This window comes from Streptomyces sp. NPDC093065 (assembly GCF_044754585.1).
GTDB lineage: Bacteria > Actinomycetota > Actinomycetes > Streptomycetales > Streptomycetaceae > Streptomyces.
Map to the genome: position 1 here is coordinate 1 of NZ_JBIVPJ010000037.1, position 46,683 is coordinate 46,683.

General features: G+C 67.6%; 37 protein-coding genes. 11 read left to right on the forward strand and 26 right to left on the reverse strand.

All coding sequences use genetic code 11. The annotated features are described in order from the left end of the window. Nucleotides 1-35: 35 nt before the first annotated feature. Nucleotides 36-596, reverse strand: coding sequence for a hypothetical protein (locus ACIQFU_RS36695; protein ID WP_402557548.1), 561 nt, complete (start codon nucleotides 594-596; stop codon nucleotides 36-38). Between the two features lie 188 nt (nucleotides 597-784). On the opposite strand from ACIQFU_RS36695, the gene ACIQFU_RS36700 reads away from it, so the two are divergent. Further along, nucleotides 785-1,396, forward strand: a complete 612-nt coding sequence (locus ACIQFU_RS36700; protein WP_402557549.1) for a TetR/AcrR family transcriptional regulator — start codon at nucleotides 785-787, stop codon at nucleotides 1,394-1,396. Nucleotides 1,397-1,473: 77 nt separating this feature from the next. Here the strand turns inward: ACIQFU_RS36700 and ACIQFU_RS36705 are convergent, their stop codons facing one another. From ACIQFU_RS36705 to ACIQFU_RS36770, 14 genes are all read right to left on the reverse strand, one after another. Then, entirely contained in the window at nucleotides 1,474-2,097 is a 624-nt protein-coding gene (locus ACIQFU_RS36705) for a cytochrome b/b6 domain-containing protein (protein WP_402557551.1), read from the reverse strand. After that, entirely contained in the window at nucleotides 2,081-2,806 is a 726-nt protein-coding gene (locus ACIQFU_RS36710; RefSeq protein ID WP_402557552.1) for a molybdopterin-dependent oxidoreductase, read from the reverse strand. Before ACIQFU_RS36710 ends, ACIQFU_RS36705 begins: the two co-directional genes overlap by 17 nt. A gap of 31 nt (nucleotides 2,807-2,837) precedes the next feature. After that, on the reverse strand, nucleotides 2,838-3,476 hold the full coding sequence (locus tag ACIQFU_RS36715; protein WP_402557554.1) for a chorismate mutase: 639 nt from the start codon (nucleotides 3,474-3,476) through the stop codon (nucleotides 2,838-2,840). Nucleotides 3,477-3,540: 64 nt separating this feature from the next. Beyond that, entirely contained in the window at nucleotides 3,541-4,305 is a 765-nt protein-coding gene (locus ACIQFU_RS36720) for a 3-hydroxybutyrate dehydrogenase (RefSeq protein WP_402557555.1), read from the reverse strand. Beyond that, nucleotides 4,302-5,171: a VOC family protein gene (locus ACIQFU_RS36725; RefSeq protein ID WP_402557557.1), complete on the reverse strand. Its 870-nt coding sequence runs from the start codon at nucleotides 5,169-5,171 to the stop codon at nucleotides 4,302-4,304. Before ACIQFU_RS36725 ends, ACIQFU_RS36720 begins: the two co-directional genes overlap by 4 nt. A 7-nt stretch (nucleotides 5,172-5,178) precedes the next feature. After that, nucleotides 5,179-5,997, reverse strand: a complete 819-nt coding sequence (locus ACIQFU_RS36730) for an alpha/beta fold hydrolase (protein ID WP_402557558.1) — start codon at nucleotides 5,995-5,997, stop codon at nucleotides 5,179-5,181. 198 nt (nucleotides 5,998-6,195) lie between these two features. Continuing rightward, complete coding sequence (locus ACIQFU_RS36735; protein ID WP_402557560.1) at nucleotides 6,196-6,855, reverse strand: TetR/AcrR family transcriptional regulator; 660 nt, start codon at nucleotides 6,853-6,855, stop codon at nucleotides 6,196-6,198. Between the two features lie 37 nt (nucleotides 6,856-6,892). After that, on the reverse strand, nucleotides 6,893-9,220 hold the full coding sequence (locus ACIQFU_RS36740) for a hydantoinase B/oxoprolinase family protein (protein WP_402557562.1): 2,328 nt from the start codon (nucleotides 9,218-9,220) through the stop codon (nucleotides 6,893-6,895). 11 nt (nucleotides 9,221-9,231) lie between these two features. Continuing rightward, entirely contained in the window at nucleotides 9,232-11,334 is a 2,103-nt protein-coding gene (locus ACIQFU_RS36745; protein WP_134655050.1) for a hydantoinase/oxoprolinase family protein, read from the reverse strand. Nucleotides 11,335-11,352: 18 nt separating this feature from the next. Next, entirely contained in the window at nucleotides 11,353-12,984 is a 1,632-nt protein-coding gene (locus tag ACIQFU_RS36750) for an FAD-dependent monooxygenase (protein WP_381610649.1), read from the reverse strand. Continuing rightward, the gene (locus ACIQFU_RS36755) at nucleotides 12,981-13,778 is read right to left on the reverse strand and encodes an alpha/beta fold hydrolase (protein WP_381610646.1); all 798 of its coding nucleotides are present in this window, start codon (nucleotides 13,776-13,778) and stop codon (nucleotides 12,981-12,983) included. Before ACIQFU_RS36755 ends, ACIQFU_RS36750 begins: the two co-directional genes overlap by 4 nt. 145 nt (nucleotides 13,779-13,923) lie before the next feature. After that, nucleotides 13,924-15,282 carry an MFS transporter gene (locus ACIQFU_RS36760; RefSeq protein WP_402557563.1) on the reverse strand — a complete coding sequence of 453 codons (1,359 nt, stop codon included), beginning with the start codon at nucleotides 15,280-15,282 and terminating at the stop codon, nucleotides 13,924-13,926. A gap of 209 nt (nucleotides 15,283-15,491) precedes the next feature. Further along, nucleotides 15,492-16,859, reverse strand: coding sequence for an FAD-binding oxidoreductase (locus ACIQFU_RS36765; RefSeq protein ID WP_402557565.1), 1,368 nt, complete (start codon nucleotides 16,857-16,859; stop codon nucleotides 15,492-15,494). 73 nt (nucleotides 16,860-16,932) lie between these two features. Continuing rightward, the gene (locus tag ACIQFU_RS36770) at nucleotides 16,933-17,730 is read right to left on the reverse strand and encodes an alpha/beta fold hydrolase (protein ID WP_402557566.1); all 798 of its coding nucleotides are present in this window, start codon (nucleotides 17,728-17,730) and stop codon (nucleotides 16,933-16,935) included. A 125-nt stretch (nucleotides 17,731-17,855) separates the two neighbouring features. On the opposite strand from ACIQFU_RS36770, the gene ACIQFU_RS36775 reads away from it, so the two are divergent. The 3 genes from ACIQFU_RS36775 (at nucleotide 17,856) to ACIQFU_RS36785 (ending at nucleotide 20,847) form a co-directional block, all read left to right on the forward strand. After that, nucleotides 17,856-18,497, forward strand: coding sequence for a TetR/AcrR family transcriptional regulator (locus tag ACIQFU_RS36775; protein WP_402557568.1), 642 nt, complete (start codon nucleotides 17,856-17,858; stop codon nucleotides 18,495-18,497). A gap of 203 nt (nucleotides 18,498-18,700) precedes the next feature. Further along, nucleotides 18,701-19,195 (forward strand): MarR family transcriptional regulator, encoded by a 495-nt coding sequence (locus ACIQFU_RS36780; protein WP_402557570.1) that lies wholly within the window; start codon nucleotides 18,701-18,703, stop codon nucleotides 19,193-19,195. Between the two features lie 113 nt (nucleotides 19,196-19,308). Continuing rightward, nucleotides 19,309-20,847 carry an MFS transporter gene (locus tag ACIQFU_RS36785; protein WP_402557592.1) on the forward strand — a complete coding sequence of 513 codons (1,539 nt, stop codon included), beginning with the start codon at nucleotides 19,309-19,311 and terminating at the stop codon, nucleotides 20,845-20,847. A gap of 79 nt (nucleotides 20,848-20,926) precedes the next feature. Here ACIQFU_RS36785 and ACIQFU_RS36790 read toward each other — a convergent pair whose 3' ends face one another. Further along, nucleotides 20,927-21,319, reverse strand: coding sequence for a winged helix-turn-helix transcriptional regulator (locus ACIQFU_RS36790; RefSeq protein ID WP_402557571.1), 393 nt, complete (start codon nucleotides 21,317-21,319; stop codon nucleotides 20,927-20,929). Nucleotides 21,320-21,426: 107 nt separating this feature from the next. Between ACIQFU_RS36790 and ACIQFU_RS36795 the strand changes: the two genes are divergently transcribed. Continuing rightward, nucleotides 21,427-22,263, forward strand: a complete 837-nt coding sequence (locus ACIQFU_RS36795; RefSeq protein ID WP_402557573.1) for an enoyl-CoA hydratase/isomerase family protein — start codon at nucleotides 21,427-21,429, stop codon at nucleotides 22,261-22,263. A 274-nt stretch (nucleotides 22,264-22,537) separates the two neighbouring features. Further along, on the forward strand, nucleotides 22,538-23,524 hold the full coding sequence (locus tag ACIQFU_RS36800; RefSeq protein WP_402557574.1) for an NADPH:quinone reductase: 987 nt from the start codon (nucleotides 22,538-22,540) through the stop codon (nucleotides 23,522-23,524). Nucleotides 23,525-23,658: 134 nt separating this feature from the next. On the opposite strand, the gene ACIQFU_RS36805 is transcribed toward ACIQFU_RS36800, so the two are convergent. From ACIQFU_RS36805 to ACIQFU_RS36825, 5 genes are all read right to left on the reverse strand, one after another. Further along, nucleotides 23,659-24,690 carry an LLM class F420-dependent oxidoreductase gene (locus ACIQFU_RS36805; protein WP_402557594.1) on the reverse strand — a complete coding sequence of 344 codons (1,032 nt, stop codon included), beginning with the start codon at nucleotides 24,688-24,690 and terminating at the stop codon, nucleotides 23,659-23,661. Nucleotides 24,691-24,712: 22 nt separating this feature from the next. Further along, entirely contained in the window at nucleotides 24,713-25,513 is an 801-nt protein-coding gene (locus tag ACIQFU_RS36810; RefSeq protein ID WP_402557576.1) for an SDR family oxidoreductase, read from the reverse strand. Then, nucleotides 25,513-26,397 carry an amidohydrolase family protein gene (locus ACIQFU_RS36815; RefSeq protein WP_402557578.1) on the reverse strand — a complete coding sequence of 295 codons (885 nt, stop codon included), beginning with the start codon at nucleotides 26,395-26,397 and terminating at the stop codon, nucleotides 25,513-25,515. Before ACIQFU_RS36815 ends, ACIQFU_RS36810 begins: the two co-directional genes overlap by 1 nt. 48 nt (nucleotides 26,398-26,445) lie before the next feature. Next, on the reverse strand, nucleotides 26,446-27,954 hold the full coding sequence (locus ACIQFU_RS36820; protein WP_402557580.1) for an AMP-binding protein: 1,509 nt from the start codon (nucleotides 27,952-27,954) through the stop codon (nucleotides 26,446-26,448). A 174-nt stretch (nucleotides 27,955-28,128) separates the two neighbouring features. Beyond that, nucleotides 28,129-28,974, reverse strand: coding sequence for an AraC family transcriptional regulator (locus ACIQFU_RS36825; protein ID WP_402557581.1), 846 nt, complete (start codon nucleotides 28,972-28,974; stop codon nucleotides 28,129-28,131). A 119-nt stretch (nucleotides 28,975-29,093) separates the two neighbouring features. On the opposite strand from ACIQFU_RS36825, the gene ACIQFU_RS36830 reads away from it, so the two are divergent. Beyond that, complete coding sequence (locus ACIQFU_RS36830) at nucleotides 29,094-29,825, forward strand: SDR family oxidoreductase (protein WP_402557583.1); 732 nt, start codon at nucleotides 29,094-29,096, stop codon at nucleotides 29,823-29,825. Between the two features lie 317 nt (nucleotides 29,826-30,142). Beyond that, nucleotides 30,143-31,234, forward strand: a complete 1,092-nt coding sequence (locus ACIQFU_RS36835) for an SAM-dependent methyltransferase (RefSeq protein WP_402557584.1) — start codon at nucleotides 30,143-30,145, stop codon at nucleotides 31,232-31,234. A gap of 537 nt (nucleotides 31,235-31,771) precedes the next feature. Here ACIQFU_RS36835 and ACIQFU_RS36840 read toward each other — a convergent pair. Further along, a complete protein-coding gene (locus ACIQFU_RS36840; protein ID WP_402557585.1) occupies nucleotides 31,772-32,866 on the reverse strand; it encodes a hypothetical protein in 1,095 nt (364 codons plus the stop codon). Between the two features lie 2,841 nt (nucleotides 32,867-35,707). Between ACIQFU_RS36840 and ACIQFU_RS36845 the strand changes: the two genes are divergently transcribed. Both ACIQFU_RS36845 and ACIQFU_RS36850 read left to right on the forward strand, forming a co-directional pair. Then, nucleotides 35,708-36,121 (forward strand): organic hydroperoxide resistance protein, encoded by a 414-nt coding sequence (locus tag ACIQFU_RS36845; protein ID WP_134655069.1) that lies wholly within the window; start codon nucleotides 35,708-35,710, stop codon nucleotides 36,119-36,121. A 755-nt stretch (nucleotides 36,122-36,876) separates the two neighbouring features. After that, nucleotides 36,877-37,749, forward strand: coding sequence for a GNAT family N-acetyltransferase (locus tag ACIQFU_RS36850; protein ID WP_381610359.1), 873 nt, complete (start codon nucleotides 36,877-36,879; stop codon nucleotides 37,747-37,749). A 107-nt stretch (nucleotides 37,750-37,856) separates the two neighbouring features. Here the strand turns inward: ACIQFU_RS36850 and ACIQFU_RS36855 are convergent, their stop codons facing one another. Both ACIQFU_RS36855 and ACIQFU_RS36860 read right to left on the reverse strand, forming a co-directional pair. After that, a complete protein-coding gene (locus ACIQFU_RS36855) occupies nucleotides 37,857-38,453 on the reverse strand; it encodes an NADPH-dependent F420 reductase (RefSeq protein WP_381610362.1) in 597 nt (198 codons plus the stop codon). Between the two features lie 42 nt (nucleotides 38,454-38,495). Next, entirely contained in the window at nucleotides 38,496-39,341 is an 846-nt protein-coding gene (locus ACIQFU_RS36860) for an inositol monophosphatase family protein (RefSeq protein ID WP_381610365.1), read from the reverse strand. Between the two features lie 130 nt (nucleotides 39,342-39,471). On the opposite strand from ACIQFU_RS36860, the gene ACIQFU_RS36865 reads away from it, so the two are divergent. Next, nucleotides 39,472-40,434: a LysR family transcriptional regulator gene (locus ACIQFU_RS36865; RefSeq protein WP_402557587.1), complete on the forward strand. Its 963-nt coding sequence runs from the start codon at nucleotides 39,472-39,474 to the stop codon at nucleotides 40,432-40,434. A 304-nt stretch (nucleotides 40,435-40,738) separates the two neighbouring features. Here ACIQFU_RS36865 and ACIQFU_RS36870 read toward each other — a convergent pair whose 3' ends face one another. Beyond that, nucleotides 40,739-41,389, reverse strand: coding sequence for a hypothetical protein (locus ACIQFU_RS36870; RefSeq protein WP_402557589.1), 651 nt, complete (start codon nucleotides 41,387-41,389; stop codon nucleotides 40,739-40,741). Then, a complete protein-coding gene (locus ACIQFU_RS36875; protein WP_402557590.1) occupies nucleotides 41,386-42,312 on the reverse strand; it encodes a ParA family protein in 927 nt (308 codons plus the stop codon). The genes ACIQFU_RS36870 and ACIQFU_RS36875 overlap by 4 nt, the downstream gene beginning before the upstream one ends. Nucleotides 42,313-46,683 lie beyond the last annotated feature (4,371 nt).

Here is a 46,683-nt window from a genome sequence, read left to right on the forward strand (position 1 = left end):
GATGATGACGACGTCGTAGGTGTGCTTGCTCATGGTCAGGCCTCCTTGGCGGCGCGGCCCAGGCGCAGGGCCGAGATGAGGAAGAAGATGCCGCCCGGGATGGCGTAGCCGACCGCGCTGGCGAGCGAGGGGTCGTCCGCGCCGGCGGAGGCGACGAACGAGGCACCGGCGAGGACGGAGATGCCGCCACTGAGGATCATCGGCCACTGGCCGCCCATCTTGCGGCGAGGAACGGCCACGATCAGCTGGATGAGCCCGGACACGATCGCCCAGGCGCCCCACACGCGCAGCACCGCGGGAATGCCGGACGTGGCGGCGATGCCCACGCTGACGGCCGCGACGAGGCTGACCGCCATGTTGAGGTAGAGCAGGACCGGGGAGCGGGTCTCGCGCGAGGCGTTGGCGTCGACGACGGCCGCGCCCACGTCGAACAGCGGGTACAGGACCAGCAGCACGCCGGCGACCGGGGTGATCTCCTTGGCCATGGTGAACATCACCAGGGCCCAGACGATGGCGAACGCGAACCGGACGAAGTACAGCCTGCGCAGGGCAGATGCCGTCCCGGCGGTGGAGGTCGGCTCAGCGATGGTGGTCACGTTGATCCTTTCGGTGGAATCCGAACGAGGGAGGAGTTCAGGGGTTGCTCTGATCGGCCGTCCGGATAAGGTCGGCCCCGATAATCCCGATGACACTGCCTCAGCGAGACTGAACGTTCTGTTCGCTAAGACTGGCAAGAACGGGACCACTTGTCAAGACCGAACGTTCTACCCGCTACCATGGCACTATGGTGCGCAGCGAATCCCCAAGCCGACCGTCCGAAGCGCGGACCCGGCTGCTCAAGACAGCCAGCCAGGTGTTCTACGCCGAAGGGATCCACTCCGTCGGCGTCGACCGCATCGTCGCTGAGGCGCAGGTGACCCGGGCGACCTTCTACCGTCACTTCCCCAGCAAGGAGACGCTCGTCGTCGCCTACCTGACGGAGGTCGATCGCGCCGCGCGCAGCCAGGTCGACGCCGCCGTGGCCGCGAAGCTACCGGCCGCCGACACCATCCGGGCGCTGAGCGCGTCCATCGCCGAGAACATCCAGTCACCGGGGTTCCGGGGCTGCGCCTTCCTCAACGCCGTCGCCGAGTACCCCGATCCGGATCACCCCGTGCACGTGGCCGTACTGGAACACCGTCAGTGGTTCCTGGACACCGTCATGGAGCTTCTGGGCAGGATTCGGGAGCAGTCCGCCGAACGCGCCGCCCATCACTTCGTGATGATGCGCGACGGCGCGATGGCCGCCGGATGCCTCTTCGACCCGGTACTGGTGTGCGAAACCTTCCTGACGGGCGTCGAGCGGCTCCTCGAGGTCCACTCCACACGCTTCTCCGCCAAGCCGACGGACACCTGAGGCGCCGCCGGTACGGCGCTGCTCCGTGAATCGGCCACGCTCGGCGTGCTGGTACACACGACCGGCCGGGTTCAAGGTCAGGGCCGCCACAACGAGTGCTCCCGCTTCGCCCAGTCCCGTGCGACCGAGCCGGTACGCATGCCCCGGCGGGCCTCCGGGTCTGCCATGGCCATGCCGATGTGACCGGCGAGCACGATACCGAGGGTGAGCGCCAACCAGTCGTGCACGAACGTGGCGCCCGTACGCCACTTCAGCGGGGTGAGGCCGGTGAACCACATCATCAGCCCGGTGCCGAGCATGACGAGCGTGGCACCGGCACTCCAGGCGGCATAGAGCTTCTGCCCCGCGTTGAACTTGTGAGCCGGCCGGGACGACGGCCGTCTGTCCCTGCGCAGCGCCGCGCGCAGCCAGCGGCGGTCGTGCGGTCCGAAGCGGTTGAGCAGGCCCAGGTCGGCTCGTAGAGCGCGGGAACCGAGACCGATCAGGACGGGGACCGGGAGAGCGACTCCGCTCCACTGGTGCACGGCGACCACCAGGGCGCGCCGGCCGACGAGCTGGGCGAACGTGGGGATGTACAGAGAGGCTGCGGTCAGGACACATACGCCCATCAGCAGGGCCGTCGTACGGTGCGCCCAGCGCTCGGCGGGGCTGAAGCGCCGGACATCCGTGGTGGTCTGCTCGGCATCAAGTCGTGGGCTCATCGTCCCGTCCGTTCGAACGGCCCACCCAGCCGTCGATGTCGTAGCCGCGCTTTTCCCAGTAACCGGGCTGGACGTCCTCCGTGACGGTGATGCCGGAGAGCCACTTGGCGGACTTGTAGAAATACATGGGCGCCACGTACAGGCGGACCGGTCCGCCGTGGGAGTGGCCGATGTCCTTGTCCTGCATGCGCAGGGCGATCAGGACGTCCGCGCGACGCGCCTGTTCCAACGTGAGGCTCTCCGAGTAGGCCCCGTCGAAGCAGGTGAAGCGCACCGCTCCCGCCGACGCGTGTACTCCCGCGGCGTCCAGCAGCGCGGACAGGCGGACCCCTTCGAACGGCGTGCCCGGCACCCGCCACCCGGTGACGCACTGGACGTCGCGCACCATACGGGTCTGGGTCATCGCCTTGAGATCGGCGAGCCTGTACGTCGTCGGACGATCGACCAGGCCGTCCACGGTCAATCGGTAGTTTCCGGCATCCTTGCGCGGAACGGACGTGGTGACCGAGTAGTAGCGGAAACCTCCGCCGTTCGGCAGCAGCCCCGTCAGACCCGTCGGATCCAGGTCGGCGGCACCACCGAGGAACGCCTCCATGCCACGTTGCAGCGTGGGCGCGGCCAGCACGCCCAGCGCACCGAGACCGAGTGTGCCGAGGAAGACGCGCCGCCCCACAGGAGCACCGCGTCCCTCGGACGGTTCGGAGTCCACCTGTTCACCTCCCGACGGGTGCGGAACCCGGTCAGCCTCGGCCGGTCGCCTCGGGGAAACGGCACACGGAGTCCGTGGCCACCCTGAGGCCCTGGCGATGGAGTGTGTCCAGCCGTTCCAGCACCGCACCCGACCCGGTGGCCAGGGCGAGCTGTACCGTGCAGGATACGGGCCGGTCGCGCAGTTCCTCCGTGTTCTTGAGCTCCTGGAGCAGCTCCGTGGTCAGCCGGTCGAGCTGCTGGCGGATCTGGCCGAGGTCGGGACGCGTCGTGGGCGCCTCTTCCGGATGAGCGGTCCAGCGGGCGAACAGCCCCTTCTGCACGACCTTGCTCGCGGTGATCTGGTCCCGGAAGAAGGCCGCCGCGATGTCCGGGTCCACTCCGGCGGCAGCGGCCTGCGTCCGTACCTGCTCCAGCACCTGCTCTTCACGTGCCGGGTCCTCGATGGGCGCGTCGGTGCCGAACTTCGAGGCTGCCACGTCGTCGCTCACGTTGAGGCGTTCGATGACGAGATCGGTCAGCGCGCCCAGCTTGCCCAGCGGCCTGGCGGTCCTGTCCACGCTGCTGGAGGCCACCCCGGTGCTCTTGGGGGAAGTCGTGGCCATGGCCTGCGGCACGGCCAGAGCCGTCGTCGCGACGAACAGCGCGGCGACGGTGGCGCAACGGGTCATGCTCTTGCGGGGATTCACTTGTTACCTCGGTTTGGGTTTGTCAGTAAGAAGGAGGTGAGGCGGTTCAGGACGCGCTCCAGCCGCCGTCGAGGGTCAGTTGCGTGCCCGTGATGGACGACGCCTCCGGCGAGCACAGGAACGCGACGGAGCCGGCCACTTCGCGGGGGTCGATCAGACGTTTCACCGCCGCCCGCGTCAGAAGCACCTTCGACACCACCTCGTCGACGCTCATGCCGTGCACTTCGGCCTGGTCGGCCAACTGATTCTCGACCAGGGGGGTGCGAACATAGCCGGGGCACACGCAATTGCTGGTGACCCCCTTGGCCGCTCCCTCCAGCGCGATGACTTTCGAGAGTCCCTGGAGACCGTGCTTGGCGCTGACGTAGGCCGACTTGTACGCACTGGCCCGTATGCCGTGGACGCTGGAGACGTGGATGATCCGCCCCCAGCCGCGCTCGTACATGTACGGGATGACCGCACGGCTCAGCAGGAAGGGGGCTTCCAGCATCAGTCGCAGCATGAAGGCGAACTTCTCGGGCTCGAACTGCTCGACGGGAGAGACATGTTGAACCCCGGCGTTGTTCACCAGGATATCCGCCTCGAGCCGCAGGTCCACCAGGTCGGCGGTCCGGCTCAGGTCGAGCACCAGCGCCTCGCCGCCGATGTGCTGGGCCGTCAGCTCGGCGCCCTCGGCATCGACATCGCACACGACGACGTGTGCCCCGAGGCCCGCGAGTCGTTCGGCCACAGCCGCTCCGATACCACTCGCCGCTCCGGTGACGACGGCCCGCCTCCCGGAGAGGTCGGGGCCCGGGAGTCCGCCGCTCATGACGCGCGGGCGGTGAACGGGTTGGTCTCGGCGTGCCGGTGTCCCCAGACGTCCGAGGTTCCGAAGTCGTGAGGAACCCAGTCGTCGCCGACCTCGATGCCGCCGTATCCGATCTCGAGGTGGAAGCCGCTGGGATTCTTGACGTAGAACGAGATCGCCTTGTCGTTCATGTGCCGGCCGAGGCTGATCGAGACGGGTACCTCGTGGGCCACCGCTCGATCGTGGGCGCGACCGACATCGTCGAGCGATCCGTGCTCGATCTCCAGATGATGGATGCCCGTCGTCTCCGCGTGCGCGAGGGCGATGCTGTGGTGGGTCCGGTTGCAGCGCAGGAAGTAGAGCCCCGGCGCACGGTAGTCGGTCAGCTTGAACTCGAGCACGGACTCGTAGAGTTCGCGAAGCTCGTCGAGTGCGGGACTGGCCAGGACGAGGTGACCGAGACCCGTGACGCCGGGACTGGCGTCGGCCGGGCGGGCCGGGGCGGTCCGTGCCTTGCGCTCACCGACTGCCAGCTCCACACGTATACCCGCAGGGCCGGTGAACCAGCGCAGATGAGTGGCTCCGCGAAGCTCGGCCTCGTCCTCGGCGCCGTCCTGGACCGCGAAGCCGGCGTCGGTCAGCCGCTGGGTGAGCCTGTCGAGTTCGGCGGCTGAATCGACGATCCACCCCAGCTGTCGCGGGCTGTCCTCCTCGGACGGATGAAGCGCGAGACGATACTTGAACTCGTCGAGTTCCAGTAGCGCCACGTCCTCGGTACCGATCTTGTCGAAGGTGGCTCCGACACCCAGCGTTCGACTGAACAGGTCGGTCCAGGCATCGACGTCGGTGACGTCGAGTCCGACATAGCCCAGCTTGCGAACACCCATGGTGGCCTTACTCCTTCGTTGCGGCGGCTGCTGCTCCGCCCCTGAGGAACTCACTGACGATGTGGTTGAACTCGGGGGCCCGCTCGTACTGCACCCAGTGCCGGCAGTTCGGCAGCACCCGGAGCTCCGCGTCGGGAATGCCCCGCAGGATCGTCGGCGCCCAGGTCAGCGGTACGGTCTGATCCTCCCGCCCCCACACCAGCAGCGTGGGCGCTGCCACGCGGGCCAGGTCCGGCGTCAGATCGCCGAAGTTCGGAGGGATCGGCAGCTCCGGATGGGCCTTGAGGCTCGACTCGTACCGCTCGTCGATGAGCGCGTCGGTCGCAAGGGTCTGGTCGTACACCATGAGACGTACGAACTCCGCCATGTCCTCGCGTGAGGGTTTCGCGGCAGCCATGTAGCCGAAGAGCTTCTCAAGCCCGACGGGCCACGAGGGCGCATCCTTCGGGAGGACTCCCCCGGGTGCCATGAGAACGAGCCGGTCCACGCGGTCCGGGCGGGTCATGGCAATCCGCATCGCCACGCCGCCGCCGTAGGAATTGCCGACCAGGTGGGCTCGTTCGATCCCGAGCGCCGTCATCGCGCGCAGCACTCGATCAGCCGCGTGGAAGATCAAGGGTTCATCGGTTACGGGCCGCGGAGAGTCACCCCAGCCCGGCAGATCCACCACGATATTGCGGTAGTCCCCGAAAGCCGCAAGATTCGCACCGAAATTGCTCATTCCGGTAGCACCCGGCCCCGAGCCGTGCAGCCAGACAACAGGACTGCCCGTACCCGACTCCACATACGCAAGTTCCGCGTCCCCGACGTCCACCATGCCGGCCATCCCCACACCTCCGACCCATCTGCTGTATGTAACGCTCACTCTACATCAGTGGCCGGTGAAATCCAATCAGTGATCAGGACCTACCGCATCCACAAGGCCCACAGGGCTCCCGTCCACTCAAAACGCGAACCGCCCCGAGATGACTCGGGGCGGTACCGGTTCCACACCGGTGGGACGCGAGAGGAAACCGCTACATACTCACGCTTCGCCGACGCCGGAAGCCGCGCCGTCCGTCAGGCCGCGCTCACTCGCGAGACCGCGCACCAGGGAGATGAACGAGGCGACGTTCGAGCTGTAGCTCATGCCGTCGAAGCTGTTGGCTACGGACAGCCCGTCCGTCATGGCCCGGCCGACGATGGCGAGCTGCGCCACGAAGGCGTGCTCCTGCTCGCCGCCTCCCGCGGCGAAGACGGGGGTGAGGGCATCCACCCAGGAAGCGTGGGCCGAGTCACGGATGCGGCGCACAGTCGTCCGCACCATCTCGACATCCTTGTGCGGGCCCACGCTGATGGCCAGCAGGAGGCGGAGGTAGTCCGGCCGCTGGTCAAGCGACGCGCACGCCTTGGTGATCCATGCCTCGAAACGCGGGAGCGGATCAAGGTCGTCGAACGAGGACGGGGCCGGGAACTGGGCGTGCGCCTCCTCGAAGGATCGCTCGAGAAGTGCTGCCAGAACGCCGAGTTTGTTTCCGAAGTGGTAGTAGATCGAACTGGCCGGCAGCCCTGACTCCGTACACAGGTCTGAAATGGCCATGCCGTCGTAGCCCCGGCTCGTGACGAGGGTACGTGCCGCGTCGAGGATGACGTCGCGGCTGCTCGGGGTGGCAGCGGACAATGCGGGTTCCCTCACCTTTGCCATAGATCCATGATAAAGCCCGGCACGGTACGCGACGGACTCACGCCCACTTCCGGTAGTCGTCGTAGGGCAGCGGATGGTCGACAGGTACGACGCGGGAGTTGACCGTCGTCAGGCAGCCCGGACAGAACAACTGACGAAAGACCACTTCCCTGTCGACATAGACGGACGGGTCGTGCCAGATGTGCGGACCCGCGTCGGTCGGGGGCGCGTCGCGGCGGGCGAGTGCCGCGACGAACGCGCCGTGCTCGAGCGGTCCGATGGTGGTGCTGCAATGCAGGCACACGACGGTCCTGCCTTCCGGGGTCTCCGTGAAGGCGAGGTTGTCATCGAGCCGGTGGACCCCATCGAGGTCCGGTGTGCCGATGGGCGCAAGCTCCGTGGCGGGCAGACCTGCGCCCGTCGCCCGCCGCTGCCGCAGCCGCCCCCGTGTCTCCTCAGTCGCGGCCACATCCACCGCTCGGGAGTCGTTCTGGAGGACGACACCGTAGACGTCCCTCGCCGCCCCGACCGAGACCCGTGCCTGAAGCACGTCGTCGTGCACGGTCTCTGCCGGACGCAGCAGTGGGTCGCCGTATCCTCCACCCGCCTGCCAGTGCAGATACAGCGCGTCTTCGGGGCCGAGAGTCGATTCACCCTCGCAGGGCAGCACCTCGATGTCTCCGCCGACATCGTCCAGGCCGGCGGGAATCGCCGTCGCCCCCGCGAGCTGCGGCCTGTCGATGCCACGCACCACGAGGTCGAGCTGGGAGTTTCCCGGGTATCCGCCGGCCAGGCCGACATTCTGGTTCGCGACCTTGCCCGTTCCGGAGATGACCAGTGACATCGTCCCGCTCTGGTCCGGGTGCTGCACGTAGCAGACGGAGCCGCTCATCCCGCCCCGCTGCCGGCCGGGCCCGCCGGAGTCGGTCTGCTCACGACGCCACAGGGCGACCAGCGGGTAGAGGTACTCGGTCATCTCGACGTCGGGTGCCCGCGCGGAGGGGATGATGAGCCGGCCGCCGGTGTCGACGCCGTCGTGGTGCACCTGCGCCCCGTAGCCGCCGGCCATGACGTCGAAGATGGGTGACACGAAGCCCTTGCTGCCGCCTCCGCGGACATCGACGCCGGAGACCACGCAGAGATCGGTGGTTCCGTTGCAGATGGACTGGACGTCCTCGCGATGGTCGGGTTCGGCGTCCAGCATCCTGGCGATCACCTCGGCGACCAGGTTGCCCGATCCCCACGCCGGACCGAACGGCCCCTTGCCCACGGCTGCCGGGAACGAGGCGTTGGTGATGGTGTCCTCGTCCGTGATGATCTCGAAGCAGCGCATCAGCCCGCCCGCCGCCCAGGGAATGGTCCCGGCCAGCAGGGGCAGCATCGTGAAGACGATCCCGGCCCGCAGTCCCGGGTAGGGGCAGTTGATGATGCCGGTCTGCCCGGCCGTGCCGCGGAAGTCGAAGACCAGCCGGTCCGCTTCCTTCGTCATCGCGACCTTGATGGCGTGCAGGTCGCGGTCGCCGGTCTGCGACTGCTCCTGGTAACCGACCGCGGTCCAGGTGCCGTCGGGCAGGGTCTTCAGCTTGGCCCGCAGACGGCTTTCGGCGTCGTCCATCATCCGCCGCATGACGGCCTTGACGGTGTCGGCACCGTACTTGTCGATGAGCCGGAGGATCTGGTCCGCCGCGTTCTTGTTGGCGGCGATCTTGGCACGCAGGTCGAGCCCCACCATGTGCGGCAGCCTCGACCTACGGACCCAGGCATCGGCCACGTCGCGCTGGAGCACGCCGTCCCGGACCACCTTCATGGGCGGTGTGGGCACCGCCTCGCCGAACACGTCCTGGGCCGAGGGGCTGAAGGAGCCCGGCCGCGGACCGCCGAGGTCGACCTGGTGGGCGATGGCCGTCGTCCAGCCGAACAGCTTGCCGTCGTGGAAGATCGGGGCGAGCACCGCGGCGTCGTTCTGGTGCAGCCCGCCGCCGATCCACGGGTCGTTGCAGAGGAACATGTCGCCCTCGGCGATGCCGGGGTTGTCGCTGCGGTTGCGCAGTGTCCAGACGATGGCCAGGTCCATGGAGCCGATGAGGCCCACGTTGTAGGCGCCGACCTGGACCTGCTCACCGAGCTCGTCGCAGATGGAGAAGTTGAAGTCGTTGGACTCGGTGACGACGTGCGAGCCCGACATCCGCCGCAGGGTCTCCCCCATCTCCTGGGTGATGGCCCACAGGCGGTGCCGAACGACCTCGTACGTCAGCGCGTTGACCTGGCCGGCCTGTTCGTCGTCGATCTGGTGCAGCGGCAGCGTGGCCGGGATCTGCCGGAGCAGTTCCTCGCGTGGAACGGGCCGGCTGGTGAACTCGTCCGCTCCGGGAATCTTCGATGCCATGGAAGGTGTCCTCACTGGTAGCTGAGCACGAGGTTGCCGAGACGGTCGACGCGACCGGTGACCCCGGCGGGAACCACCACCACGGTGGTCGGGACGTCGACGATCGCCGGTCCAGTGATCTCGTGACCGGCACGCAGCCGGGCGTAGTCGTAGACGGGGGTGGGCACGAAGCCGGTCTGGGAGTCGAGGCAGACGCCCCGCGTGTCGAGCAGCGCCTCGGCGGGATCGGGGCCGTCGGCCTGCGCGACGTCCGGCAGAATGACCGGGAAGTCGAGGCTGGCCTTGGCCCGCGCGCGGTAGGTGATCGCTTGTACACCCGCTTCGCGGTAGCCGGCCCCCGACCCGTTGATGCGCTCGTACTGTTCCTCGAAGCGCTCAAGGATCTCGTCACCGGTGCGTTCGGTGAATCCGCCGTCCGGGAGGGTGGTCGCAAGCTCGTTGACCTGCATCGAGTAGCGGAGGTCGACCTCGCGCTGCATGGTCACGTCCTGGAACTTGACCTTCTGGCGGTCGAGCGCGCGCTGCAGATCGGCTTCGAGCCGGGCGTAGTGGGACTCCAGCACGGTGTGCTCGACCGGGAAGGAGGAGGGGTCGGAGAGCTCGGCGCTCAGTACGACGTCCGAGGCCGCGAGCCCGTAGGCCGAGAAGGCGGAGGCGACGGGACCGAGGGGGACGACCACCTCGCTCACGCCCAGGTCGTGGCAGTACCCGGCGCAGTGGGCCGGGCCGGCACCGCCGAAGGCGTAGGCGACGAAGTCGCGGGGGTCGTAGCCTGCCTGGACGACGGCCCGGCGCAGGAGGTCTCCCGCCTGTGCGTTCTGCACCTCGTGGATGGCGATGGCGGCTTCTTCGACGGTGAGACCCAGGGGTTCGGCGACGTGCTCACGGATCGCCTCGCGTGCCAGGTCCATCCTGAGAGGCTTCCTGCCGCCCAGCAGCCCGTGGGGGCTGAGGATGCCGAGAACCAGGTTGGCGTCGGTGTTGGTGGGGCGGGTGCCTCCGTTGCCGTAGCAGGCGGGACCGGGGACGGCCTCGGCACTCTGCGGACCCAGCCGCAGATTGCCGCCGTCGTCCACGGAGGCGAGGGCCCCGCCGCCGGAGCCGATCGTGTGCACTCGGATGGTCGCCGCGTTGATCGGATACTGGTTGACGATGGAACCCGGCGCCATGACCGGTTCCCCGTCGACGATGAGGCCCGCCAGGAAGGTCGTTCCGCCGACGTCGGTGGTGATGACATTGCGGTGTCCGAGTTGTTCGGCCATCCGCATGCCGCCGATGACTCCGCCGGACAGAACGGAACCGACCGTGGTGATGGCGTGCTCCGGTGCGCGGTCGGCCGTGATGGTCCCTCCCTCGCTCTGCATCACCAGCAGCGGTCCCCTGAGCCCGTTCTCCTCCAGCTGCCTCTGCAGTGGAGTCAGGTACATGCGCAGCCGCGGCCCGATCTGGGCGTTCATGATCGTCGTGGAGGTCCGCGAGAACTCCCGGATGCGTGGGCTGACCTCCGACGAGAGGGTCACGTACATGTCCGGGGCGATCTCATGGATCAGCTCGCGGACGCGCTCCTCGTGGGCCGCGTTCTTGAAGGACCACAGCAGGCAGACGGCGATCGCCTCGACCCCCTGGTCCACGAGGGACCGCGCGACCTCGCGCACCTCGTCCTCGTCGAGGGGGACCAGCACCTTGCCCGCGTGGTCGATCCGCTCGGTGACCTCCAACGCCCGGTGCTTGGGAATCAGCGGAGTGGGCTTGCGCTGGCGGAGCGTGTCCTGCACCTCGTGGGCGGCCCTCCCGAGGGTGCGCCCCTCGGCGTTCATGATGTAGATCGCGTCGCGGTGACCCTTGGTGGCGATGAGGCCGACGTCGGCCACCGTCCCCTGGACCAGAGCGTTGATCGACGCGGTCGTGCCGTGGGCGATGTAGTCGGTCTGCGCGAGCAGCTCACCGACGCCGATGCCCAGTTCACCGGCGATGTCCTCGATCGCCCGCATGACGCCGACCTCGCGATGGGGCGGGGTCGTCGGTGTCTTGGCCGAGACGATGCGGCCGGCACCGTCCGAGGCGACGGCGTCGGTGAACGTGCCGCCCACGTCGATGCCCAGTGCGTATGACATGTGCCTTCTCCCGGTCTTCTACTGCTCGTGGGCGGCGGGGCGCCCGGTGACTGTGTGCAGGAGCTCCCCGGGGGAGGCGTGCGCCTCCCCCATCCAGGCCACGTGCTGGTCGGGGCGTACGAGGAGCAGTGCGGCGGGGTAGCGGTCGGGCCACCGCGCGGGCAGGTCGACCACGTCGAGGGGGATGCCCCGCTCGCGCGCCGCATCGGTCCAGGCACCCACGTCGACGCCGTCGTCGGTGCGCAACAGGGTGAAGTCGGGCCCGAGCGCGTCCAGCACCGACCGGTCGTCGTCGAGCCAGGCGTGCGGCAGGCGGAAACCCGCCTGGGCGCGCTCCTGGAATCCCTTCATGTCGATCGCGGCCTGCTGTTCGCCGCCGACCACCAGCGGTGAGTCCGCGTAGTGGTATCCGAAGCTGAAGCCGTCGGGCGAGTACCGGTGCGGCTCCGTCGTCGCGAGTCGCGCGGCGAACTCCGCGCGGGCCCTCTCGCCGTCCGGGCCGGGAAGGTGGATGTCCGGCGACACGTCCGCGAAGGACGCGCGCGCGGCCGAGCCCACGGCGCCCGCGAACTGCTCCCCCACCGGTTTGCGTTCCTTCTCGTACGCGTTCAGCAGTTCCGGGGGTGCCCACCCGTGGTGGACCGCCGCCAGCATCCAGCCCAGCGTCACGGCGTCCTGGATGCCGGCGTTCATACCGAACCCCCCCACGGGGATCCAGATGTGTGCCGCGTCTCCCGCGAGGAATACCCGGCCGTCGTGGTACCGGTCGGCCACCATCTGACGACCGGTCCACCGCACCAGGCCGAGGACCTCGTGCTCGACCTCCGCGCCCACGGCCTCCCGCAGCAACTGCTCCGGGTCCTCCTGGTCGGTGTCGTGATCGGGCGGGAAGGCGACGTGGTTGAGCCACAGCTCGTCGCCGTCGATGGCGATCATGGACGCGAGCCGCCGGTTGTGGGTCCAGGTCGTCCAGGCCGGGTCGCGCGCGATGATGCGGCCCAGCTCGGGGGACCGTACGAAGGTCGAGACGAACTTCTGGATCGCGTCGACGCCGGAGTAACGGATCCCGAGCTGACGGCGGACCGTGCTGTGTGCGCCGTCGCAGCCGACCACGTAGGCGCACCGCAGGACGCTGGTGGTGCCGTCGCGGTCCACAACGGCCTCGACATGATCCTCGTGCTGGCGCAGCTCCACCAGCCGCACCCCGCGTTCGATCTCCAGCCCGGGAAGGGTATTCGCGTGCCGTTCCAGGACGGGTTCGAGGAACAGTTGCGAGATCCTGTGCTGAGGCTCCGGCGTGGGCCACTCCTCCTTGCCGACACCGGCCAGCACGTCACCGGCCGAGAGCATGTCCATGCGGAAGATCTCTTCGCCGAGCAGTGTCGTGCGGTACTGGATGGAGGGCGGGTAGTCCTCCGGAAGTCCGGCCCGCCGGACTTCGCCGGCCAGCCCGAGCCGCCGGAAGATCTCCATGGACCGGGCGGACGTGGTGTTGCACCGAGGATTGACGGTCCGCTGTTCGGTCGCCTCCACGACACGGCAGGCCACACCGCGGCGGGCGAGGTCGATGGCGAGGGTCAGACCCGCGGGTCCTGCCCCGACGACAAGGACGTCGATGCGGTCCTCTTTCCTGATGCTTGGCTGCTTCACGCGCTCAGAAACTCCTCTACCAGGGCGCAGAACTCGTCCGGCCGATCGACATGGATCCAGTGCCCGGCTCCCGCCACCACCTTGAGGTGCCCGTGGGGAAGGGCATCGGCCAGGCGCTCGGAGACGCCGACCGCCGAGACCCGGTCGCACGCTCCGTGCAGGGCCAGGACCGGGGTACGGACCATCGAGAGGTCGACGGGGGACGGTCCGTCGGCGACGTCCGTGAACATGGACCGGAAGGCCGCTTCGGCACCGGGGCGAAGGGCCTGCTCAAGCCGGAGCGGCGTGAGGGAGCCGAGGAGTTCCGCGTGGGCGGCCTCGTCCGCGACCAGCCGGCTGAGCGCGGCCCTCATGGACTGCTCGGTCGGCCGGTCGTAGAAGGGAACGGCGGGGGGCAGTGGTCCGGTTCCCGCGCCGCCCATGAGGACCGCGCGCTCGACCCGGTCGGGCGCCTCGGCCATGAGAGCCAGGGCGGCGGCTCCGCCCGCGGCCGAGTTGCCGAGGACGTGCACACTCTCGAGGCCCTCGCGGTCGAGGAGACGCAGGACCTGACGGGCCCGTGCTTGTGCCCAGGCCCGTGGGCCCTGGAGCGGGCCGTCGCCCGCCTCACCGGCTGCGATCTGTGTGCCGAAGCCGAGCAGGTCGGGAGCGAAGTACCGGAACCCGGCCGCGAGCCTGGTGCGCACCGTGGCCCAGTTGCTCGTGGCGTCTACGCCCGGCCCACCGCCGTGGAGCAGAACGAGGGCGGGTTTCCGTCCGGTCCCCGCACCCGACGGGGCCGCATCCTGCGACATGGCCGACACTCGACCGCCTCCTGTACTGATCGTACGTTACACGTATTGCGCTTCCGGCCACTGGTTCCCCTGCATTCGCCGGCCGGCACGGCTCTATCTACGGTTCAACCGCGGAGAGGCAGGGAATTCGCTTCCGTCGGCTCATTTATGCGACAGCGCCTTTGGGAGCTTCGGTCGCGGCCGGTGCAGGCCTTGCATCCACACTGGCCGCCTGTGCTCCGCGCAGCAGGAAAATCGTCGCCGCGGCGCCGACGAGAGCCGGAACGGCAAAGATCCGGAACATTGACTCCGGAGCCCATCCGCTCTCCAGCAGGAAACCGGCGAGCAGTGGGGCCAATACGGCACCGAGCCTGCTCACGGCCACGGCGATGCCGAGCGCGGTCGCACGGGCATGGGCCGGGTACAGCGTCGGGATGATGACGTTGAGTCCCGACACCGAGCCGTTGAGGAGGAAGCCGACGAAGACCGCGACGACGAGCGCGGCGCCCAGAGACCCGAGCGTCACCGAGAAGAGCACCAGCGCAACTGCGGAGACGAGGAAGTACGCGGCAGTGAGCCGATGGGACTCGATGCGAGACAGCAACAAGCCCAGCGAGATGACACCCACGACTCCGCCGAGGCTGAAGAGTACGCCACCGCTGAGGCCCTGCTGGCTGGACATGCCCGCCTCCAGCAGCAGCGTGGGCGTCCACGAACTCGCGAAGTAGAACACGGTCATCGCCGTGGTGAAAGCGACCCAGACCAGCACCGTACGGAGGGCGTTGCCTCCACGGAACAGGGCATCGACCGCCATTCCCCGCGACGACCCGGTCTCCTGCTCTGGCAGCTCGTCGACCTGCGGGTGTCCGATGGAGAGGAGAATCCGGTTGAGCCTGGCCAGCGCGCCCTCGGGTCGGCGGGAGACGAGGTAGTCCATGGACTCGGGCAGGAAGCGCAGTCCGAGTGCGAAGAGGACCGCCGTGGCGATGCCTCCGAACAGGAAGACCGCACGCCAGCCGAACGGACCCAGCAGAAGACTGGTCGTGATGCCGGCGATGACCGCGCCCAAGCCGTAGCCCGTCGTGATCAGCGCTACGACCAGTCCTCTGCGCTTGTTGTTCGCGTACTCGGAGGCGAGTACGGGAAGACTGGCCGCCATCACACCCACCGCCGCGCCGGTCACCAGCCGGGCGGCGAGGAGTTGGCCGAAGTCCTGGGACACGGACGCCGCCAGCATCCCCAGCGCGCCCATGGCCAGCCCCCCGAGGGTCAGCCGGCGGCGGCCGACACGGTCGGCGAGAGGAGCGAGGAAGAGTGCTCCGAAAGCCATACCCGCCAGCCCACTGCTGAGCAGAACGCCCAGCTGCGACGGGGACAGGCCCCATTCACGAGAGATCGCGGGACCTACGAAAGAGGTAGCCAGGAGGTCGAACCCGTCCAGCAGGTTCATCCCGAGGCACAACACGACTGCCTGAATCTGTGCGCGACTCATGGGCGCGCTTTTGACCTGCTCGACAATGCTCATGGAAACCTCGCCTCGTTGCGACGCCTGACGCGGCCTTCATGGAAGACCGATGAGCTGAGGAGTTGAGGCCGACCGTGCGGTGCTGCCCGCCTGGCCACCTGTATGTAACGCTCACTCTACATAGGCGTAACTGAGGTGGCTAGGTTTGTGTCCTGTATTCATTTGGACCGGCCGCCTGCGCTCCGGCGGCTCAGGGCGACACCGAGGTTTCAGGACCCCACCGGCAGGGAGATCGCGCGGAAGACGTTGTCCGGGTCGTAACGGCGTTTCACCGCGAGCAGCCGCTCGGTGTTCGGACCGTAGGCGTGTGCGACCTGTGCGACCTCGTCCCTTCCGAGCAGGTTGGGGTAGCCGCCCGGCAGGGCCTCGGGCTCCAGGGCACTGGTCAGGTTGCTGGCCCAGGCGCGGTGCTCCGATGCCCGGTCGTCGTCGGGTTCCCACAGCGCGATGATCTCGATCATGAGGTGCGGATCGCGGTTGCCGAAAGCCGTCCGGGTCACGGGTACGCGCGCCGCGGCACCGTGCAGGCTGTGCACGGACACGGCCGAGTAGGGCGAGGTGAGGGTGGAACCCGCGAGGGTCAGCACGTCACGCACTCCCACGGTCAGCGACGAGACCGAACGAGGTCGGATCTCGACATGCCGGCCGAAGGGGAACTGCGCATCGATACCCGCGAGCATCTCGGGCATCGTGGTGGGTCCCAGCTGCGAGACGAGAGGCGTACCGAGGGCGTCGAGCCCCGCGAGAGCACGCCTTCCCGCCCCGGCGTCATGACCGCTCCAGGTCGGGGCGAGGAACACGACGGGGTCGTCGTCCTTGGGACCAGGCAGGACGCCGAACTGCACGGTCAACTCGTCCGGACTCCCGGCCAGGAAGTCCGACAGCCCGGCCAGGACACTCGCCGCCTGGTCCCACTGATACATCACCATGCCCGACAGCACGGACTCCACGGGATGCAGACGCACGCGCATCGAGGTCACCACCCCGAAGTTTCCGCCGCCGCCCCGCAGTGCCCAGAACAGGTCGGGTTCCCGTTCCTCGTCGACGGTGACGAGCGTGCCGTCGGCGAGAACGACGTCCGCGGACAGCAGGTTGTCCAGGGCGAGCCCGAAGCGACCGCTGAGCGGTCCGTAGCCGCCGCCGAGGGTGAGCCCGGCCATGCCCACGGAACCGGCGGAACCCGTCGCCGCGGTCAGCCCGAAGGGCTGGGCGGCGGCGACGACATCGGCAGCCGTGGCTCCTCCCTCGACCTCGGCGACCCCTGCCAGCGGATCCACCGTCACTCGTCGCAGGCCGGAGAGGTCAATGGTCAGGCCCCGGTCGCTCAGCGCCCGGCCGGCCCAGTCGTGACCACCACCGCGCACCGACAGCGGTACACCGGCCTCCCGCGCCGCCAGCACGGCGTCCCGGGCCTCGGCCGGGGAGGCACAGCGGACGATGACACCGGGGCGGGCGGACACGGCTCCGTTCCATATGCGGCGGCCGGCCTCGTACTCCGGCCCGGTGGTGACCACCTGACCTGTGCGGATGGTCCGCCGCAGCGTGTCGGTGAGACGGACGAGTCGTTGGTGAGTCATCTCGGGCATGGCACCTCTCGTGTGGATTGCGTCAACGGCGTTCGTAGCGGCACCGGGATGCACTCAACCGGTGTCACCGGACACTGCGGGCGGCGTCTTCGATCGTGTCCGTCACCGCGCCGGGACGGCTGATCATCACGGCGTGGGAGGCGTTGACCTCGGTGATGTGTGAACCGGCCCGCTTCGACATGAAGCGCTGGACGTCAGGAGCGATCGCGTGGTCCTGGCGTGTGATCAGGCTCCACGAGGGTACGGTGCGGAATGCCTCGTCGACGCTGGCGTCCGAGACGGCCTTGGTGTTGGCGGGCCGCTGGGCGGCTGCCATGCTGGCGGCGGTGGTCCTGTCGACGTCGCCGGCGAAAACGTCCCGGAAGTGGTCCGGATCGATGGACACGTCGGTGCCTCCCGGCACGGACGTCGAGACCAGGGGGATGGGCGGCGACGACTGGGCGGCCAGCTCACCCACGGTCTCCCCCTTCGCGGGGATGAAGCCGGCGATGTAGACAAGCGCCTTGACGTCGGGGTCCGAGGCGGCCGAGTTGGTGATGACCGCGCCGCCGTAGGAATGACCCACCAGCACCACGGGGCCATCGATGGTGGACAAGTAGCTCGAAACGTAGGCGGTGTCGTCGGTGAGCCCCTGCAACGGGTTGGCGATGGCCCGCACCGGATAGCCGTCCTTGCGCAGTCGCTCCATGACCGGAGCCCAACTGGAGGAGTCCGCCCACGCGCCATGCACGAGGACGACGGTCGGCTTCGGAGACGAGTGCTTCTCGCCGCTCGCCGCCGCCACGCCGGGCGCGGTGGCGGCACCGAGCAGAGCGAAGGCGGCCGCGGTGAGCGCGAGGCGACGCGAGATACGAATGCGCACGATATATCCCTTGGGTATTCGAGACTCGTCCTCGAAGGAGAACGTTCGGTCGCATCATTAGAAGGGTAGATCCGAGCTCTTGTCAATACCGAACGTTCTGCCTCATACTTTGATAGCCTGACCGGATGAACCCAATCCAAGACAGCGGAGGAACCTCCGAGGCCAGAGCACGACTCCTCAACACAGCCACCAAGATCTTCTACGCGGAAGGAATCCATTCCGTCGGCATCGACCGCATCACCGTCGAGGCCAAGGTGACCCGGGCCACCCTGTACCGGCACTTCACCGGCAAGGAAGACCTCGTCCTCGCCTACCTCAACCAAGCCGACCAAGGGATCCGAGCACAGATCGCCGCCGCCCGGGCGAGCAGCGAGTCAGCAGTCGCCCAAGTTCAGGCGGTCGCACAATCCATCGCCAACAGCATCCAGTCCCCCAGTTTCCGGGGCTGCGCCTTTCTCAACGCAGCCGCCGAATACCCCGATACCGCCCACCCCATCCACCAGTTCATCCTGACCCACCGTCAGTGGTTCCTGAACACCGTCACAGATCTGCTCGCCCAGACCAGCGACGCGCCCGCCGGCCCGCCCGCACGACACCTCGTCATGCTCCGGGACGGCGCCATGGCGGCCGGCTGCCTCTTCGACCCCGAACTGGTATCCAACACCTTCCTGACCGGTGTCGAAGGACTCCTCCGGAGGCGCACCGACTCCGTCACCGCACCGGAGACGGCCCCCTCCCTCATCAGCGCCACGGACCAGGCGCCCTGACCCGCCCACCCCAGTACCGACGGACGACGCGGAGACGCGGAGGACCCCTTCACCGGGGTCCCCGCTCACAACCAGGAACTCCCCCACCCCGATCATCCTTGGCGCACCCCTCACACCCTGCACCGATTCACCAGGGGGTGAAACCCGCGCGAGGCAGCGACCCACCCACATAGTTGCCTCAAGCAATAACATTGGAGATGCATGTGGCCGAGACCGCCGTGTTCGCGGAGTTGCTGCGCCAGCTGAGCGCCGTCGGTTCCGTACGCCGAGAGCTGGGCCGGGCCCTTCCAGCCGGCTGCTCCGAGGGATCCGCCACGGTGCTGGCCCTGCTGGGCCACCACGGCGCCATGCGCCTCGGCCGGCTCGCCGAACTGCAGAACGTCGACGTCTCGGTCACCAGCCGTCACGTCGCCCAACTCGCCATGCTGGGCTGGATCGACCGCAAGCCCGATCCGGCCGACCGGCGCTCACGCATCCTGCGCCTGACCTCCGAAGGCCGCGCCCGGCTCGCCGAAATCTCCGAGGTGCGCTCGCGGGACCTTGCCGCGCGGCTGGCCGACTGGAGCAACGAGGACGTCCTCGGGCTGGCGCGGTTGCTGGCACGGCTCCGTGCCGACTTCGACACTCCGTGGGACGGACAGCACACGTACGCGCACTCGTCCGAGGGTGCCCTGCGGTCCCATACCCCGGCTGCCTGACAGCCGTTGCCACCCGCCATCACGTACCAGACAAGGAACCGTACTCCATGACAACTCCCGACGCAGGTGTGCAGGAGCACGCCCACCACGAGGGAGGAACCGCTCACGAGCCGATGACCCACGCGCAGATCATGCGCGCCCTCTCGGGGCTACTGCTCGGCCTGTTCTGCGCGATCCTCTCCTCGACCGTCGTCACCAACGCACTGCCACGAATCATCAACGATCTCGGTGGCGGTCAGAGCGCCTACACCTGGGTCGTCACCTCATCACTCCTCGCGGTAACCGCCTCCACGCCTCTGTGGGGCAAGCTGGCCGACCAGTTCGACAAGAAGATCCTTGTCCAGTCGGCCCTCGTCGTCTTCGTCGTCGGGTCCCTGGTGGCCGGATTCGCCCCGAACTCGGCCACGCTGATCACCGCACGGGTCATCCAGGGTCTGGGCGGCGGCGGACTGTCCGCTCTCGGGCAGATCGTGCTGGCCGCGATGATCGCGCCTCGCGAGCGCGGCCGGTACTCCGGCTACCTGGGCGCCACCTTCGCCGTCGCCACCGTCGGTGGCCCGCTGCTCGGTGGAGTCATCACCGACACCAGCTGGCTCGGCTGGCGCTGGTGCCTGTTCGTCGGCGTCCCGTTCGCGGTCGTGGCGCTGATCGTGCTCCAGCGCACCCTGAATCTGCCGGTGGTCAAGCGCCAGGTCAAGGTCGACTGGTCCGGCGCCTTCTTCGTCACCGCCGCCGTGTGCACGCTGCTGATCTGGGTCACCTTCGCCGACGACAAGTACTCCTGGCTGTCGTGGCAGACCTACACGCTGGTCGGCGCCGCGATACTGCTAACCCTGGTCTTCCTGTTCGTGGAGACGAGGGCCAGCGAGCCGATCATCCCGTTGCGCCTGTTCCGCAACCCGACCATCGCCCTCGCTTCCGTCGCCTCCCTCTTCGTCGGCATCGCCCTCTTCGCGGGTACCGTCTTCTTCAGTCAGTACTTCCAGCTCGCTCGCGGTGCCTCGCCGACCATGTCGGGCGTCATGACGATCCCGCTCATCGCCGGCCTGTTCGTCTCCTCCACCGTCTCCGGCCGACTCATCACCCGCACCGGGAAGTGGAAGGGCTGGCTGCTGGCGGGCGGCGCACTGCTCACGGCGGGCCTGGGTCTGCTGAGCACCATCCGCTACGACACCCCGTACCTCTACATAGCGTCGTACATGGCCCTGGTGGGGCTCGGCGTCGGCATGACCCTCCAGAACCTCGTGCTCTGCACTCAGAACCAGGTGGCCGCGAGCGACCTCGGTGCCGCGTCCTCCACGGTCACCTTCTTCCGCTCACTCGGCGGGGCCGTCGGTGTTTCGGTGCTCGGCTCTATCCTCACCACCCGCATCGGCCACCACGCCCTCACGAGCATCGCTCAGCTCAGCCCGCAGGACCAGGCCACCGCCGCACGGGTATCAGGAAGCGGCCAACTCCCCGATCTCTCGGTGCTGCCGGCCACTGTCCGCACCTGGCTGGAAGGCGCCTACGGCCACGGTATCGGCGACATCTTCCTGTACGTCGCCCCGGCGGCCCTGATCGCCTTCCTGGTCACGCTGTTCATCAAAGAGGTCCCGCTGCGCGCCTCCAGCGGCCTGGCCCAGACCCCGGAGACGGAGCCCACGCCCTGAACCCGCTCCGGCGAAAGGCAGCGCCCTGAGTCGCTCCCCCGTGGGGTCTTCGAGACCGTCGAGGGGTTGGGTACGGCTGCTACCGTCCCGACGACCGCACGTCGTACGCGTGCTGCGCCGACAGGACCTCGTCACTGTGCTCGATCGTCCATTCGTGCAGGCGTGTGAAGGGGCCGCGGAACGACTCGCCCAGTGGCGTGAGGGAGTACTCGACGCCGAGCGGGGACGTTTCGAGCACCCGGCGCTGGATCATGCCGTTGCGTTCGAGCCTCCGCAGCGTGTGGGTCAGCACCCGCTGTGTGACGCCCTCCAGCTGTCGCTTGATCTCGTTGAACCGCGTCGGTTGCTCCAGAACCGCCATGACCATCATCGACCACTTGTCCGAGATCTGGTCGAGGATGGGGCGGCTTGGGCACTCGGCGCTGAATCGCGGCAGGTGGTGGGGCGGGCGGGGTGCGGATTCGGTATCCATCACGATCCTTGGTTGTTGAAAAGTGCGTTATTGACCGGGCTCGGCGCAGAGCCCAGGGTAGGTATGCATAGCAAACCTACTGGCTCATCGCACACCTTGGATCGCTCATGAACCCGGACCGGTACACGACGCTTCGTGTCGCCTTCGATGACGGAGTCGCGTGGATCACCCTGGACAATCCCCCCGTCAACGTGCTCAGCGGAACCCTGATCCGCGAACTGCACGACGTCCTCGGGATGCTGCGGGACGACGGCTCGGTCCACGTCATTGTCTTCTCCAGCGCCAACCCCGAGTTCTTCATCGCTCACGTCGACATCCACATCCTCAACGAGATGGACGAGCTGCGGGTGATCGCCGACCGCCACCCGGACGCCAATCTCTTCCAGGGCGTCGGTGAGCTGCTGCGTCACCAGCCGCAGGTGACGATCGTCAAACTGGCGGGCAGGGCGCGAGCCGGAGGCGCCGAGTTCGTCGCGGCGGCCGACATGACCTTCGCCGCACGGGAAACCGCAGGCATCGGTCAGAGCGAGGTGCTGATGGGCATCGTGCCGGGCGGCGGTGGAACGCAGTACTTGCGCGAGCGGGTGGGGCGCAACCGGACGCTGGAATTGCTGCTCACCGGTGACCTGGTGGATGCGGACACGGCGGCCGCCTACGGGTGGATCAACCGTGCGGTACCGGCGGCCGAGCTGGACGCGTTCGTCGACGGGGTGGCTGGGAAGATCGCCGCGCTCCCCCCGGAGCTCATCGCCGCCGCCAAGCAGTTGGTGCCTCCGGCAGACCTGACCGACGGCCTGCGTACGGAAAACGACGTATGGGCCGATCTGGTGAGCGGGGCTCTGCCGGCACGGCTCATGACGGGGGCATTGGAGCGCGGTGCCCAGACCCCGGCAGGCGAGCGCGATCTGGAGTCGGTCATGCGAAGCCTCGCTGCCGGCCTTTAGAAGGACAGTCACGGCGTGAAAGAGGGATCCGAACGAGATCCGCTCACGCCAGCGCCATCGATCAGTGATCCCCGCGGCCGGTCGGACCAGCTGAGGTCAGCCGCACGCCGGCACTGTCCCAGCCGACCGCTGGCGAGGCAGTGATCTCGCGGCCGAGGAGGCCAGACCACAGCGCGGTACTGACCCCCGCCGTGACGACATGCAGGTCCTCTGATCGGTGCCGTGGACCGCGCCACAAGCAAGAGAAGACGCAAGCAAGAGAAGAGATGAACCAATGAGAGCAGCCCTCTACGACACTCCTGGCCCCGCGAAGAGCGTGCTGCGGGTGCTCGACGTCGCGCGCCCCGAGCCCGGCCCCGGCCAGGTCCGTGTCCGCGTCGCACTCTCCGCGATCAACCCGGGTGACATCTTCATGCGGCTGAACTCCACACCGCAGGATTTCCAGCCCGTCGGCGAACACACGGGACGTATTCCGCACCAGGACGGCACAGGCACGATCGACGCGGTCGGCGCGGGCGTCGACCCGAGCCGGATCGGCGACCGCGTGTGGATCTGGATGGCCGGCGCGAGCCATCCGTGGGGGACCGCGGCGGAGTGGACCGTAGTGCCGTCCGAGCAGGCCGTTGTGCTGCCGGACGGGATCTCCGACGAGCTCGGCGCCTGCCTCGGCATCCCGGCGATGACCGCGCACTGGTGCCTGCACGCCGACGGCTCGCCCCGCGACCGCACGGTCCTCGTCGCAGGCGGTGCGGGCGCCGTCGGGCACTACGCGATCGAACTCGGCAAAGCCGCGGGCGCGCGGGTCGTGACGACGGTCAGCGGGCCGGAGAAGGCCGCGTCGGCCAGGGCTGCGGGTGCGGACCTCGTCGTGAACTACCGCGACGCCGACGCCGCTCAGCAGATCCTCGACGATGCCGGGCCTGTCGACCGGATCATCGAGGTCGCACTGACCGACAACCTCGCACTGGATCTGGCCGTTGCCGGCCCGGGAGCAACCATCGTGACCTACACGGCGCAGCCCGACGACCCGGCACTGCCGGTCTTCCGTCTCATGTGGTCCAACCTGGTGCTGCGGTTCGCGCTGTTCCTCACCGAACCGAGGGACGCGCTGCTCCGCTCCGCCGCAGAGATCACCGCGGCCCTGCGCGAAGGCGCTCTCACACCACTGCCGGTGCACTCCTTCGGCCTCGACGACGTGGCGCTCGCGCACGAGGCCGTCGAGAACCACATCACCGGGAAGGCGGTCCTCGACTTGCGCTGACGGGGCGTCACCTTGGCAAACGGTGACCTCCTGGCCTGCCGGCCGAGCGGCCTTCCGACCAGCGGCGAGGCCGCCACCTCAGGACCATTGACCGCCAAGCGTTGCAAGGGGTGCTGCCCGGGCAAAAACGGAAATCAGGCTACCCACTCCTTGAGTTGGCGCACGAGTCCGGCGGGGTCGTCGCCGGTCGGGGTCACCTGGAGATTGGTGACGCCGGACTCACTGAATGCTTCGATCCGCTCCCGGACATAGGAGGCCGGGCCTACGAGGTTGACCTGTTCAAGAAGTTGGAACGGGACCTTGGCCTCGGCTTCCTTCTTCTTGCCGGCGAGGTAGAGGTCCTGGATCTCCTCGGCCTCGGCTTCGTAGCCGTAGCGTCGGACGAGGTCGTTGAAGAAGTTCTTGCCGCGGGCGCCCATGCCTCCGATGTAGAGCGCGAGTATCGGCCGAGCAAGGTCGAGTACGTGCTTCACGTCCTCGCCGACAGCGACGATGCCACCGGCGACGACCTCCAGGGGGGCCAGTTCCTCGGAGCGCTTCGCGGTTCCCGCGGCGAGTGCGTCGCTCCATACCCCGGCGGAGCCCTCGGGAGAGTACAGGAAAGGCAGCCAGCCGTCGGCGTACTCCGCCGCGCCTTCGACTGATTTCGGTCCCAGCCCGGCGACGTAAAGCGGAACCGAAGAACGGGGCGGCTTGGTCATGATCTTCAGCGGCTCACCAAGGCCGGTGCCCTGACCGGCCGGAAGAGGGATCTCGAAGGAGCGGCCGCTGTAGTCGACCGCCTCGCGCCGCAGGACCGCGCGGATGATGTCGACGGTCTCCTTGGTACGGCCGGTCGACTGGACGAAGGGCATGCCGTGCCACCCCTCGATGATCTTCGGGTTGGAGGCGCCGAGGCCGATGACGGCCCGGCCGCCGGACACGCTGTCGAGTCCTGCCGCGGTCGATGCGAGCATCGTCGGGGTGCGGGAGTAGACGTTGAGGATGGCCGCGCCGATCTCCACGCTCGAGGTGCGGGCCGCGAGGTAGCCCATCAGCGTTGGCGAGTCGTAACCGTACCCCTCGGCGACCCAGACGGTGTCGAGCCCGGCTGCCTCAAGTCGAGTGATGTGCTCGGCGGCCTCGCGCGGGTCGGTGCCGTAGGTGAGCATCGTCGAGATCTTCATGGTCCGCTTCATGAACAGTTCCTCACTTGGAAGTCGGCGAGTCGAAGCTCGCGCCCATGCCGATGCCGGCACCACCGTCGACCGGGATCACCGCGCCGGTGAGGAATCGCACGTTGGGTGACACGAGCGCACCGACCAGGTCGGCGAACTCACGGGGCTCCCCGACGCGTCCCATCGGCACTCGGTTCCCGAGGCCGGCTCTGGACAACTCTGGTTGTCGTTCCAGCATTCCGCTCAGCAGGGAGGTGTCGAAGAATCCGGACAGCAGGGTGTTGACGTTGATGTTCTGCCTGGCGACCTCCAGGGCGAGGGTCTTGGCGTAGCCGATCACCGCCGACCACACGCCGACCGACGCCGCCATGCCGACGGCCGGGCGCTCGACGACGCCGGAGACCACGTTGAGGATGCTGCCGCCTTCGGTGGTCATGTACGGCAAGGTGGCTCGCACGGATCTCACCACGTAGAAGAAGTGGCGCTCGAAGGCCTTCAGCCACACTTCGTCGGTGAGTTCACTGATGCGCCGGATCGGCGGTCCGCCGTCGTTGGTGACCAGAACGTGAACGGCTGGACCGAACCGCTCAAGGGTCGATGCGGTGACGCGCTCGATGTCGCTGTCGGCCGAGCAGTCGGCGGTCAGTCCGAGGACCTTTTCCTCGCCGTATGCACGGGCGAGCCGTTGCGTGGCGGCTGTGACTTTCTCCGCGCGTCGCGCGAAGAGCGTGACATGGGCGCCTTCCTTCAGGAGTCGATCCGCGATGGCGTATCCCAGGCCGTCGCTGCCGCCGCCGACGATGGCGACCTTGCCGGTGAGTCCGACGTCCATCACTGAACTCCGATCGAGGTGAGGAAGGTCTCGGCGTTGCCGGAGAACACGTCGTCGAGGACGTCGGGAGAGAAGCCCTCCTCGCGCCACTCCTCAACCAGCCTCTGATGGGTGAGCATCGGGTAGTCGGCTCCGAAGAAGACCTTCTTGCGCAGCCGCTTGCCGATCTCGCGCGTGAGTTCGTCGGGGAAGTAGCGGGGTGACCAGCCGTGGAGCTCCATCCACACATTCGCCTTGTGCAGTGCGACAGCGATCATCTCGGACTGCCAGGGCCACGCCACCCGAGCCGCGATCACGTTCAGATCGGGATGCTTGGCCGCGACGCGGTCGACGTAGCGGGGGTGGCAGCCCTCCAGGGTGATGCCCATGCCTCCGCGGGTGCCGGCCCCGGTGGCCGACATGCCGACATGGACCAGGACGGGACGGTTGGCCTCGGCGCACATGTTCAGACAGGTCTCCCATTCCGGCTGATCGGGTGTCCCGGCCGGTGTGAAGGAGTGGACCGTGAGTCCGACGAGTCCCGTTCCCTCGCTCAGGCAGCGTTCGAGTTCCTTGACGTGAGCCGGTTGCGTGGGATCGATGCCGATCCAGTTGCCCAGGACGACGTCGGGGTGTTTACGCGCGTAGTCGAAGGCGTAGTCGTGCTGGTCGCGCAGTGCCCCGGCATCCATGGTGTGGGTGAACGCGAAGTCGAGCATCGCCTTGACGTTGGCGCGGCGAAACTGGACGGCCTGCTCCTCGTCGCTGACGAAGCTCATGTCCCACTTGAAGTAGCCCCGTAGGGCCTCGCGGTCCTCGGCGGTCTCGTACGGGCTTCCCTTCCATCCTTGCTCTGTGCCCCAGTGGGAATGGAAGTCGATCAGTCGGGATGGCGGTGCGTTCACACTGAGTGCCTTTCGTGGATGGCCGCGTGGAGGGCCAAGGGGGGATGGTCAGTGGACATTGCGGGCCGAGTCGGACCAGAACGGTGCGCGCAGGCGCTTCTTGTCGACCTTTCCCACTGGCGTCACGGGGAGTGAGTCCACGACCAGGACCTTCTTGGGCGCATACATCGAGCCCTTCGCCTGTTTCACGTAGGACTGGAGCGCGGCGATGTCGACCTGCCGCCCCGGCCGCGGGACCACGAACGCGGTGACGATCTCGCCCCAGCGACCGTCCGGCACGCCGATGACGGCGGCTGAGCCCACCGCGGGGTGCGCTGTCAGAACAGCCTCGACTTCACTGGCGTAGATGTTGAAACCACCTGAGATGATCATGTCCTTCTTGCGGTCCACGATGTAGATCAGGCCCTCGGCGTCCTGGCGGGCGAGGTCTCCGGTGTGGAGCCATCCCCCCTTGAGTGCCGCCTCTGTCTCCTCGGGGAGGTTCTTGTAGCCGTGCATCACCCCGCGGCTCCGCATGGCGATCTCGCCCACCTCACCCAACGGAACGTCGTGGCCGTCGTCGTCGATGAGTCTGATGCGGTTGCCGACCACGGGCCGGCCGCAGGAGGCGAGTTGTTCAAGGCTCGCCGTCTCATGTGCGGCTTTGGTCAGGACCGTCCCGATACCGGCCGACTCTGTCTGACCGTAGATCTGGGAGAAGACCGGACCGATCCGCTCGCGAGCCTCCGCCAGGCGCACCGGCGACATCGGTCCGGTGGCGTACCAGATGACCTCAAGACTGGAGAGATCTCTGGTCTCAGGGCGTTCCTCGTCCAACAAGGTGTAGATCATCGTTGGAAGGCCGTTCACACAGTTGATGTGCTCGGCTTCGATGACGTCGAGAAACCGGCTGGGGTCGAAGCCCTGCTCGATCACGACCGTGCCGCCCCGCAGCAGTGCCGGAATGACGGCCAGCCCGGCCGCGTGGGTGAGCGGGGCCGCTGCCAGGTACCGCGGGAGATGCGGCTGCTCGAAGTCGGCCATGTGCGCGTAGACCATCTGTGCCATCGACCGATGCGACTGCATCACGCCCTTGGGTCTGCCGGTCGTCCCCCCGGTGTACTGCAGCCAGGCGACACCCATCTCCTCCGCCGGACCGCGGTCGAGCGATCGAACCGCCGGGGGCTCGCCCCCGGGCAGACCGCCGGCTGCGGGGATCACCATCAGATGTCGCAGGGAGTCGACCTCGGCGAGGACCTGCCGTCCGTGCTCTTCCAGAGGTGCGGTCACCACCAGCACCGTGGCCTCGGCATCCTCACAAACGGTGATGTGGTCCGTGACCGAGGCCAGGTTCTGCAGCCCGGTGAAGCGGCCGCCCAGGAGATAGGTCGCGGCCTGGACGATCCACGTTTCAGGCATGTTCGGACTGAGCATCGTGACCCCCACGCCGAGCCCCACTCCCCGTTGGGCCAGCGCGGCCACGTACTGCGAGAGAAGGTCCCTGACGTGCGCGTAGGTCAGTCGCCGATCACCGGCCACGAAGGCCTCGGACGAGCTGTGCCGGCTGAGCGCCTGCACGATCAGGTCACCCAGCGTGACTCCGGAGGATGCCGTCTTGGCGGGTGCCGAAGTCACGGCGCCGTGACCCGGGAGGTGGTGAGACATGCCTGCAAGCGTGGCCGCCGAGCGAGCGGGCGTGCCACCCGTAATCCGCCACGATTTTCTGGTAACCCGCCAAGTCGGAGGTTGCGATCACCTGCGCGCCGTGCCCGCTGTGGAGCGGTAACGACCGGGCGTCTGGCCGACGAGATCGGTGAAAGCGCTGATGAAGCTGCCGGGGTTCGCCCAGCCAAGCCGTATCGCCGTCTCGGTGACCGAGGTACCTTCACAGAGTTCGAGCAACGCCCGCTGAACCCGCAGCAGCGTGCGCCACTGATGGAAGCTCATCGACAATTCGCTGCCGAACAGCCGGCTGAGAGTCCGCTCGCTCGAGCCGGTCCGGTGCCCCAGCTCCGCCAGCGTCGCCGAAATGGCAGGGTCGGCGTGGAGAAGGTCGGTGACGGCTTTGAGGCGAGGATCGCTCGGCTCCGGCAGCCGTAGTGGTTCCTGCGGAGCGCGGATCAGCTCCGCGCGGATCACTGCGAGCAGCAGACCGCCACGCTCACTGGCGGCAGGCTCCTGCTCGCTGCTCATCGCCATGAACGCCTCGCGCAGCAGTGCGCTGGCCACGAAGATCGACGGTTCGGACGGCAGTTCCTCGGACAGCTCTGCCGGAACCGGGAGCACGCGGGCATCGGTCTCACCGTGGGAACGGCTGCTGTGGACGTGGAAGGGCGGCACCCACGTGATGCGGCTCGCCGGCGCCACCCAGGTACCGGCCTTGGTCGTCGTGACGAGCGCCCCGGAGGCCGCATACCTCAACTGACCGTAGTCATGAAAGTGCGCGGCGATGTCCTCACCGTGGCCGATGTGCTCGCAGACCGACGAGTCATCGGTCCAGAACACTGCCTGCTGCGCAACCTCAGTCATCAGCAGGCAGCCTAGCTCGCATGGGCGGATGACCAGAATGGAAGATTCTGAATCCAGTAATTGCGCCACTGAGGGGCCACTCCGTCGAGAGACCACCGTTTTTCTCTGGAGTAGTAGCAACCGCGGCGGCGTCAGCCTGGGTGCAACACACCCTCGTTCCCGGCCGCTCCAGCACGGAGGATGATGCCATGACCGATTCGAAAATCATCCTCGTCACCGGCGCCAGCAGCGGCATCGGTGAAGCAGTGGCGACACGCCTCGCCGCAGAAGGACATCACGTCGTCGCCGGGGCTCGGCGCGAGGACCGCCTCGCCGAACTGGCCGACCGGGTCCGGAAGGCCGGCGGCAGCATCGACGTACGGCGCCTCGACGTCACCGACCGCGCGGACGTTGCCGCGTTCGTCGACGCCGCGGTGGCCGAGCACGGGCGGGTGGATGTCATTGTCAACAACGCCGGAATCATGCCGATGTCCCGGCTCGACGCGCTGCTCGTCGATGAGTGGGACCAGATGCTGGACGTCAACGTGCGGGGGCTGCTGCACGGCATCGCGGCGACGCTGCCGCACTTCCAGCGGCAGGGTGGGGGGCACTTCATCACGATGGGGTCCACCGCGGCGCACGAACTCGTGCCGACGGGCGCGGTGTACTGCGCGACGAAGTTCGCGGCCTGGGCGATCACCGAGGGCTTGCGCCTGGAAGTCGACCCCTCGATCCGGGTGACGACCGTCTCCCCCGGTGTCGTGGAATCCGAAATCGCCGAGAGCATCACCGACCCGACCGCGGCCCAGGCGATCAAGGAATACCGCGCGGCCGGCGCCGTTTCGGCGGATTCGATCGCCCGCGCGATCGCCTTTGCCATCGGAGAGCCGTCGGATGTGGACGTCAACGAGTTGATCATCCGACCGACCCGGGCACGCTGACACCACACCGTTGACTCCGCGCAGAGGGGGCACTCCAGTTCTGGGGCGCCCCCTCTCGGTGTCTGTGCTCAGCGGGCCTTGACATGGGCAACGTTGCCGTCCGCGATGGAACCGACCGCTGGTGAGCTCGACGATCGAGCGCTGCACCGCGGTGACCGCCGCTTCCGGGACCGAGAGGTCGGAGGCTTGCATACCGAACGTTCTCCCTCATGTTGTAGCCTGGGCAGGCCACGTGACGCGCGCCTTGCTCCGCTCATTCCTGAAGGATCAGCCGACCAGGCGCCTTTGATGTTGCTCAACAACGCGGGAGAAAAGGCATGAAGAAATCGACCGAAGGTAACGGTGACAGCGGCATCGGCGCGAATCCGGATGAGCAGAGGACTGGAGATATCGAGTCGGAACTCGGCCTCGTTCAGTCGGCGATGAGCGCCCGCGCGCGTCTGCGGCAGTGGGCCGCGGCCGGCCAGGTGGTCGACTTGCTGCGTGCGGCGGCCTCTGGGGGGTGGTTGGCTGCGCTGGCCTCGCCCACGACCGTCGAGTCACTGGCCGGCATCAGCGGGGTCTCTACCGTGCGTGCGCAGCGGGTCGTCGACGTGCTCGAATCGGCCGGGATAGTCAACCGAGTAGAGGGATCGTCCTCCACGTTCGTCCTCACCGCGGAGTTCGCTGCGCTGAACGACGGCCCTTCCGGGCTGCGGCTGGACTATTCGATGGACGAGGTCGCCGCGGCACGCGACCGCGTCGGCTCCGCCCTCTCCCCCGCCGGGAGCCCCCGCTGGGAGCCGGATGCGCTGGCCGTGGCCCGCAACTGGGGCATGCTGCCCACTGCCGCTTCGCAGGCCATCTTCGACATGGCCTATGCCGTGTTGCCGGAAATCCGCAACCGGCTGGCTGCGGGCGGCCCACTGCTGGACGTCGGCAGTGGCACGGGCGGTTTCCTGCTGGCCAACCTGGCGATGTTCCCCGAGCTGCGCGCGGTCGGTGTCGAGCGGGCCGGCGACGTCGTCGAAGAATTGGTGAAGCGGGCGGAGACGGCCGGGGTGACCGACCGTCTGGAGGTTCGTCACATCTACGCACAGCAGCTGGCCGACGAGGCGGTATACGAGGTCGCCTACTGGGCCCAGGCGTTCTTCCCCCGCGGCAGCCGTGCAGCCACGCTCGCCTGCGTGCGGAACGCGCTGGTTCCTGGTGGAATCCTCCTGGTGCAGGAGCTTCCGTCGCAGGCGCGGGACGCCCCGGACGCCCGCTTGCTCTCCGCCCTCGACGCACTGGTCACCGACTCCCGAGATGTTCCGCCTGTCCGCACCGCGGAAGAACTGGCCGCTGAGATGGAGGACGGCGGTTTCGAGGAGACGCAGGTACTGGAGACGGCCCTCGGCCGGATCGCGGCGGGCCGACGGGGGAACTGACCCGGCAACGCTCGGGCAGGTCGAAGCCGGTGGCGACAGTCTTCCGGTCACGCTGTGAGGGCGAGGTCGTACATCTGGGCGATGGCTCGGACGGCCGGGCCGTGGTGAAGGCCGTCGCCCTGCTCCCGGCAGTCGTGGAGGCTCTTGCAGTTCGTCATCGGACCGATCACTGCCTCCACCCGAGCTCGGACCGTGCGGTGCGCGGTGTCGCTCCATCGGCTCGGTCTTCCGGGCCGGGCTGCCTGTTCGTACCTCGCTCGCGCCCTGGTAGCCGCTTGTCCTCTCGTCCCGCACAGCCCCGGGACCCGGATCCGAGACAGCCGCACGACCCCTCGCCGGCCTCGCACGAATGTGGGACAACGAGTGTGGAAGTGGTCTGCGAGGTACGCGTACAGAGCGCCGCGGCTGCTGTCGGACCGACCGCCTCGGCCTCCGAGTGCGGACGACGGCACGACGGCACGACGGCATGAGTCACCGGCTGCCCGGCACCCGGTCCCAGCCCCACGCGCTCGCCGAGCACCGTCCGGCTCATCCTCCTCACGCCCATGTACCGTCCGCAGTCCGCTTGTTCGGCACAGCCGAGAACCGGCCTCGGTACAGCTCGTCCAGAAATTCGGCCAGAAGCTCCTCTGCTACCCGCTCCCGGGCACGCTCGACGGCGATCAGGGTGCGCTCCCTGCCCGCTTCCGTGACGCCCCTCCCCCGCTGAGCCAACCGCGTCACCTGCGCGGCCTCGGCATTCGCCGGCTCCGACTTCTGCAAGCGTTCCAGGGCCAGCTGACGGCGCCCCGCCAAGACCTTCTTGGCCAGCTCCCGCTGGGCGAACGCCCGCGAGACAGCGGCACCCCGGCCGCCGAGGCCGGTTCTCCGCACGATCGCCCAGGTGTCCCACCTCACCTGCTCGGTCAGTGCCGCGAGTGCTTGTGGGTCGCCGACGTCGGCACGCAGCGCGACGGCGATGTCCACTGCCTTGTCCACCAGCACGACCGATTCACGCCGCAAGGTACACACCGGACACAGTCCTGAGGCGTCGGGCGCCCCGCAGTCTGCACAAGGCTGTGCGGCCGCTGCCGCTCGCGCCTTCGCCCAAGCCTCCTTCCGTCTCTCGATCGCGGTGAGAAACGCGGCCTGCTTCTCGACCATCGACTTCCTCCGGGTGAGACTCGCAGCGGTTTCGCGGTGGACGATCGTCCGCAGCTCCCGCTCATAGGCAGTACGCCATTCCAGCCGCGGGATGCGGTGACGCCCGGCCGAGACCCGGGTTGCCACCGCAGTGCGCAGCCTCCGCCGGTCCGCGATCAGGCACTCACAGCTCTCGCAGTGGCTGCCGTCGTCAACGCGTATTCCGTCGTCGCACAGGTGTGACCAGCACTCTCTGTTCTGCGGCAGCCCACGCTTGATCAGCCAGCCGGCCAGATCATGGATCGGCTGGGCTCCCTGACGGTTGAGCCGCCGTTCAAGCCTCTCGGCAAGTCTGTGCTCGGCCGCCCCAGTCCCGTCTCCGACGAGACCGCGCAGGCGCGCCAGCTCCGCGTCCACCGCCTTCGCCAGCCAGCGGGCGGTGGATGTCCGGCTCAGACGGGTCCACAGATGTTCGACCGGGGCGAGTGCCTGCTTGAGGCCCTCGGGCACGGCAGCTGAGGCGGTGGCAGGGGGACCGGTTCGCGGGGCAGTGGCTGAGGCTCCTCCGAAGTGGGTTCTTCGTGGTTCTGGTCGGAGTCGGCCCGGGCGACTCGACGACGGAGTACCGGTGTCTCCGTGCCCGGGAGAGGGCATCTCCTCTCGCGCGCGATTCCGCAGTCGACCCTTGCTCAAGTCGGCAGAGCCGGAAAAGCCAACCAACTCAGCTGCATAAGAACATGGGAGAGAAGCCACAGGTGAGTGAGGAGTGTGGGGGTCTGCAGAACTCTTCATGGCTGCGACCTCGTCGATCGACGATCCCACCTGCGGCGATGTGTCGATGCCGAGAGCCTGATCCCTACATGCACTACGTATGGATTCGTCGGAGCCGTCCTGCGCACCCCTCTGAGACCGGTTGACGCCCTCGGCATCCGGAGGCCGCCCCGTGTCCTCACTTCCACACCGCGCGCACGTTCTCGCTCCGGACGAGCAATCACGGCGACCCGCACCCGACCGCTCGTGGTTCGGAGGATCGTTGTGCCATGCGGACCGTGCGCCATGAGCGTGCCTGTACGCGGCGCGGATGGCCGGGACGAACAGACGGCCCTGCCCGGACTCTTCCGGGCGATCCCATGCGACCGCCCCCATCGACAGCAACCGCGCCAGCGCGTCGGCGCCCTCGTCGACCGAACACCCCAGCAGCCGGGCAACAGTCACCTCGGCGCGGCTGTGACCCTGGGGAAGGCGCCCTGGAGCCATCCGCACGCTTCCGTCGCTCCGGGACTCCAGCGCCAGGAGCAGCATCGTCAGGCGGTCGGTCGCCGCGGCTCTCCCTCGCCGGGCCGCGAAGAAGCCGGGCGGTGTGGCCGGCCTGCCTCTGGGTGCCCACCCCGGGCCCAGGACCGCCTCGCAAAAGCGAAGCAGTGTCGCCAGATCCTTCTTCGTCAGCGAGGACAGGGGATTCATTGCCTGCTCGGCGCGTGCCTCGCTCAACGGCAGCAGCTCGAACTCCAGGGCCCTGGTCCAGCCTTGAGCGTCGCGGGCGCGCTCGCACGTCGTGACACCGGACCGGCGCATACGAGGAAGCACCGTGTGGGCCACGTGCGAGACGCCGAATCCAAGCCACCCGGCCAAGTCTCTCGACTTCATGGTGACATGCGTGGATGCGGAGGGAGCTTTGGCCAGGAGGACCACGGCCGTGAGCCGGACGAGGTGGCAGGCGTCGGCGAGACGCGGATCGTCCATGAGCGCGCGGACTGCGGCACTGAGCATCCTGCGCATACCGGGCGTCAGGAGCAGCGGGTCCCCGGCGGAGTGCTCGGACAGGGTGCGGTCCGTCATCACGCCGAGTGGTCGAATGAACCCGGTTGGGGACAGGAAGGCAGAGGTGTGAGGCGAGTGGGCGTTCGTGTTGTCCCGGTGCTTTTGCGGCACGACTACGCCAACCGCCGAACGGGCAGCTATAATGAGCTCCAGTCCAGTAGGTGCAGGAAGATTCACATCAGAGGTCGGGACCGCCTGGGGAGGTAGTGACCCGGCCACGATGCGTATTCAGTTAGAGACGTAAGTAGTACTGACCTCCTTGACATGGCTGGCCCGGGACGCCACATCCCGGGCCAGCTTCTTTAGCACTCCCGCTTGGCGGATTCTGAATGTTTGCCAGAGCGGGGCTCTGGGCTCGTCCAGTGGCGCCCGTCCACCGAGAACCGACCGAGCGCACCCACCACCCTCCGCTTCATTCGGCCACGCTCGAAAAAGTAGGTCTTGGGCCAACCGGTGCCGCCCTTGACGAATTCGAGTGTCCCGTTTGCGAGACTCGCGGGCAGAGCGGGCTGCAGACCGGCGCGGTTGCCGCCGAGGGGTCGGCCGCAGGGTACGCCGAGGCATTTCCGGAGCTGGATCGGCACACCGTGAGGCGTGTTCAAAGCTGCGCTCACTCGTTCTCCTGAAGCTTTCAGCGTCGGGACAGCGTCGAGAGGACGGGAGCGACTGCCGACGACCCGCCGGTCAGTGGTCTGCCGGCTCCCCCATTGCCCGCCGCCCCGTCGCGGGCTGTAGCGAACCCTACATACGCAACCTTATCGCGGCACCACCTCTCAGCATGCAGTCGGCATCAACTTCAGGCCGCGCAGACCGCGCAGGGACACACCGCCACACCGTCGGCGTCACCCACCTCGCATCACCTCCGAGGCGATGACGCAGCCGACACCACCGAAGCAGAACGTTCGGTATTGACGCAAGGCGCCTTCATGCCGCATCCTATGCAGAGCAAGACAGAACGTTCTCCCTACCTGGTGGGTGACTTCCCATGCCACTTCTGCGCCCCTCATTCCTGGCCGGTGCGGTACTGGCGGCTGCGGCCGCTTTGCCGGTCGCCGCGGTTCTACCGGCCGTCGCGGCCCCCTCGCCCGGATCCGCGACAGTCATGACAAGCACGGAGCACCCCGAAGCGGCGTCCACGGGATCGCTGATACAGGGCCTCCACGCGGATCCCTCAACCAGGAACGGCGCGGTTCATCGCCTACGACACGACAATCACCCGATACGGGCCTGCCCGCCGACGACCCGGTGATGAGGGCGCCTTGACGATGCGACTACTCGGACCCATCGGCGTCGATCCCTCTTCAGCGTCGGCACCAGGTATCCCGAGGCTCCTGTCCGGACAGGGAAGCACCGCGATGGCCGGGCACGCACCCTGGCCTCGTGGCCCTCCGCGCAGAGCCACCCGGTCGGCACCTTGTGTCCTGGCGATTTACAGAGAGCAAATACCACTGTTCATCCGGGTGCGGCAGTCCCCCAGGTTGCTGCGGCGGCTCTGCCGCCATGCCCAACACACAGAAGGAATCAATAATCATGGACGCGCTTTACACCGCGATCGCGACGGCGACCCAGGGCCGTGAAGGCCGGGCCACCACCTCGGACGGGTCCCTGGACCTCCAGCTTGCCATGCCGAAGGCGCTGGGCGGCAGCGGCGAGGGGAACAATCCGGAGCAGCTCTTCGCCGCCGGCTACGCGGCTTGCTTCGGCGGAGCGCTCGGTATCACGGGCCGACAGGCCGGCGTTGATCTCTCCAAGGTGGTCGTGTCCGGAGAGGTGTCGATCGGCAAGGAGGGTGAGGGGCTCGCCCTCGCCGTCGTTCTGCGCATCACACTTCCCAACGGTGTCGACCGCGCCACCGGCCAGGAACTCGTCGAAAAGGCACATCTGGTCTGCCCGTACTCCAACGCCATTCGCGGCAACGTCCCCGTGCAGCTCGTCGTCGAGTAAGTCTGCACCCCGGGCCATTCTTTCCCTGGAATCGAACGTATCGCAGAAGCCGGCTGCCTGATCGGTCGGCTGCCCGTAGAAGTCGCGGGCAGCCGACCGAGGGGCGGCATTGGCGGCCCTCGTGGTGACCTGGTGTCGTCGAGGGCGGTGACTGCTGACGCTGCCCGGATCGGGAGTCCCAGGACGCCGTGACGGCCAGGTTGCCGGGCCGCTTGGCTGTCCGGCTCAACACCCCCCGGCGCCCGCCGGCGCCATCGTGCGCTGTCGGCAGCAACCCTCTGCGTGACGCGTCGAGGCCGCTACCGCCCGGAACTTGGCGTGGGTCGGGGCACAGCACAGCGTCGGCAGGTTCGAACAGCGCATCCGCGCGGGTAGTCAGGCAGCCGGAGATCTCGGTCTGGGCCCCGACAACCGGATCGGAGAATCGACGCGTACAGCGTCGTACAGCAGACTCGTCCCCAGGGCCTTGGCTGGAGTTCGACGACGGTTTCGCGGACTGCCTGCCCCCGACGACGTCGCCGAGCGGTCCGCCGATCGGATTTGCCCCGTGCCGCCGTCAACTGCGAGGGCACTGCCCGTGACAATGCTGGAGTCGTCACGTGTCAGGAACAGCGCGGCGGGTGGCAGTCTCCTTGGGAACGACGTAACACCCCGCCGTGATTTCCGTCGATTCAAACCAATAGGCATGAAGGATTTCTATTATTTTGCATCAATCTGGTTCTGTTCTGAGGCCCCTGCGTCCGGTCGACATCACCGTGGCAGCAGATCTGCTGATGCTCGCAAGCGCTACCGGCATCCGCCACCATCTGGAACTTCAGCTGGCCACTGCGGAGGCCGGGAAGGACGGCTGGGCGTTCGTGGCGGAACGAGACGGAGTGGTCGTGGGCGCGGCCCTGTTGTCGAGGGACCCCGCGTTTCCCGGTTCAGTCATCACGCTCGTCTCCGTCTCCGAGCCCGCTCGCAGGGCCGGAGTGGGAAGCGCACTCGCTGACCTGCTGACTGAGCGGCTCAAGGAGGAGACGCTGCCCGCCTTCTACCGGCTCCGCGACGACCTCACCGAGGGGCGGCGCTTCGCTGAACAGTACGGCTACACGGTGCACAGCCACAGCGTGGGATGGGGCCTCGATCTGGCCTCCCAGCACGGCACGTTGGAGGCGGCCGCGCATGAGGCCTCCCGGTCTGCCCGCGTGCGAATTCGCCAGGCGGACCTGCCTCATGACATCGACGAAGTACTGGAGTGCGCCGCGCGCTGCCTTCCTGACTTGCCGACCGAGGAGGGTGACGTGAGGCAGGCAGGTGACTACTTCCCGGAGAACACCATCCTGCTGCTGGCCGAACGCGAGGATGAAGAGATCGAGCGACCGGCCCTCGGCCTGACAGCCCTGGCACCGGAGAAGGACGGCGACACCTGGTACACCCTCTTCACCGGAGTGGTGACGACTCACCGCAGGACCGGCATAGCCCGCGCGCTGAAGTCTGACTCGTTTCTCCGGGCCCACCGTGCCGGCGCACGGTCCGTACATACGCACAATCACGATACGAACGACGCGATCATCGGTCTCAACGCCTCATTCGGCATGCGACCGGCACCCGGCTACTGGGACTTGCGACGCCCGATCCCGAAGTGAGCGGGTTGCGAGCCGGGTGAGGCACCCCTTCTGAGTGCAGAGCCGGCGCACTCGCGAGCGACCCCCTGTGCGGAAGACAGTCACCTTCCGCACAGGGGGTCGCGGCGTCAGCGGGCGATAGACACGGCGAAGGGCACGAATCCGTCGGAGCGGATCACATGCGGTACGAACAGCACGGCGGCTTCGGTGGCCCGAGCGGTCTCGATCCCGCCGAGGTCCGTGATCCATTCGGGCTGCCAGCCCAGGTCGCCCAGGAGCCCGCGGACCACCTGCTTGGCCTCCGTGCTCTCGCCGGAGAGGAAGGCCGTCGGCTTCTGAACGAGTGCGGCCGGCGCGGTCATGACCGGATAGAGCATCGTGTTCAGCGTTTTGACGACGTGAGTGTCGGGGAGCGCTGCCTGCAGTCGCTCGGCGAGGCTCGATCCGGGGTAGATCAGTTCGCGGGGCAGTCCGTCCGGGCCGTCGACGGTGGCATTGGCAAGGTCCACCAGGATCTTGCCTTGCAACTCCTCACGCAGAGCGGACAGCCGCTCCAGTGAGCCGTCGCCGGGTGTCGCGTTGATGACGATGTGCGCTTTCCGAGTGCTGTCGGCCGCCGAGCCCTGCGCACGCCCTCCGATGCTCACCTCGTGCCCGACTCGGGTCAGAGCTGTGGTCAGGTTGCCGCCGACGCGGCCGTTTCCGAGTACTGCGATCTGGGTCATGGAGGCCTGGTCCTTTCGGTGCGGGGGGGGGATTCCGCGTGGTCAACGGGTGAGAGTGGCGACGGCGGCCGCGTGCACGCCCGGGGCGGCGGCCAGGAAGCTGTCGCTGTCCGGGGTCCACGTGCGTCCCGCGGCATCGGAGATCCGACCGCCGGCCTCGGACACGAGGAGTGCTCCGGGAAGCAGGTCCGCGCGTGCGCCGGTGAACTGCCAGAAAGCATCGATCCGGCCTGCGGCCACGGACAGCAGGTGCAGGGTGGCCGGCACGGACGTGCGCACCACGAGCGCGTCGAGAAGCATCGCGGTGACGGAGGCGCCGATGCGTCGCACGATGCTCGTGTCCTCGTCCGGCCTGGCCTGGCTGGTCGCCACGAGAGCGAGGCCGAGGTCCGTCGCCCCGGACACCCGCAGTGTCCGGCCGTTCAGGTGGGCACCACCCCCGGCGAGAGCCGTATAGGTCTCACCGGTCAAGGGCAGGTGGACAACGGTGAGTATCGGGCGGTTGTCATGCACCAGGGTGGTGGTGACTGCCCATTCCGGCAGGCCGTGCAGGTGGTTGATATTGCCCTCCGCCGGATCCACCAGCCACCATGCGCCAGAGGGCAGCGATCCACCCTGCAGCTCGTCATCCACCCAGCGAGCGTCCGGCCGCAGGGCCGTGAGGCGAGGCTTCAACACCTCTAGTACCGCGTCGTCGTTGGCAGCGAGCGCCCGGGTCAGATCGTCGCGGCTGTCGGTGCGGATCGCGTCGCCGAAGCGCTCCCGAAGGACGGAACCCGCCGTACGAACGGCATCCGACGTGTGTGCCAGCAGCTCGGCACAGGGCGAGACAGGTGCCTCTGCTCCGGCTTCGGCAGACAAAACGGTGCTCCGTGTCGATTCGGGCATGACAGTCTCCCATCCAAGAGGGGGTCATGGGGCGGGCGGGAATCTTCCTTCGATCCGTCCTCGCCTCTCGACCGTATGTTTCCACTTCATTAACAGCAAGTGCATGTCATGAACGCCTAACATGACTCACATGCAATTGGACTTGAATCTGCTGACGGCACTCGACGCGCTTCTGGAGGAGGGCAGCGTGGCCGGGGCAGCAGCGAGGCTCCACGTGACCGCACCGGCGATGAGCCGGAGCCTCGGCCGAATCCGGCGCACGACGGGAGACCAGATCCTGGTGCGCACCGGCCGCGTGATGACCCCGACGCCCTACGCAGTCTCCGTCCGGGAGCATGTGCACGAGCTGCTGCTCCAGGCCCAGACCGTGCTGGCGCCCAGCCGTGAACTCGACCTCGCCTCCTTGGAGCGCACCTTCACGCTCCGCTGGCACGACTCCCTGGTCACCCTTGGCGGATCCGCTCTCCTGTCTTCGGTCCGCCGCCAGGCGCCGGGCGTGCGGCTGCGCTTCCTCGCGGAATCGAGCCTCGACACACCCGAGTTGCGCCGCGCTCAGATCGACCTGGAGGCCAACGCGGACCGTTCCGCAACGCCGGACATCCGGAGCGCGCATGTGACGTCGAGCCGGTACGTGATCGTCGTACGCCAAGGGCACCCGCTCACCCGCGACCAGGCCGTCACCGCCACGCAGTACGCGGCGGCCGAGCACATCACCGTTTCGCGCCGCGGGCATCTCGGCAACACGTTCGACGACGCCTTCGCACAGCTCGGTCTCACCCGGCAGGTGGTGGCGGCCGTACCCACCGAGGCGGCCGCATTCGCGTTCGCTCGCGACTCCGACGTCCTTCTCACCGTCCCCGACATCACGGTGCATCCGGCAGCCACGGCTTTCGGTCTGACCGCCCTGCGCCTGCCGATCGAGCTGCCGCCAGCCCCGCTGTACCTGTCGTGGCACCAGCGCTACGACGGCGACCCCGCGCACATGTGGCTGCGTGACCTGGCACGAATCGCTCTCGGCGGCCGGGACAGCGGGTGCGTCGCCCGCACTGACCGGGACGCTGCAGGCGAGAGCGAGGCGAACGAGCTGCCCTGACCGGCAACATGGTGCGGCACGTACTGATCAGGTGCAGCGTGCCACTCTCGCGATCACGGTGTCGGTTGCAACGTCCTCCTCACTCGTATCCGGCCGGAAGGTGAGGAGAGCCGACAGCCCCGTGCCGCTCAGACACCGGCCGGTCCAGCGCTCCCGGCGTGATCGCGGGCTACCCGTAGGACGGTCCGACCCGGACGAATTGATCCCGTCGTCATGGCGGTAGGCACATCCGGAAGGCAATCGTCCGGCCTCACGTCACACGAGGCCGGACGAGTAGGGTGTCCGGTCGTCCTCTCCAACCCGGTCAGGCGTCGCGGCGTCCCGGAAGGAACTGGTCGAGCACGACGGCAAGGAACTTGGTGTGGTCCGGAAGGCCGGACTCCCTCACCAGGCGGTCGATGATCGCTCGCTGGGCCTTGGTCGGTTTGTACTGCAGTTGGACGGGGCCGAGTCCTCGCAGGTCCGAGTCGTCGGGCTTGACGGTGACGGCGAACAGTTTGGACTGGAATTTGGGCGCGCGCCGCGCGTCCTCGACGACCTGCGCGAGTCCCTTCTCGGCGGCCGCCTCGACGGCGACCAGCACGATCTGGGTGTGTGTGATGTCGTTCTGCTTGCGGTACTTGCGGAAGCGCGCCGCCACGTTCTGGGACACGTAGAAACCGACGGGCTTCGCGGTGTCCGCGTCGTTGAGTTCGAGCTCGGGGTCCGGCTCCCGTACGGCCTCGCGTGCGGGCTGGGGAATCACCGACGGTGCGGCCAAAGGGGTCGGCATCGGCGTCGCCGGCGCTACGGGCTGGCTCTGCGCCGGAGCGGCGGTCGCCCAGCCGGCGAGCGCGCTCGACGAGGCCGCCGAGCCACCACTTCCACCTCCGCTGAACAGATTGCCGACTCCCTCGTCGGACATGCTCTGCTCGTCGTCCGCGTCCATGCGCTTCTTGCCCTTGGGCGGGGTCATGCGGCAGCTTCCTTCCTGAGCTCGAGTGCCCTGGCGAACATCTCTTCAGTGAATCCTTCGTAGTCGGAGACCAGGCCTTCGACGGTCTCGGGGATGGTCCGGTCGCCCTCCCTGCGCCGGTCGGCCAGCTCCTGGACCAGCAACCCGCGCTTGCGTACGAGGCGTGCCACCGCTTCCGTGTGTCCGATGAGGTGCTTGAACATGTGGGCGTCCTCGCCGAGCACCTTGTGAACCTGTTGTCGTACATCGGCGTGAATGCCCGTGTAGGTCCGGCCCGTATCGAACAGGAGTACGCCGAGAAGCTCCAGGTGTGGGTTGAGTTGGCTGACGAACCTGACGTAGGAGAACTCCAGGCCGATCTGGGCGAGTCCGTCCTCGGCGCCGCCGTCGCTCTTGACCGGGATGATCAGCCAGCGCGCGGTGGAGAGAGCGAGTCGCTGGAGCGACGGGTTCTCGGGCGGGGTGTCGAGGATGATGATCTGGTACTCGTGTGCGATCGGCAGCAGGCACATCAGCAGCCGCAGGTATGCCTGGGGGCCTTCCTTCGCGAGAAGCGTGTGGAAGAAGATGCCGAACTCGTCGCCGAGCGCCGGACCACCCATGACGACATCCAGGTTCTCCCTCACACCTCGCCGGGGCGTCAGGGGGGTGCCGGTGCGCAGGGACTCAAGGAGTCCCGCTCCCCCGTCGTTCCACTCCGCACGCTTGTAGCCGAGTTCACGCGCGATGTTGCCCTGTGCGTTGCAGTCGATGATGAGGGTTCGCAGCCCGCTGCGGGCCGCTTTGCCCGCAGCGTTGGCCGACACCGACGACTTGCCCACACCACCCTTGCCGTTGCCGAACATGAAGATGTGCGACAGCGAGGCCCACGGGATCTGGGGCAGGTGCTGCTGACTGTCAGGTGCCGCGAAGGGACTGGCCATGGATCCTCTCTCAGTATCGTTCAGGTCCGGGGAAGTCCCGGTGAAAACGGGAAGCTGGCACGCGATCAGGTGGCGAAACGTCCGCTTTAATGGCGTTCGCCCGAGCGAAAGTTCTCTCAGAACGATTCTGAGCCTCAGAACGCGTGATCCTGATGCCGAGTACCCTCCTGAACCCCGCTCATGAGGGGCGGCAGAGCCCTCCAACTCCCCTTCTGGGCTGGTCAACGAGGGATCTGGTGATAGCGCTTAAACGTGACACCCCGCATCCCCGCTCGCCTGACTGTTCACTGCTTGGCAACTCGGCTCAGTAACCACTCCGCCAGTGGTGCTTCCAGCAGGGTGAGCAACCGTCACTCCCATAAACTCAGTCACCTCCGGCGAAGTTGCGACACAAAGTGATGCACAGGCTAGCAGAGTGATCATGATGCGGGTACGACGACATGCGCATCAACCGACTATGGATTTAGCGTGCAAGCAAGTCCCGGCCCCAGCGGGTCCTGCAACCTGATCACTGGTCCACACTCCCGCACGCGGTTGTGCTCTGCGTCCCGTCACTACGCCAACCGACAACCTGGTCACCGTGTCGACGTGCTGCCCAGTCCAACGGCCCGTCGGCTACTGGACATGCGACGGGGCGGCGAAGCCGACGTTCATACCGGCAGACCACGGGACCCGCACGTGGACCGGTCGACTGGCGGCGCCATCCATCACCGAACCCACCTGGACCCCTGCTTCCCTTCAGGCCGCGCAACGCGTTTCCCAATAGGCCCCCGTACTGACTCACCACTCCCCCGCCGGTCCTGCGACTCACCTGGCGTGTATGCCTGCACCACATCAAACCCACAACCAACTTGATGTCCTGACCTGCCACCTGGCGTCCAGTCCTGCCAGGAGTCATGCATGCCTGTTGAGGGACATGTTCACCCAACCACGGACTGTCTCCTGTGCCTGCATCTACACCTCCTGTCCCGCACGGAACTCCCCTTGCAAACAGGTAACCGTTCCCGTACGGAAGCCAACCCGGAGACAGGTGTCCTGACAGGCAAGGCATCCGATTTGGCGATCGGCAGCCAAGCAAATGACCCACTCCGCCAACCCGCAAGCACGCGCTTCCGTAGGCCACTTGACCTGAAGGCAGGCCTTCGCTCTCACGACCATCTTCACCTGCCGTCGGACCCGCATCCAGGTAGCCACGTCCGCTTGCGAGTAACTTCCCAACCAATCCCGGCTACCCGCATCTGAACCGACTGACGTGCAGACCGCCAACCATGCCAGCTAACGAGCTTGAGACTCTGCACTCCTCCAAGCGCATGCCAGTGTCTTTTCCCAGATGGAGACTCACGCGACGATCCACACCGTCTGAGTAGTGTGAGGCAGCATTGGAAGGTACGCCCTGATCAACGCACTGCCCTGAGCTCGTACCAGTGTTTGACTACAAGCTTGCTCCAGTGTTTGCAGGCTTGTTTATTTTCCCTGGTCAGACGGCGCATCCGCGCTCTACATCAGAGTTCACCTTAGAGACACTGATGCCACTTCGTCCAGCTCTCTAAGCTTGAACGATGGCGAGTGGACCGCTGCTCGGCGTGACAAGTTTCCAGCTGGCGACTCCCTGATGTCAGAGGAGCATAGTGATGGGCAGAGGATCGGAGTGACTGTCCAGTACCCATCTCGGGCTCTGCCGCACTCGGCTGGCACCCTTGAGCGAGAAGAACCTACTGTCAGGAACATGCGTGCGAAGCATGTGAAGCCGGGATTGCCCCTACCAGTTGACCATCTCTCATGGTCAGGCAGCGCGCGCGAGGAGTCGCGAGACTTGTGCATTTCGCTGACTGCCGTGCATGACTGTCACGGCGCTCAGGAGCCCTCCGGCGGGTGACGATCTCTTCGGAGAGTGGTTCAGCAGCGCGTTTGGGGGATTGAGGTAAGTGCAACTCGTGGTTGGCTGTGGGGATCGTCCTCCTTCTAGCTCGTCGATAGGTGGCCAGACTCCTGGTTCCTTCTGGTCCTCACACGGCTCATCCGGCGCTTCGCGCGTACGCGCTTCTGTACGGATCGTTCCCGGCAGCATCAGCTAGTCTGGTGTCCGCGCAGGCGCTACTCTCTGCGGTCCGAAATGAAAGCTCCGGCGGGCCCGAGGTGCCATGTCGGAGTGGCACGGCGGCCTCCACCGCTTCCGACGAGCAGAACCGCACCGTGACCGGATGGGGGGAGTACTCCTTGGTTCCGCGGCGAGCGTTCGCCTGGCTTGCAGGGTTTCCGATCGATCGCGAGATCAAACAGGGTGCTCTCCGAAGCGGAATCCCCCGCACGTGATGATGGCGCCGGACGCCGACCACGGTCCGCCGATCGTTCGGCCCAGGAGGCAGCGGAGTCCGCAGAGCGCTATGAGCGGCTCTGCCGTGCGGGGCGTCCACGGGGCGCCCCGCAGGGGGGTTGTGGTTGCTCACCATGGAGCGACGGGTGCCCATCAACGAAAGTGGGTGGTCTTCGCACTCGTGACACTTCGTCCAATGAGGGCATGTCACGCCCCATCCACTGCCGTCCGACTCGGTCCTCGTCCACAGTGCCCGTGGGTACGCCCGGCACCCAGTCGGTGCCGCGCTGTGAGGGGAGGCTGGAGTGGGGCGAATAGGTGGAGCCGGAGGAGGGACGCAGCGAAGGGGCGTGGGGACAAGCTTCCACAATCAGCGCAGCCGAAGACCCGGCTGCCTGCGGACGACGCCCCGCGTCTCGTGTTCTGCGGCATGCGGAACGCTGCCACGTACCCCGAACCGGGCGCCTACTGATGCCGTGTACAGTTCTTGCAACTGTCTTCACGCCTCTTTATGACCTGCCCGGTGACGGGACCGGGGGGCGGCCCTGTGGGGGGGGGAGGGGCATCGTCCACTCTGCGGCTGCCGAGGGGCCGGCCGCGTCGGACAGGCCGAGCAGGGGCCCGGTCGGGTGGGGCCCGGAAGTCGCCCGGAGGAGCCACAGAGGGCGCTGGCCGGTGATTCCGGTCCGTTCTCTGAGAGGCTCTCAGAGAACTCATTGAGAGTTTGACTATCTGGCAGGGGTCGATCCGATGGCGCCAGTAAACCAGCCGACCGCAGGATCTGGACGCCGACGGTGTGAACGTGAACCACAAGCGCCTCGGGCGAGTGATGCGGAAGTCCATGCCGGGCCTCACGTCGGCGCCAGTACCCGCCGATCAGCAAGTCCTCACCGAAAGACGCCACCATCCACTCGGCCGCGTCGGGTGCGAGACTCATGCGCTCGATCTGTGCCGACTCCTCTGCGATCGCCGCCGTGCGTGCGGACAACTCCGTCTCGTAGGCGGCGATCTCCGCGGCCGGGTCCTCGGTGTTGTCGGCGATCGCTTGGGCCAGGACGGCACCGTCCAGCATCGCCTGGATCGATCAGAGCGCTCAGTTCCGGGTCCCAGCCGGGGGACATGTCCTGCAGCCGGGCCGGGGTGGCGCTCCAGTGTCCGTCGTCGAACCGTTGCCGGTCCGCTCAGGCGGCGTCGGCCCGAACACTCACCGAGACACAGATCGTTCCTTCCCGAACGGCTGCGCCCCCAGGTTCAGGTTGCCGCCGAGGGCGATTGCGCTGCCGGGCCCGACGGATCGCGAGACCCGAGGCCGGCGTTGCTCGGCGTCGCTGATCATCAGCCGGAGACAGGCGTAGAGGTGAACAGGACGCTCGTCAGTGAGGAAGGCCGGATGCGGGAACGTCCGCCGTCCGCGCCAGTGCAGGAGGTCCGACTCGGTCTGGGTGCCATCGGTGAAGGTCAGCCGGTGGCCGCGGCGGGGGACCGCTGGACGGCCGTCAGGTGGGCCCCAGCCGATAGCGCTGTTCGGCACCTTTGACGGGAGTAGCCCGCGGAGGCTTTCATTCGCATCAGCGAACCCAGGGGCTTCTTGCGCGTGGGCCATGAACAACGGCTTCCGGACAGTGCACTGTCCGTCGAGACGGCGTACCCCTGCAGCACGCCTTCCTTCCGACCTACGGAGGCAGGGGGCTTCTGCGCAAGGAGCCTGAATCCAGGACGCGCGGGGGATGGCCCAGCAGGGCGGCCCTCGCCTCCCGACGCAGGGGCTCTGCGGGCCTGCGGGGGCGCTGGCGGGACGATTGACGGGCCAGCAGGGGGCTTCGGGACGGCTTACGGGTGTCAGGGGGGCGCAGTCCCGCCCGGCCGCGGCGCGGACTGAGAACGCTTCGGTCCCGCTTCAGTCCCGTCCCGGAAAGGCGCAAGTCAGCGAGCTACTCAAGATCCAACCACGGGCTCAACGGGACTAAGACCGTGTCCTACGTGGTGAGGCGGATCAGTCGCTTGTAGCAGCACAGGGTGGCGGCGAGGCCGAGAAAGGCCAGGTAGTTGCGGGGATC

Excerpts from the sequence above, each read along its gene's own strand:
- ACIQFU_RS36700 (WP_402557549.1), top strand. The coding sequence starts at position 785 with ATGGTGCGCAGCGAATCCCCAAGCCGACCGTCCGAAGCGCGGACCCGG.
- ACIQFU_RS36705 (WP_402557551.1), bottom strand. The coding sequence starts at position 2,097 with ATGAGCCCACGACTTGATGCCGAGCAGACCACCACGGATGTCCGGCGC.
- ACIQFU_RS36715 (WP_402557554.1), bottom strand. The coding sequence starts at position 3,476 with ATGACCCGTTGCGCCACCGTCGCCGCGCTGTTCGTCGCGACGACGGCT.
- ACIQFU_RS36720 (WP_402557555.1), bottom strand. The coding sequence starts at position 4,305 with ATGAGCGGCGGACTCCCGGGCCCCGACCTCTCCGGGAGGCGGGCCGTC.
- ACIQFU_RS36725 (WP_402557557.1), bottom strand. The coding sequence starts at position 5,171 with ATGGGTGTTCGCAAGCTGGGCTATGTCGGACTCGACGTCACCGACGTC.
- ACIQFU_RS36730 (WP_402557558.1), bottom strand. The coding sequence starts at position 5,997 with ATGGCCGGCATGGTGGACGTCGGGGACGCGGAACTTGCGTATGTGGAG.
- ACIQFU_RS36735 (WP_402557560.1), bottom strand. The coding sequence starts at position 6,855 with ATGGCAAAGGTGAGGGAACCCGCATTGTCCGCTGCCACCCCGAGCAGC.
- ACIQFU_RS36740 (WP_402557562.1), bottom strand. The coding sequence starts at position 9,220 with ATGGCATCGAAGATTCCCGGAGCGGACGAGTTCACCAGCCGGCCCGTT.
- ACIQFU_RS36745 (WP_134655050.1), bottom strand. The coding sequence starts at position 11,334 with ATGTCATACGCACTGGGCATCGACGTGGGCGGCACGTTCACCGACGCC.
- ACIQFU_RS36755 (WP_381610646.1), bottom strand. The coding sequence starts at position 13,778 with ATGTCGCAGGATGCGGCCCCGTCGGGTGCGGGGACCGGACGGAAACCC.
- ACIQFU_RS36760 (WP_402557563.1), bottom strand. The coding sequence starts at position 15,282 with ATGAGCATTGTCGAGCAGGTCAAAAGCGCGCCCATGAGTCGCGCACAG.
- ACIQFU_RS36765 (WP_402557565.1), bottom strand. The coding sequence starts at position 16,859 with ATGACTCACCAACGACTCGTCCGTCTCACCGACACGCTGCGGCGGACC.
- ACIQFU_RS36775 (WP_402557568.1), top strand. The coding sequence starts at position 17,856 with ATGAACCCAATCCAAGACAGCGGAGGAACCTCCGAGGCCAGAGCACGA.
- ACIQFU_RS36785 (WP_402557592.1), top strand. The coding sequence starts at position 19,309 with ATGACCCACGCGCAGATCATGCGCGCCCTCTCGGGGCTACTGCTCGGC.
- ACIQFU_RS36790 (WP_402557571.1), bottom strand. The coding sequence starts at position 21,319 with ATGGATACCGAATCCGCACCCCGCCCGCCCCACCACCTGCCGCGATTC.
- ACIQFU_RS36795 (WP_402557573.1), top strand. The coding sequence starts at position 21,427 with ATGAACCCGGACCGGTACACGACGCTTCGTGTCGCCTTCGATGACGGA.
- ACIQFU_RS36800 (WP_402557574.1), top strand. The coding sequence starts at position 22,538 with ATGAGAGCAGCCCTCTACGACACTCCTGGCCCCGCGAAGAGCGTGCTG.
- ACIQFU_RS36805 (WP_402557594.1), bottom strand. The coding sequence starts at position 24,690 with ATGAAGATCTCGACGATGCTCACCTACGGCACCGACCCGCGCGAGGCC.
- ACIQFU_RS36810 (WP_402557576.1), bottom strand. The coding sequence starts at position 25,513 with ATGGACGTCGGACTCACCGGCAAGGTCGCCATCGTCGGCGGCGGCAGC.
- ACIQFU_RS36830 (WP_402557583.1), top strand. The coding sequence starts at position 29,094 with ATGACCGATTCGAAAATCATCCTCGTCACCGGCGCCAGCAGCGGCATC.
- ACIQFU_RS36835 (WP_402557584.1), top strand. The coding sequence starts at position 30,143 with ATGAAGAAATCGACCGAAGGTAACGGTGACAGCGGCATCGGCGCGAAT.
- ACIQFU_RS36845 (WP_134655069.1), top strand. The coding sequence starts at position 35,708 with ATGGACGCGCTTTACACCGCGATCGCGACGGCGACCCAGGGCCGTGAA.
- ACIQFU_RS36855 (WP_381610362.1), bottom strand. The coding sequence starts at position 38,453 with ATGACCCAGATCGCAGTACTCGGAAACGGCCGCGTCGGCGGCAACCTG.
- ACIQFU_RS36860 (WP_381610365.1), bottom strand. The coding sequence starts at position 39,341 with ATGCCCGAATCGACACGGAGCACCGTTTTGTCTGCCGAAGCCGGAGCA.
- ACIQFU_RS36865 (WP_402557587.1), top strand. The coding sequence starts at position 39,472 with ATGCAATTGGACTTGAATCTGCTGACGGCACTCGACGCGCTTCTGGAG.
- ACIQFU_RS36870 (WP_402557589.1), bottom strand. The coding sequence starts at position 41,389 with ATGACCCCGCCCAAGGGCAAGAAGCGCATGGACGCGGACGACGAGCAG.
- ACIQFU_RS36875 (WP_402557590.1), bottom strand. The coding sequence starts at position 42,312 with ATGGCCAGTCCCTTCGCGGCACCTGACAGTCAGCAGCACCTGCCCCAG.